Source organism: Streptomyces sp. NPDC050147 (assembly GCF_040660195.1).
Taxonomy (GTDB): Bacteria; Actinomycetota; Actinomycetes; order Streptomycetales; family Streptomycetaceae; genus Streptomyces.
In genome coordinates this window covers 56,053-111,251 of sequence record NZ_JBFALJ010000012.1, presented here as the reverse complement: position 1 = coordinate 111,251, position 55,199 = coordinate 56,053, and the positions used below count along the sequence as shown (strand labels likewise).

The window sequence follows — 55,199 nt, the reverse complement described above, 5'->3', positions numbered from 1 at the left end:
GGGCGGCGCTGACGCCCTGTTCGGCGGCGACGTCCAGGTACGGGATGCCCGCACGCAGCGCCGCGTCGGCGACAGGAAGAGCCGTGTCGAGGAACGGACCCGCGCAGTTGACAACCGCCGAGGCGCCGTCGAGCGCGCGGTCGAGGGACGCCGCGTCCCCGGTGGACGCCACGCGCACCGGGGCGTCGGGAGCCAGGCCGCGCAGCGCCTCGGTCTTCTCCCGGTCCCGTCCCACGAGCAGCGGCGTCATACCGCGGCGCAGCAGCTCCGCCACGACGAAGCGGCCGGTGTGGCCGTACGCGCCGATGACGGCCACCGTCCGGCCGTGAGACGGGGCGTCGGCGCCGTGTGCGAGGGGCGTGGAGAGGGTGTTGCGCATCGTTGACTCCCGTTGTCCGTAGGGCGGTTGTGCCCTGCCCGCACCATGATCCGCGCGGAGCCCGCACACCACCAGTGGCCGGAATGACGAGGGGCGTACAGTTTCGGACATGCGGACCGTGGCGATGGCACTTCCCGAGGGCAGCATGCTTTTCGAGGCCGCGGCGGCCTTCGAGGTCTTCGGTTCGGACCACTCCGACCTGGCCGGGTCCTGGTACTCGTTCACCGTGTGCGGCGCGGCCGGTACGCGCGTCGGGCCGTGGCTCCGCGCCGAGCCCGGCCATGGCCTGGAAGCCGTCGCCACCGCGCGGACGGTGATCGTCCCGGCCTGGCGCGACATCGACCGGGACCCGCCGGGCGAGCTGACCGAGGCGCTGCGCACCGCTCACGCGGCAGGCGCCCGGATCGTCTCGCTGTGCACCGGCGCCTTCGTCCTGGCCGCGGCGGGCCTGCTCGACGGCCGCCGGGCCACCACGCACTGGGCACACGCCGACCGGCTCGCCGCGCACTACCCCCGCGTCACGGTCGACGCCGGGGTGCTCTTCACCGACGAGGGCAGCGTGCTCACCTCGGCGGGGAAGGCCGCCGGAATGGACCTGTGTCTGCACATCGTGCGCGCCGACCACGGCGCGACGGTGGCCAACGCACTGGCCCGGCGGCTCGTGACGCCGCCCCACCGGGACGGCGGCCAGGCGCAGTTCATCCCGGCACCGGTGGCGCACGGACGCGACCACCCGCTGGCCGATCTGCTGCCCTGGATACTCGCCCGCCTCGGCCAACCGCTCACGGTGGAGGTCCTGGCCCGGCAGGCGGGCATGAGCAGCCGTAATCTGGCGCGGCACTTCCATGCCGTCACCGGCACGGCGCCGTTGCGCTGGGTGCTCGGCCAACGCGTGCGCCTCGCACAGGAGTTGCTGGAGTCCGGCGACGAGAGCGTCGAACGGATCGCGGCCCGGACGGGCATGGGGACGTCCGCCACGCTACGGCGCCACTTCACCCGTGTCACAGGCCTGCCGCCCGAGGCCTACCGGCGTACCTTCGGCGCCTCCTGAGCGCCGGTCAGCCGGTCCGTCCATCCCTGCGGCCCCGGGTCGCGGGAGGGGCGGACAGACGTGAATCGGGGCCCGGTCGACTGTTTGCCGGACATGGGGGTACTCGGCGGCCATGCGAAGCCGGAAGCAGTCGTTCAAACGCTGATCACAGACGCCCCGATCGGTGCCCGCGTCGCGTGGGCGCCCATCGGCCGGCCTCAGCGCTGAACGAAACACGACATCAGCTGGACAGAACAGCAACAGACCACGCAGCAAGGGAGGCAGCCATGATCACCGCCGTCATCATCGCCGTGGTCGTCATCGCGGCAGCCGCCGTCCTCTTCGTCGGACTGCGGCGAGCCCGGGGCGGCGGACGCGGCCTGAAGCACCGTTTCGGGCCCGAGTACGACTACGCCGTCGCCCGTCACGACGGGGACGTACGGGCAGCCGAACACGAGCTCCGCGAGCGCGTACGGCTCCACGGCTCCGTCAAGACCGAACCGCTGCCGCCCGGCGCGCGTGAGCGCTACCTGGCGCAGTGGGCAGACGTCCAGGAGCAGTTCGTCGAATCACCCCAGCAGGCCGTCGTCGAGGCCGACGCGCTCCTCGCCCGCCTGGCCAGGGACCGCGGCTTCCCCGACGGCGCGCGCTTCGATGAGCAGGCGGCCGCGCTCTCCGTCCACCACGCCCACCACGTCCACGGTTACCGCCGCGTGCACACGGCGGCGCGCGGACAGGGCGGCACCGAGGAGATGCGCGAGGCCATGGTCGAGGCCCGGCGCCTCTTCGACGTACTGGCCGCCGAGCACACGGTCGACTCCACCCGCAACGGCCGGCACTCCACCGCCGACCGCGGCCACACGCCGTGGGCGCTGCCCCGGCGCCACGCGAAGGGAAGTGGCACGTCATGACGGACGCCCGGCACACCAACCCGCGCGAGCAGGCCTTCGGCAGCGGCGTCCCCGCTGCTGCCCCCGCTCCCGAAGCGACCCCGGCCCCTTCTGCCGCGGGCTCCCCCGCGGCCGGCTCCCACGCCCGCGGCTCCCACGCCCCTGAGGCCGACGTGGGCTCCGCTCTGCTCCCGCAGAACGAACACGACAAGTTCGGCCTGCGGCTCCAGCAGGCTCTCAGCACCTTCGTCGAGAGCCCGCGCCAGGCGGTGGAGGAGGCCGACGCCCTCTACGACGACGCCGTCAGGCACTTGACCGAAACCCTCACGGAGCGACGGCGCGTCCTGCGCGCGAGCTGGCAGGGCCACGACACCGAAGCGCACACGGAGGAACTGCGCCTCGCGCTGCAGCAGTACCGGGAAGCCACGGAAAGGCTGCTGCGCATCTAGACACGGACACATCGGCACAGCACGCGTGGAGCCCGAGGCCGTCGCCTCGGGCTCCACGCGCGTGCTGTGCCGCCGGGGAAGGTCAGCCGTTGGGCAGGATGACCGCCCGGCCGTTGATCCGGCCCTCGTGCAGATGCTCGTACGCCTTGGGCGCGTCCTCCAGTGCGTACGTCTCCACATGGACGTCGATCGCGCCGGAACGGGCCAGGTCGAGGACCTCGATCAGCTCGGCCCTGCTCCCCCAGTACGGGGCGCGGACCGCCGCGTCATAGGGGGTCGTGCCGAAACCGACGGCCGCGGCCCCGCCGCCGATGCCGACGATCGTGACGTCCGCCTCCACCGCGGCGCAGGCGGTCGCCGTGGCGACGGTGGGCGGCGCGCCGACGAAGTCGAACACCGCCTGCGCGCCGAGGCCGCCGGTCAGTCCACGGACCTTCGTCGCCGCGTGCTCGTCCGAAAGGACGGTCTCGTGGGCGCCGACCTGGTGGGCCAGTCGCAGCTTCCCGTCGGTGACGTCGAGGGCGATCACCCGTGCCGGGGTCAGCGCGCGCAGCAGCTGGATGGCGACGTGTCCCAGGCCGCCGGTGCCGATGACCACGGCGGTGCTGCCGGGGGTCAGCTTGGGCAGCGAGGTCTTGATGGCGTGGTACGGGGTCAGGCCCGCGTCGGTGAGCGGCACGGCGGTCACGGGGTCGAGGCCGCCGAGCGGGACCAGGTGGCGGGTGCTGTCCACGATCATGTACTCGGCGATGGCCCCCGGCGCCCCGAGCCCGGGCGGGAGGATGCCCAGCTCAGCGGCGCGCGAGCAGTAGTTCTCCTTGCCCTGCGCACACATCAGGCAGGCTCCGCAGCCCCACGGCCCGTAGACGGCGACGGAGTCGCCGACCTCGAAGCCGGTCGCCCCGTCACCCAGCGCGGCGACGGTCCCCGCGCCCTCATGGCCGAGGGTGAGCGGCAGCGGGAAGGTCAGCGCATCCGCGGGCCAGCTCATCACCGCGATGTCGGAGTGGCACACGCCCGCGGCGGTGACCTTCAGGAGTACCTGGCCCGGGCCCGGCTCCGGGCGTGGGACGGTGACCACCTCGGGGGCGGCGCCGACGCTGCGGTACTGGACGGCCTTCATCTCGGCGGGCATGTCGGGGCCTTCTTGCGCTGACATCGGGGGTGCCTCTTCTCGTTCTTCGCTCGCGCTGTGCGCCTGGTGTCCCCCTCACCTCCGACTGTACTCCTCGAATGTCCCAACGGGACATGTGACCCGCCGGGACATCATGGGCGTACCCACCGAGGCATCGCGCGCGTACCCGCCGGACCTTCCCCCTGCCCATTTCCCCGCGCCGGGCAGCGCGGATCAGCCGCGGTCCTAGTGGTAGCCGTCCCCGTGGGCGGGCCCGACGTGGTGGCGGATGCCGCTCGGGGCGTCGAGGCTCAACTGGCCGCTGAGACCCCCGAGTTGCTGGGTACTGTAGAAAACCTGAGTGCCTGCTATCGATGGGGAAGGCGGCCGGGTCCGCATGACACGCAGCTATGAGCAGTCCTGTCCGGCGGCGCGGGCCCTGGACGTCATCGGCGGCCGGTGGTCCCTGCTGATCGTGCGCGAGCTGCTGCTCGGCCCCCGGCGCTACACCGACCTCGTCGCCGGGCTGCCCGGCATCGGCCCCAACGTCCTGACCGAGCGGCTGCGCGCGCTGCGCGACGCGGGCGTCCTCAGCCAGGCCGAGCTGCCGCCCCCGGCGTCGTCGGCGGTCTACGAACTGACCGAACTCGGCGCCGCCATGCGCCCGGTGCTCGACGAGCTGACCCGCTGGGGCATGCGACTGCCCACCGCTCCCCGGCCCGGCGACACCTTCCGGCTCAGCTGGGTGCTCGGTTGCCTGCGCGCCGGCTTCCGGCCCGAAGAGGCCGGCGGCGTGCGGGAGACGTACGAGTTCCGGGTGGACGGCGACACGTTCCACCTCCGCGTCGACGACGGCGTGCTCGACATCCACAACGGTGGCGCCACCGACCCCGTCTGCGCCATCACGACCGACCTCGGGACGTTTCTCGCCATCGGCGCCCGCCTCGTGGACATCGAGGACGCCGTCGCGCGCGGCCTCGCCCGGCTGGAGGGTGAACTGCCCGCCGCCGCACGGGTGGTCGCCATCCTCGGCGCGCACCCCGAGGCGACCGGCGGCCGGCACGGCATCGTCGGAGCCGTCGGTGCCACGTTCCGCCCCGAACACGCTCGCGGCGTGCGCGAGACCTACGAGTTCGTCATCGGGGACCTGGTCTTCCATGCCCGCGTCGACGACGGCACCGTCGAGACGGACCTGGGCCCCGCCCCGGACGCCGCCGCGACCCTCGTCACCGACCTGGGCACCCTGCTCCAGCTGGGCGCCGGCTCTCTGCCGCTCGAGGACGCGCTCAGCGCCCAGGTCATCGAAGTGAACGGCGATCTGGAGGCGGCCCTGCGGATGGCGGACGCCTTCGGCGTGGTCCGCGCCGACCGCTCGCCGGCCACTGCCTGACGCGGCCGAAGGCTGCCGGTAACGGGCGGCGGGCCCCGGCGGATCGCAATCCGCCAGGGCCCGCCGTCCGCTTGCGTACGTCAGGGGCCGTGTCAGTCCGTGCCGGACTCCATCGCGGCCCGGTCGAGCATCGACTCCTCGTCCGTGGTCTCGCCACGTGAGGCGATCGCCTCCGCGCCGCCGCCGTCCATGGCGCCGATCAGACCGGTCGAAGCCGCCTGCGCGGCACCGATCGGCGTCGGGTGGCCGGAGCCGACGAGGCCGAGGGCCGCGTACTGCTCCAGGCGGGCGCGGGAATCGGCGATGTCGAGGTTCCGCATGGTGAGCTGGCCGATCCGGTCCACCGGACCGAACGCCGAGTCCTCGGTGCGCTCCATGGAGAGCTTGTCCGGGTGGTAGCTGAACGCCGCGCCCGTGGTGTCGAGGATCGAGTAGTCCTCGCCGCGCCGCAGCCGCAGCGTCACCTCGCCGGTGATCGCCGCGCCGACCCAGCGCTGCAGCGACTCACGGATCATCAGCGCCTGCGGGTCCAGCCAGCGGCCCTCGTACATCAGCCGCCCGAGGCGCCGGCCCTCGTTGTGGTACGCGGCCAGCGTGTCCTCGTTGTGGATCGCGTTGACCAGGCGCTCGTAGGCGATGTGCAGGAGCGCCATGCCGGGCGCCTCGTAGATGCCACGGCTCTTCGCCTCGATGATCCGGTTCTCGATCTGGTCGGACATGCCGAGGCCGTGCCGGCCGCCGATCGCGTTGACCTCCATGACGAGGTCGACCGCCGAGGCGAATTCCTTGCCGTTGACGGTGACCGGGCGACCCTGGTCGAAGCCGATCGTCACGTCCTCCGTGTCGATCTCCACCGACGGGTCCCAGAACCGCACACCCATGATCGGGTCGACGGTCTCGAGGCCCGTGTCCAGGTGCTCCAGGGTCTTCGCCTCGTGCGTGGCGCCCCAGATGTTGGCGTCCGTGGAGTACGCCTTCTCCGTCGAGTCCCGGTAGGGCAGCTGGTGCGCGACCAGCCACTCCGACATCTCCTTGCGGCCGCCGAGCTCCGTGACGAAGTCCGCGTCCAGCCAGGGCTTGTAGATCCGCAGGTGCGGGTTGGCGAGCAGCCCGTACCGGTAGAACCGCTCGATGTCGTTGCCCTTGAACGTGGAGCCGTCGCCCCAGATCTGCACCCCGTCCTCCAGCATCGCCCGCACCAGGAGCGTGCCGGTCACGGCGCGGCCCAGCGGCGTGGTGTTGAAGTACGGACGTCCGCCGGACCTGATGTGGAAGGCGCCGCACGCGAGCGCCGCGAGCCCTTCCTCGACCAGCGCTTCACGGCAGTCGACGAGCCGGGTGATCTCGGCGCCGTACGCGGAGGCTCGGCCGGGCACGGAGGCGATGTCCGGCTCGTCGTACTGGCCGATGTCGGCGGTGTACGTGCAGGGGACGGCGCCCTTGTCACGCATCCAGGCGACGGCGACCGAGGTGTCGAGACCGCCGGAGAAGGCAATGCCGACGCGCTCGCCGGTGGGGAGGGAGGTGAGGACCTTGGACATAGGAAGAGTATGCATGACTTCGCATGACCATGCAACGTCGCTCACCGGGGCTCGCGGGCAATACCGCCGCCGACGGGCGATATCGCTTAATGCTTAGGATGTGCAAGTGCTTGAATACCGCATCAGGACGGCCACCGCCGATGATCTCGGCGCCGCACGCGCCGTCATGCTCGACACCGTCTACCACGACTTCGGCACCGGGTACGTGCCGCGCTGGCACGGCGACATCATCGACCTCGACGCCGCGTACCTGAGACCCGCTCGCCACACCCTCCTCGTCGCGGTGGACCAGCGGGACGGAGCGGTCGCCGCCACCGCCGCCCTCGACTCACGCGGCCCCGCGCACCCGCCGAACCCTCGCTGGATCGCCGAGCGCTTCCCCTCCGGCGAGACGGCGCAGTTGCGACGTGTCTACGTACGGGCCGAGCACCGGCGCCGCGGCCTCGCCCGGCGCCTGGTCGACGAGCTGCTCGACTTCGCCGCGGCGGACGGCGGATACCGGTCCGTCTACCTGCACACCGACCCGGCGGTCACCGGCGCCGAGGGCTTCTGGCGCTCCATGGGCAAGGTGGTGCACGACGAACGCGAGGACCGCGGCGCGTCGCGGGTCGTGCATTTCGAAGTTCCCATGCGGCCATAGCCCGGACCTCGGCGCGCCGCGGCCAGGGCCGCCGGCTCACAACCGCACCCCCGGCAGCACTAATGGAAATGGTTGTCATGTAGTCTTCGTGGCTGCCACCGCACTTCCAGACCCCCTCCATCCCCCAGAACGAGGACCATGCGCTCCGTCCGCCGCCGCCCCCTCATAGCCGGCCTGCTCGTCGCCCCCCTGCTCACCGGCTGTTTCGCCGCCAAGAACGACGCGTCCGGCGACAGCCCTGAAGGCGCCAGGCTCAAGGTCGCGCTGGCCTTCCCTCCCTCCGAGAACTTCTCCCCGTACGGCGCCGACGCCACCCTCCTCAGCCGCCTCGGCGTCACCGAGGGCCTGACCGAGCTGGACGCGAACGGCACCGCCGGCCCCGCGCTCGCCGCTTCCTGGGAGAAGGAGAGCGACCGCAGCTGGCTGTTCACCCTGCGCCAGGCCGACTTCCAGGACGGCACCCGCGTCACGCCGTCCGCCGTCGCGTCGGCCCTCACCCGCGCGGGCAAGGCCAAGCCCGTCACCGCCGCCCTGTCGGGGGCCGCCCTCACCGCCAAGGCCGTCGGCGACGACCGGGTCCGGATCACCACCGCGGACCCCGACCCGGCGCTCCCGCTGCGCCTGTCGAGCCCCGGCCTCGCCGTGCTCTCCCCGAAGGCGTACGAGAAGGGCGGCAAGGTCAGCCCGGTCGGCACCGCCACGGGGCCCTTCGAGCTCACGAAGACCACCGGGGCCACGGCAGCCACCCTCGACCGCTTCGACGACTACTGGGGCGGCCGCGCCCAGGCGTCCGGCGTCGACGCGCGGTTCATCGCCGACGGCACCGCGCGCACCAACGCCCTGCGCACCGGCGAGGTGGACATCGCCGAGGCCGTCCCCGTCTCCCAGGCCGCATCCCTGGACAAGGGCCACAGCCGCGAGACCGCCACGGCACGCACCACGGCCCTCCAGCTCAACACGGAGAAGGGTGTCTTCAAGGACCCCGGCCTGCGCGCCGCGGCCCGTGCCGCGATCGACACGTCCGCGCTCGCCAAGGACGTCTACGAGGGGCACGCGGACACCGGAAAGGGCATCTTCGGCCCTGCCCTGACCTGGGCCGGCGCACAGCGCGAGAAGCCCGAGGGGCAGGCGAAGGCGACGGCCCCCGGCGGGAAGTCCATCACCCTGGGCACGTACGACAACCGGCCCGAGCTCCCCGAGGTCGCACAGGTGCTCAAGCAGCAACTGCAGAAGGCCGGATTCAAGGTGACGCTGGAGGTGCGCGAGTCCTCCCGCATCGAAGGCGACGCGCTCGCCGGGAAGTTCGACGCGTTCGTCGGCGCCCGCAACACCATGCTCGACACCGGCGACCCCGTGTCGGTCCTCTCCAGCGACTACACCTGCGACGGCAGCTACAACCTCTCGCAACTGTGCGACACCACGGTCGACAAGGCCGTGCGGAAGGCCGAGAACGCGGCCGACAGCGCGCAGCGGCAGGACGCGACCATGGCCGCCGAGGCCGCGATCCTCGGCACCGACGCCGTCGTGCCGCTGGTCCACCAGCGGATCATCACGGGCGTCGGCGGCTCCGTACGGGGCGAGATCCTCGACCCGTACGAGCGGACGCTGGTCGCCGCCGGTACTCGGCGCTGAGGGCGGCGTGCGCAGGAGCATCGCCCGCGCCGGCGGACCGGCGCTGCTGTGGCGCGTGGTTCTCGCCGCGGCGCTGCTGTGCCTGATCGGCCTGCTCCCCTGGCTGTCGCGCACCGACCCGGCGCTCACCGTGCTCAAGGCGCGGGCGGCGGAGCGCGCACCCACCCCCGAGGCCCTGGCCGCCGTCCGTGGCGAACTCGGCCTGGACCAGGGCCCGTTGCATCTGCTCGGTCAGTGGACGGGCGGGCTCCTGCGCGGGGACGCCGGGCAGTCGTGGATCTCCGGCGAAGCGGTGCTGCCCTCCGTGGCGCAGGCCCTGGGCGTCTCGTTGCTGCTCATGTCGGCAGCGCTGGTGGTGGCCGTCGTGACGGCGGGCGCGGTGTGCTCCCGCACCCTGTGGCTCGGCTCCCGCCGCCGGCTCTCCGGGCGCCGCGCCTCCGGTGGAGGGGCCGCGGTGGTCGCCGCGTTGCCCGAGTTCCTGATCGCCTCGGTGCTCGCCACGGTGGTCGGCGTACATCTGGGCTGGCTGCCCGCCCTCGGCTGGTACGGGCCCCAGTGGCTCGTGCTGCCCGCGCTCTCGCTCGGGCTGCCCGCCGGGGCACTGCTCGGGCGGCTCGTCGGCGACCTGCTGCCCGGCGCCTTCGCCGAACCCTGGACGCGGGCCGCCGCGGCCCGCGGCATCCCGAGCGGACGCGTCGCGCGCCAGGCGCTGCGCCGCTGCCTCCCCGGCCTGCTGCCGAACGTCGGTCTGTTCCTGGTGGGCCTGACCGGGGGCGCGGTCGCCGTGGAGCAGATCTTCGACATCCCCGGGCTCGGCCGCTCCACCTTGCAGGCGGCGGTGGCGCAGGATCTGCCCGTTCTCCAGGCCGGAACGCTCGCGCTCGTCCTGCTCGCCACCGTGGCGGGCGGCCTCTTCCGCCTCGCTTCCCGCCTGACCAGCGGTCCTGCGCTACGCGACGGAGCCCTGCCGACGCTGCATCTTCCGGCGCCGCCCGCGCCCAGCCGGCTGCCACTGCTGTACGGCGGAGTGCTGCTGGGCGTCATCCTGTTCAGCCTGGCCCGGGATCCGCTGGCCCTGGACACCGCGGCCCGGCTCCAGGCGCCGTCCTTGGCGCACCCGTTCGGCACCGACGCCCTGGGGCGCGATGTGCTGGCCCGGGTCGGGCACGGCGCGCTGCACACCCTCGCGCTCGCCCTCGGGATCAGTGCCTTCGCCCTGGTGGCCGGCGTCCTGCTCGGGCTGCTGCCCCGCTTCTGCGGCCCGCTGCTCGACACGCTCAACGCGATCCCGCCGACGCTCGCGGGCCTCCTCGTCGCCGGTGTCGCGGGCAGCGGAGCGGCCACCCCCGCGATCGCCGTGGCCACCGTCGCCTGGGTCCCGCTGGCCGCCCATACCGCAGCCCTGCTCCTCCAGGAGCGCGCCACCCTGCACCTGACGGCGACCCGGAGCCTGGGCGCGGGCCGTCGCCACCAGCTACGGCGCCATCTGCTGCCCGCGGTGCTGCCGCCCGTCACCCGCCACGCGCTGCTGCGGCTCCCCGCCGTCGCGCTCGCCCTGGCAGCCCTCGGCTTCCTCGGCCTCGGCGCGCAGCCCCCGTCCCCCGAGTGGGGTCTGCTGCTCGCCGAGAACCAGCCCTACGCCGAACGTGCCCCCTGGGCCCTGCTCGCTCCGGCTGCCGCGCTCGCCCTCCTGGGGGCTCTCGCGGTGACGGCGGCGGGCGGAGTACCCGTCCACCGGCGGCTGCGGCGCGCACGTCGGCCCGACGAACCTCCTCGCGTGGCCGAAGTACGGCCGGTGGAGAAGGACTTGGCCACGGCCGGGACGGCTGCCCGGTGAGCGACCGACGACAGCCGTCCCTGCCCGCGCGGCTGCGGCCCGCGAAGCGCTCACGCCACGAACGGACCTGGCCCCACCTGCCGCCACTCCTTCGCCTGCTGATCCTGACCCAACTCGCCTTCAACATCGGCTTCTTCGCGGTGCTGCCCTTCCTGGCCGAGCACCTGGGCGCGGCGATCGGCATGGCGGGCTGGCTGGTCGGCCTGGTGCTCGGCCTGCGGACCTTCAGCCAGCAGGGGCTCTTCGTCGTCGGCGGCGCGCTGACCGACCGGTACGGCGTGCGGCCGGTCGTGCTCACCGGGTGCCTGCTGCGGATCGCCGGTTTCGCCTGGCTCGGCTACGCGCGGCAGACCTGGTCGGTCATCGGAGCGGTGCTCCTGATCGGGTTCGCCGCCGCCCTGTTCTCGCCCGCCGTGGAGTCCGAGGTCGCCCGGCAGGCGGTGCTCTGGGAGGAGTCGGGCCGCGGCCCGCGCACCCGCGTCCTGGCCCTGCTCACCGTGGCGGGCCAGGCCGGCGCGTTCGTCGGCCCTCTCATCGGCGCGCTGTTGCTCTCCGTCGACTTCCGCACCGTCTGTCTGGCCGGGGCCGGGGTCTTCGTCCTCGTCCTCGCCGGGCACCTGTGGCTGCTGCCGCAGCGCATCCCGGGGCGCGAGCGGGTCCGCGTCCAGGGCGGTGTCGGCGAGATGCTGCGCAACCGCCGGTTCCTCGCGGTGTGCTGTGCCTACGGCGCCTATCTCCTGGCGTACAACCAGCTCTATCTCGCCCTCCCGAGCGAGGTGGAGCGCGCGGCCGGGTCACAGGCGCCGCTCGCCTGGCTCTTCGCCCTCTCCTCCCTCCTCGTGGTGACCACTCAGCTTCCGGTCACCCACTGGGCCGCGGGCCGGCTCGACCAGCGGCGCTCGATGGCGGCGGGGCTCGTGCTCATCTCCGCCGGGTTCGCCGTCGTGGCCCTCGCGCGGCCGGCCGCCTGGTCCGGCGTGGCCGGGCTGCTGCCCGCCGCCGGCTTCGTCGTCCTGCTGACGCTGGGCCAGATGCTGGTCGCCCCGGCCGCCCGTGCCTGGATCCCGGATCTCACGCCCGACGGCAGGCTCGGCCTCTACACGGGGGCCCTGTCGTCGGTGTCCGGCTTGATCGTCCTCGCGGGCAGCGCCGTGACCGGGTCGCTCCTGGACGCGGGGCTCGCGCCGTGGGCGCCGTGGCTGGTGCTCGCCGCGATACCGCTGCTCGCCGTGCCGCTGCTGCCGGGCCGTGCCCAGGCCGCGGGCCGGTCAGCCGGCTGACGCGCCGGGCATCGCCGATGCCGTGAGGGCGGCCAACTCCTCGGGGGTGCGCGGCCCGTCGCCCGCCGCGGCCAGCAGGCCCTTCGTCCGCAGCAGCTCCGTGACGGCGATCCCCCAGGGCAGGCGCAGGCCCGCCTGCGCCAGGAGTTCGCGGTGGGCGAGCATCTCAGCGACCGGGCCGGTGCGCACGCCCGAGGGGGTGAGCAGCGCCGCTTCGTCGGCCCAGCGGAGGGCCAGGTCCACGTCGTGGGTGGCCATCACCACGGTCGTCCCCGCGTCCCGCAGACCTTGCAGGGTGGTCAGGAGTCGTTCCTGGCCGTCGGGGTCGAGCCCCGCGGTCGGCTCGTCGAGGATCAGGACGCGGGGGCGCATCGCCACGGCTCCGGCGATGGCCGTCCGCTTCCGCTGGCCGTAGGAGAGCAGATGGGTGGGGCGGTCCGCCAGGGCGCTGATGTCGAGCGCGGCGAGCGCCTCGGCGACCCGGCCGCGCACCTCGGCGTCCGGCAGCCCCAGGTTCAGCGGCCCGAAGGACACGTCCTGCTCGACGGAGGCGGCGAACAGTTGGTCGTCCGGGTCCTGCACCACCAGCTGAACGGTGGTGCGCAGCCGGGTGAGACCCTTGCGGTCGTACGCCACGGGGGCACCCCGGAGGGTCAACTCGCCCTGGGCCGGGCGGAGTCCGCCGCTGAGGAGCCGCATGAGGGTGGTCTTGCCGCTGCCGTTGCGCCCGAGCAGCGCGAGTGCGCGCCCCTCGGTGACGTCGAAGTCCAGGCCGCTGAGGACGGTGGGCCCGTCCTCGTACGCGTAGGAGACGGCGCGCAGAGCGACCAAGGATCCGCGCGGCTCGCGAGGAGCGCTCGGCTCGCTCATGGAAGAAGCCTTTCCAGTACGAGGGTGAGGGCCGTGAGGCCCATGAGGAGTACGGCGCTCGCGGCCACGAAGGGCCCGGAGACGCGGGCGTCGGGCACGAGCACCCGCAGGGTTCCGTCGTACCCGCGTCCGGCGAGCCCGGCCTGCAGCCGGCCGGCCCGGTCGAAGGCCCGCACGAACGCGGTGGCACCGAGACCGCCGAGGGAACGCCAGGTGGCGGCCCGGGTGGTGTGGCCGAGCCGCGCGGCCTGCGCCTGCCTGATCCGGCTCATGGAGTCCAGGAGCAGGAAGCTCATCCGGTACATGACGAGGGCCACGTCGACGACCGGCGCCGGCACACCGGCCTTCACCAGGCGGGGCAGCAGGTCCGACAGGGGGGTGGTGAAGGCGAAGAGCAGGACGCCGAGGGAGGCCGCCGACGTGCGAAGGAGCAGCCCGCCCGCCCGCGCGGGGCCGCCGTCGGCGAGCGTGACGAACCCTTCGGGCCCGCCGAGTTGCACGGTCAGGGTCAGCGCGCCGGTGACGCAGAAACCGAGGGGGACCCGGTAGGCGCGCCACAGTTTGCGCGGCGGCACACCGGCCGGTCCGAGCAGCACGGTGAGCGCGGCGACAAGCACCAGGACAGCTCCCGGCCACGGCGGCAGGGAGATGGCAAGGACGGTGAGGCCGAGCCCGAGCACGGCCTTGTCCACGGGGTGGCGGCGGCGCCAGCGACTGCTGTGCGCCGCCGCGTCGATGGGCAGCACGCCGGGTCAGACCTGCCCGGTCCCGGCCCGGGTGCTCTCCTCGCCGGCGGTCGGCTCCGCGGCGGCCGCCTCGGCTCGCGCCGTCTCGGCCCCCTGACGGCGCCCCTTGCGCACACCGAAGTAGTACGCGAGGACGCCCGCGCCGAGCGCCGCCTGCAGCGCGAAGAGCGCCGACTCCACCTCCCCGGAGGGCGGTTCGTACAGCGGTGAGAACCAGGGCTCGTAATCCGGCTCGATCTCGGTGATCGCGGTCTCGGCCTGGGCGTCGGCCCCGGCGAACGGCTCCTTCTCGTCGTCGCCGAGACCGAGCGCCAAGGGCAGTACCGCGAGCGCGGCGACGACGAGGAGCAGCAGAGTATTGATCTTCGCGTTCCGGCTCATCAGGCGCTGGCCCCCGTCTCGGTCTCCGTCTTGCTGCCGGTGTCCGCCTTCGCGGACGGCTTCTTGCCCTGGAGCAGCACGCCGAGCCGCGTGAGCTCGCCCCTGCTCGACTGCACGAGCAGCCGCATCACCACGACGGTGAGCAGTCCCTCGCTGACCGCGAGGGGGATCTGCGTGACGGCGAAGATGCCGCCGAACTTGCCCAGAGCGCCGATGAATCCGCTGCCGGGATCCGGGAACGCCAGGGCGAGCTGGACGCTGGTGACGCAGTAGGTGGACAGGTCGGCGACGAACGCGCCGCAGAACACGGCGACCATGAGCGGCGCGTCGTACCGCTTCAGGAGCCGGTAGACGGCGTATCCGGCCCATGGCCCGACGATCGCCATGGAGAACACGTTGGCGCCCAGGGTGGTGAGCCCGCCGTGGGCGAGCAGCAGCGCCTGGAACAGCAGAGTGATGGTGCCCAGCACCGCCATGATCGGTGGCCGGAACAGGATCGCGCCGAGCCCGGTCCCCGTCGGGTGCGAGCAACTGCCCGTGACGGACGGGATCTTCAGCGCGGAAAGGACGAAGGTGAACGCTCCGGACGCACCCAGGAGCAGTGTGCTCTCCGGGTGTTCCTTGACCTCACGGGTGAGGGAGCGGACTCCGTGGACGACGAACGGCGCGGACGCTACGCCCCAGGCGATCGCGTGCGCCGGTGGGAGGAAACCCTCGGCTATGTGCATGGCTAAGCAGACCCTCTCCAGCACCTCGTGGATGGACAACGCGCCTTGGCCGGTCTCCTGGCTGACGGGTCGTACCGACCGGACTCCGCCTTCCCGGGCGCGTGTCGCACCCAGTGGCTGCCGCGAGGGCTGGAGCCGGACTTCCCGATCACAGTGGCGAGGGCCGCACCGGCATCACACCGGATTTCCCGAGCACCAAGGCGTGGTGACCCTAGTGCGCAATCGAGTGGCCTGACAACTTGCGGGGCCGCTCCACCTGTGGCATGCGCGAGCACACGCGACCAGGGGCGTACGCCCCTGGTCAGCCCCTGTGCATCGGCTCGCGCGCACCGACGTGCCCCACGCTTTCCGGGAGCCCTTTCCCTCCCCGCCACCACCGCTGGTCCCGTGTCTCACCTCACGGTCCGGAATGTGATCAGTACTGCCCCAAGAAGCCGATCACCCTCTAGCCTGATCCGTGCAACTGGTTCGCCCTGTCCGCCAGGCAGGCGCGTCGCAAGAGGGAACCCGGTGGAAATCCGGGACTGCCCCGCAGCGGTGAGTGGGAACGACCGCCGTCATGAGCACTGGGTCCGAGCGCGGACCCGGGAAGCGACGGCCAGTAGGGATCTGCCTCGGCAGATGTGCCCGCGAGTCCGAAGACCTGCCCGTTGCCCGCATGTGATCCCTCACGTGCGGACATCCCGGTGACCTCGTGGGCGGGTCGGCGTACAGATCAGGTGGAGCACCGCGCCGGTGGCGCGCGTAGGTCCGCCCGGTTCGTCATCCCTTCGCGTCCGTGTCCCGTCCCGGGATTCTCAGGAGTCATCTCGCGAAGGAGATTTCCGTGACAGCGAAGTCCGCGGCCGCGGCAGCACGGGCCACCGTGTACGGCTACCCCCGCCAGGGCCCCGACCGGGAACTGAAGAAGGCCGTCGAGGGCTATTGGAAGGGCCGCGTCAGCGCCGACGCCCTCCGGGAGACCGCGGCGCGCCTGCGCCGGTCCACCTGGCGGCGCCTGGCCGACGCCGGCGTCCATGAAGTGCCGACCGGCGACTTCTCGTACTACGACCACGTCCTGGACACCAGCGTCATGGTCGGCGCCGTCCCCGGGCGCCACCGCACGGCGGTCGACGCGGACGCCCTCGACGGATACTTCGCGATGGCCCGCGGCACACAAGACGTGGCGCCGCTGGAGATGACCAAGTGGTTCGACACCAACTACCACTACCTGGTACCGGAGCTGGGCCCCGACACCGTCTTCGACGCGGACTCCGCCAAGCAGGTCGCCGAGCTCAAAGAGGCCGTCGCGCTCGGTCTCGCCGCGCGCCCGGTGCTCGTCGGCCCGGTGACCTATCTGCTGCTCGCCAAGCCCGCGCCCGGCGTGGCCGCCGGCTTCGAGCCGCTCACGCTCCTGGACCGCCTGCTGCCGGTGTACGCGGAGGTCCTCGCCGACCTGCGCGCCGCGGGCGCCGAGTGGGTGCAGCTCGACGAGCCCGCCCTGGTCCAGGACCGCACCCCGGCGGAGCTCAACGCCGCCGCCCGCGCCTACCGCGACCTCGGCGCGCTCACCGACCGTCCTCAACTCCTCGTCGCTTCCTACTTCGGCAGGCTCGGCGAGGCTCTCGCGGTGCTCACCAAAGCGCCGGTCGAGGGGCTCGCGCTGGACTTCACGGGGGCCGCCACCAGCCAGCTTGAAGACCTGGCCGCCGTCGGCGGGCTCCCCGGCAAGCGTCTGGTGGCAGGCGTCGTCGACGGCCGCAACATCTGGATCAACGACCTGGAGAAGTCCCTGTCGACGCTGGGCACGCTCCTTGGCCTCGCCGACCGGGTCGACGTCTCCGCGTCCTGCTCCCTGCTGCACGTCCCGCTGGACTCCACCGCCGAACGGGACATCGACCCGCAGGTCGCCCGTTGGCTGGCCTTCGCCCACCAGAAGACCACCGAGATCGCCACGCTGGCCCGCGGTCTGTCCCAGGGCGCGGGCGCCATCACGGCGCAGCTTGCGGCCAACCGCGCCGACTTGGCTTCGCGGTCGGGTTCGGCCCTCACGCACGACCCGGCCGTGCGCTCCCGCGTCGCCGCCGTCACGGGCGCCGATGCCCGCCGCGCACACCCCTATCCGGAGCGTGCGGCGGCCCAGCGGTCCCGCCTCGGCCTGCCCCAGCTGCCCACCACCACCATCGGGTCCTTCCCGCAGACCACGGAACTGCGCACCGCACGGGCCGACTTGCGGGCGGGCCGTATCGACACGAACGGCTACGAGGAACGCATTCGCTCGGAGATCCGCGAGGTCCTCGCCTTCCAGGAGAAGGCGGGCATCGACGTCCTGGTGCACGGCGAGCCCGAACGCAACGACATGGTGCAGTACTTCGCCGAGCAGCTCAGCGGGTACCTCGCCACGCAGCACGGCTGGGTCCAGTCGTACGGCACCCGCTACGTGCGTCCGCCGGTCCTCGCGGGCGACATCTCACGGCCCGAACCGATGACGGTGCGCTGGACCTCGTACGCCAACTCCCTCACCGACCGCCCCGTGAAGGGCATGCTCACCGGCCCGGTCACGATGCTCGCCTGGTCCTTCGTACGCGACGACCAGCCGCTCGCCGACACCGCGCGCCAGGTCGCCCTCGCCCTGCGCGACGAGGTCGGCGACCTGGAATCCGCGGGCACTTCGGTCATCCAGGTGGACGAGCCCGCACTGCGCGAGACGCTGCCGCTGCGCGCCGCCGAGCACGCCGCGTACCTGGAGTGGGCCACGGAGTCCTTCCGTCTCACCACCAGTGGCGTGCGGCCGGACACGCAGATCCACACGCACATGTGCTACGCCGAGTTCGGCGACATCGTCCGGGCCATCGACGATCTCGACGCCGACGTCATCAGCCTGGAGGCGGCCCGCTCGCACATGCAGGTGGCCCGCGAACTGGCCGAGCACGGCTACCCGCGCGAGGCGGGCCCGGGCGTCTATGACATCCACTCCCCGCGCGTACCGAGCGTCGAGGAAGCAGCGGCCCTGCTGCGCAAGGGACTTGAGGCCATCCCCGCGGAGCGCCTGTGGGTGAACCCCGACTGCGGTCTCAAGACCCGAGGCTGGCCCGAGACCCGGACCTCCCTGGAGAACCTGGTCGCGGCGGCGCGGCAGGTGCGGGCGGAGCTGCCGGAGCGCTCCTGACCGATGATCCGGGCATACGGGGGGGGTCAGGCCCCGCCCCCCGTATGCGCCATCCGCGAGAGCAGCTCATGCAGCATCTCCCGCTCCTGCGGGCCGAGCGGGGCCAGCAGCTCGTCGGTGACCCCGTGGGCCACCTCGTCCGAGTCGCGCAGGAAGTCGTGGCCCGCGGGCGCGAGAGCCACGATGCGGCGGCGGCGGTCGTCGGGGGCGGGGCGGCGTTCGACGAAGCCGAGGCGTTCCAGGTCGTCCACCAGGCCGACGATCGCGCTGGGGTCGTAACCGAGCTCCTGGCTCAGCTCGCGCTGTGCCGCGCCCTCCACGGTGGCCAGATAGCGCAGCAGCGCGTAGTGGCGCAGGCGCAGGCCGGATCTCTGGAGCGCCGCGTTGAAGAGCTGCCCCGAGCGCAGGCCGAGGCGGTACAGCAAATAGCCCGCGTCGGCGTGCAGGCCCCGCATCCAGGGCGCACCCTCGTCGACGGACCCTTTCTCCACGGGCTCGGCTGTGGTCTTCCGGCTGGTCATGAAGGGCGCTCTCCCTGATCGGCGGTTCGCGGGCGGACGGCGGTCGTCGCTGACAGTCTCCAGCATGCCCCATGATCGATGTCGGCAACAACCATTGACGTCAACAATGGTTTGTCTTAGCTTCCTTTCCGCGGGCCGATGTCGGCCGGGACCGCCGAGCGGGCTCCGGCTCCGCTCCACCCCTTGTGCCCGCCAACTCCATTGTTCTCGCTGCCTGTTGAAGGGAATTTCCAGTGCTGGACTCATACGCCGTGGACCTGCACGGCAAGGTCGCCGTCGTCACGGGATCCGGGCGCGGCCTCGGCCTCGCCTACGCCCGCGCTCTCGCTCGCTCCGGAGCCGCCGTGGTCGTCAACGACGTCGACGAGGAGGCAGCCGAGCAGGCCGTCAAGACCATCACGGAGGCAGGCGGGCGCGCCGTCGCCGAGGTGGCGGCGGTCGGCGGCAGGGAGGCCGCCGACCGCCTGGTCGACCGCGCCGTCGGGGAGTTCGGGCGGCTCGACGCGATGGTGACCAACGCCGGGATCCTGCGCGACCGGGTGCTGTGGAAGATGACCGACGACGACTTCGACGCGGTCGTCACCACCCATCTGCGGGGAACCTTCACCTGCGCCCGCGCCGCCGCCGTACGCATGCGGGAGCAGGGCGAGGGCGGCAGCCTCATCCTGGTCGGCTCCCCCGCCGGGCAGCGCGGCAACTTCGGGCAGACCAACTACGCCGCCGCCAAGGCCGGGATCGCGGCCATGGCGCGTACCTGGTCGATGGAGCTGGCCAGGGCCGGCATCACCGTCAACGCGATCGTGCCGGTGGCCGCCACCGCGATGACCGAGACGATCCCCGCCTTCGCCCCGCACATCGAGGCCATGAAGGAGGGCCGGCCGCTGCCGGACTTCCTCCGCAAGGGCGAGGGGTTCGGGACGGCCGACGACTGCGCCGCGCTCGTGCCCTTCCTGGCCTCGGCCGCCGCCCGCGACGTGACCGGCCAGTGCGTCGGCATCGGTGGCGACAAGCTCACCCTGTGGTCGCATCCGCGCGAGGTCTCCGTGGCCTACGCGGACGGTGGCTGGACCCCGCGGACCATCGCCGCCGCCTGGCACACCTCGGTGGGCAGCGCCCCGGAGACGGTCGGCGTACCCGCACCCAAGACCCCGGGGGCGTGAGGGAGTTGAACCTCTCCGAGCTCACCGCGATCGACGTCCACACGCACGCCGAGGTCTCCTCCCAGGGGCACGCCTCGCTCGACGAGGACCTCGACGCCGCCTCCAGCGCGTACTTCAAGGTCGAGGGCAAGCGGAAGCCCACCCTTGAGGAGATGGCCGCCTACTACCGCGAGCGCAGGATGGCCGCGGTCGTCTTCACCGTGGACGCCGAGTCCGCCACCGGCACCGCGCCCGTCCCGAACGAGGAGGTCGCCGAGGCCGCCGCCGCCCACCCCGACGTGCTGATCCCGTTCGCGTCCATCGACCCGTTCCGGGGAAAGGCCGGCGTGGGACAGGCCCGCAGGCTGGTGGCGGAGTACGGGGTGAAGGGCTTCAAGTTCCACCCCAGCATCCAGGGCTTCTTCCCCAACGACCGTTCCCTGGCCTACCCGTTGTACGAGGTCATCGAGGAGACCGGCTGCGTCGCCCTCTTCCACACCGGGCAGACCGGCATCGGCGCGGGCGTGCCCGGAGGCGGCGGTATCCGGCTGAAGTACTCGAACCCGATGTACGTCGACGACGTCGCCGCCGACTTCCCGCACCTGAAGATCATCCTTGCGCACCCCTCCTTCCCCTGGCAGGACGAGGCCCTCGCCGTCGCCACGCACAAGCCGGGCGTGCACATCGATCTCTCGGGGTGGTCGCCGAAGTACTTCCCGCCCCAACTCGTGCATTACGCCAACAGCTTGCTCAAGGACAAGGTGCTCTTCGGTTCCGACTTCCCCGTCCTCACGCCCGACCGCTGGCTCGCCGACTTCGCGAAGCTGGCGATCAAGGACGAGGTGCGCCCCAAGATCCTCAAGGAGAACGCCGCCCGCCTGCTCGGGCTCAAGTAGAGGGGGCGCCATGCGCAACGAAGGACTCGGCTCCTGGCCCGCACGCCGGGCCCGCAAGACCCCGCACCGCACCGCCTTCACCCACCAGGGCCGCACCACCACCTACGCCGAGCTGCACTCCCGCGTCCTGCGGCTCGCCCACGCGCTGCGCGCCCGTGGCGTCCGGCGAGGGGACCGGGTCGCCTACCTCGGGTCCAACCACCCGGCTTTTCTGGAGACCTTCTTCGCGGCAGGCGCGCTCGGCGCGGTCTTCGTGCCGCTCAACACCCGCCTGACTCCACCCGAGATCGCCTACCAACTCGCCGACGCGAGCGCCCGCACGATCGTCCACTCCCCCGCGCACACCGCTGCGCTGGCGGAGCTTCGGCAGGCCGCGGGCCACGTGGACCTCACCGTCGAAGTGGGCCCGGATATGGAGGCGTTGATCGAGGGTTCGGTCGAGGAACCCCTCGACGAGACGGTCGGCGGGGACGACGTGTGCCTCCTGATGTACACCTCCGGCACCACGGGCCGCCCCAAAGGCGCCATGCTCACCCACGCCAACCTCACCTGGAACGCCGTCAACGTCCTGGTCGACGCCGACCTCACCACCGACACCGTCGCCCTCGTCTCCGCCCCGCTCTTCCATGCCGCGGCGCTCGGCATGCTCACCCTGCCCGTGCTCCTCAAGGGCGGTCACTGCGTGCTCGTCGAGTCCTTCGACCCGGCCGAGACCCTGGGCCTCGTCGAACAGCACGGCGTCCGTGTGATGTTCGGGGTGCCCACGATGTACGAGCGCCTCACCCGCGAGCCGCGCTGGCGGAACGCCGACCTGTCCTCGCTGCGGATCCTGATGTGCGGCGGGGCGCCGGTGCCCACGCCGCTGATCGAGGCGTACGCGCAGCGCGGACTCGCCTTCCAGCAGGGGTACGGGATGACGGAGGCCGCACCCGGCGTGCTGTATCTCGACGCCGAGCACGCGGCGAGCAAGGCGGGCTCGGCCGGGGTGCCGCACTTCTTCACCGACGTACGCGTCGTACGACCCGATCTCTCCCCGGCGGCCACCGGGGAGACCGGCGAGGTGCTGGTGCGCGGCCCCCACGTCATGGCCGGGTACTGGCAGTTGCCCGATGAGACCGCCGCCGCCTTCGCCGACGGATGGTTCCGCACCGGTGACGCGGCGCGCGTGGACTCCGACGGCTTCGTCACCATCGCCGACCGGCTCAAGGACATGATCATCTCCGGCGGCGAGAACATCTACCCGGCCGAGGTCGAGAGCGCGCTGCTCGCCCACCCCGACGTGCTGGAGTGCGCCGTCATCGGCGTCCCTGACGCGCGCTGGGGCGAAGTACCGCGCGCCGTCGTCGTGCCGCGCGAGGGCTCGGCCCCCACCGCGGACGACGTGCTCGGCTTCCTCGCGGGACGGCTCGCCAAGTACAAGATCCCCGAGTCGGTCGTATGCGTGTCCGCACTGCCGCGCACCGCCTCCGGGAAGCTCCACAAACCCAGCCTGCGCCGCGACCACGGCGACACGCAGACACCCGCCCCCTGAAGGAGAAGAACCCCGATGACCGTCACCGCCAAGGGACTTGACGAACTGCACGCGCTCGCCGGCACCGAACTCGGCGTCACCGACTGGCTGGAGGTCGGCCAGGACCGCATCGACACCTTCGCCGACGCGACCGACGACCACCAGTGGATCCACACCGACCCCGAGAAGGCCGCACAGGGACCCTTCGGCGCGCCGATCGCGCACGGCTATCTGACTCTCTCCCTCTTCATCCCGCTGTTCACCGACCTCCTCGACGTCCAGGGCGTCACCACGAAGGTCAACTACGGCCTGGACAAGGTGCGTTTCCCCTCCCCCGTGACGGCGGGCTCCCGGATACGGCTGCGCGCCACGCTCGCCTCCGTCGACGAGGTGCGCGGCGGAGTGCAGATCGCGGTCGACGGCACCGTCGAGATCGAGGGCGGCTCCAAGCCCGCCTGCGTCCTGCGCAGCCTGTCCCGCTTCTACGCCTGAGGAGCCCGACGCCATGACGCACCCACCCGCCGGCACGACGAGTCGCGAGGCCGGACCCGAGGAAAGATCCGGGCAACTGCGCCGCGTCGCCCTGTCCGGACTGCTCGGCACCGCGATCGAGTTCTACGACTTCCTCGTGTACGGCACCGTCGCCGCGCTCGTCTTCGGTGACCTCTTCTTCCCCGAGGCCGACCCGGCGGTGGGCACGGTGGCCGCCTTCGGCACCTTCGCCGCCGGATATCTCGCCCGCCCCCTCGGCGGCATCGTCTTCGGCCACTTCGGCGACCGGCTCGGCCGCAAGTCGATGATGCTCATGACCATGGTCCTGATGGGCGCGGGCAGCTTCCTCATCGGTCTGCTGCCCACCTACGACGCGATCGGTTTCTGGGCGCCCGTGCTGCTCGTCCTGCTCCGCGTCGTACAGGGCATCGCGATCGGCGGCGAGTGGGGCGGCGCCACGCTCATGGTCGCCGAACACGCGGGCGACCGGCCGCGCGGCCTGTGGACCAGCTTCACCCAGCTCGGCGCCCCGCTGGGCACGGTGCTCTCCACCGGCGTCGTCGCGCTGGTGAGCACCCTGCCCGACGACGACTTCCGCGCCTGGGGCTGGCGCGTGCCGTTCCTGCTCTCTTTCCTGCTGCTCGGCGCGGGCCTGTACATCCGCCTCAAGGTCACCGAGAGTCCGCTCTTCGCCTCGCTCTCGCAGCGGCAGGAGCGAGCAAGGATGCCGCTGCTCGAAGTCCTGCGCGCGCCACGCCCCGTCCTGCTCGCCTCGGCCGTCGGCATCGGCCCGTTCACCGCTCAGGCGCTGATGACGAGCTTCATGATCTCGTACGCCGTCGACGAGGGGTACACACGCCCGCAGGTGCTGACCGGGGTCACCGTCGCGTCCTGCGTGGCCCTTGTGGTGCTGCCGTGCGCGAACCTGCTCTCCGACCGTTTCGGGCGCCGCCCCGTCGTCCTGGCCGGAGCGCTCCTCTCGGTGGCCACCGCCTTCCCGGTCTTCGCCCTCGTGGACAGCCACCGGCCCGGTCTGCTGATCCTCGCCTGCGTGATCGGCCACGGGATCGCCCAGTCCGTGATGTACGGGCCGCTGGGCGCCCTGTTCAGCGAGATGTTCTCGACCCGGGTCCGCTACACGGGCGCCTCGCTCGGCTACCAGACGGCGACGCTGCTCGGCGCCGGTTTCTCCCCGCTGATCGCCAGCGGGCTGCTCGCCGCGCACCACTCCAGCGACGCCGTCGCCCTGCTGCTCACGGCCGGGAGCGTGATCACCGCGGTCGCCGTCTGGCGGGTCGGGGAGACGTCCGCCAACAACCTTGACGTACAAGGAGAACGCGCATGAAACGCCGATCCGTCTCCGCACTCGCCGCCCTGCTGCTCCTCGCGGCGGCGCCCCCGGCATCCGCCACGCCCACGCCGTCCACCGCCCGCCATCTGGAGGGCACCCTCCCCTCCGGCGCCGCGTACGTGATCGACACCCCGGACGACTGGAACGGCACCGTCCTGCTCTTCAGCCACGGTTACCGGCCCGAGGGCGCCCCGAACCCGGCCGCGAACGCCCCCGACGAGGCCACCAAGAGGCTGCTCCTGAAGGAGGGCTACGCGCTCGTCGGCTCCTCGTACGCGACGACCGGCTGGTCCGTGGAACAGGCGGTGCCCGACCAGCTGGCCGCCCTCGACGCCTTCACCGGGGAGATCGGCGAGGCCACGCGGACACTCGCCTGGGGCCAGTCGCTCGGCGGACTGATCACCACGATGATCGCCGAACGTCATCCGGGACGCGTCGACGGCTCCCTGTCCATGTGCGGCCTGGTACACGGCGCGGTCGCCAACTGGAACTCGACGCTGGACGCCACGTTCGCCCTGCGCACGCTCCTCGCGACCCGTCCCGGCGACGCCGGGGTCCGCCTGAGCGGCTTCAAGGACGCCTCCGACGCGGCGGCATCGGCCGAGCGGCTCGGCGAGACCCTGGACACGGCGCAGAAGACGGAGGACGGCAGGGCCCGCGTGGCCCTCGCCGCCGCACTGCACTCCATCCCGGGCTGGAACGACCCGGGCACGCCACGGCCGGCCCCGGACGACCACCCCGCCCAGCAGGCGAACCAGTACGCGGCGGTGCGCGGCCTGGTGGCGCAGCCCGGCTTCGTCTGGCGGGAGGAGGCCGAACGCCGCGCGGGCGGCAACATGTCCTGGAACACCGGTGTCGACTACGCGGCGATGCTGGCCCGCTCCGATGGCTACAAGGAGGTCAAGGCCCTCTACAAGTCGGCGGGCCTCTCGCTCCGGAACGACCTCCGCGACCTGGCCCGCGCACCCCGCGTCAGCGCCGAGCCGCGTGCGGTGCGCTACATGGCCGAGCACGCGGCGCCCTCAGGACGCCTGAGCAAGCCTCAATTCACCATCCACACCACCGGCGACGCGCTCGTGCCCGTGCAGGTGGAGAACGCGTACCACCACGCGGTGACCGAGGCGGGTCGCACCCCGCTGCTGCGCCAGGCGTACACCGACAACGCCGGACACTGCACGTTCAGCCCCGCCGAACAGCTCGCCGCCGTGCACACGATCGACCACCGGATCACGACGGGACGGTGGGGCGACACGTCGCCGGGCAGCCTCAACTCCCGTGCGTCCCGGGCGGATCCGACCACCCCGGCCCGATACGCGGCCTACCGGCCCGGTCCGTACCCGCGTCCCTTCTGACGGGAGGTGCTCATCGGCCGGCCGACCTGCTGTCGCGGGCGGCGGGCTCTCGGGCGGCGGCGTGCGGGTTGGGCCGGGTGGGTCGCCGATGTGGTCCGTTGTGCCGAACTGGAGGCACAGGGGAGTTTTCCGAGTCGGTGTCGGAAAAGTCTAGGTATCGACGCTTTCCTGTCTCGAACCGTCGAACCGGATCTTCCGAGGATGAGGAATCACTCATGGTTGACAGACACGCCGGCCGACCTGGCCGACCCGCCCGAACCACCTCGTTCGTGGTGAGCGTGCTGGGCGCGTTCGTCTTGACGGGGCTGCCGGTGGCCGCGGCCGCCGCGCCGCCCTCGCCGACCCCGCCCGTGCCCGCGCCGCAGGCTTCCGCGGCGCCCGCGCCCCCGTCGGCCGCGCAGACACTGGCGGCTGACAAGCCGTCAGCATCCCTGCTTCGGGCGATGCAGCGTGATCTGCGGTTGTCGGACGCGCAGGCTCGGGCGCGGTTGGTGAACGAGGCGGAGGCGGGCACGCGCGCCGGGCGGCTGCAGAACACGCTGGGCAAACACTTCGCGGGTGCTTGGGTGCAGGGCGCGACCTCCGCCAGTCTGGTGGTGGCGACCACAGACGCCGCGGATGTGGCTGCCATCAAGGCGGAGGGAGCGCAGGCCAAGGTCGTCAAGCATGGCCTGGAGGAGTTGGCGGCACTCACGGCCAAGCTGAACGCCGCCGCCGTGAAGGGCGGGGGCCTGGATGCGCCGGTGCGGTACGTCGATGTGCGGGCCAACAAGGCGACGGTGCAGGCGACGAGCAGCGCGGCCGCCGACAAGCTGATCGCGGCGGCTGCCGTCGACCGCCGGCTCCTGGACGTCAAGGTGTCGGCCGACCGACCGCGCGCGCTGCACGACGTCCGCGGGGGCGACGCCTACTACATCGACGAGAAGGCTCGTTGTTCGGTGGGGTTCTCGGTGACCAAGGGCGCCCAGCAGGGGTTCGCCAGCGCCGGTCACTGCGGCAAGCCGGGTGCCAAGACCACCGGCTTCAACAAGGTCGCCCAGGGAGCCTTCGAGGCATCGGTCTTCCCGGGGAAGGACATGTCCTGGGTCGGCGTGAACAACCAGTGGGCCGCCACCCCCCGGGTCAAGGGCGAGGGCGCGTCGGACGTGAAGGTCGCTGGTTCGGTGCAGGCGCTGGTGGGCGCGGCGGTCTGCCGGTCGGGTTCCACCACCGGCTGGCACTGCGGAACCATCGAGCAGCACGGCACCACCGTGAGTTACGCGGAGGGAGTCATCGAGGGGGTGACACGCACCACGGTGTGCGCGGAACCGGGGGATTCGGGCGGCTCCTACCTCTCCGGCACCCAGGCCCAGGGGGTGACTTCCGGGGGCAGCGGTGACTGCAAGAGCGGTGGGGTCACCTTCCACCAGCCGTTGAACCCGCTGCTCGATGAGTTCGGACTCACGTTGAAGACCGCCTCCGAACAGCGCGATCCCAGTACGCAGGAGACCTCGGGCAGTTGGGGCGCGGGCAAGATCTATGAGACCGGCGCACGGGTGACCTACGACGGCGTCACCTATGTGTGCCTGCAGCCGCATCAGGCGCAGGGTCTGTGGCAGCCTGCCCGCACGCCGGCCCTGTGGCACCGCATCTGACGAGCCGTCCGGTAGGGGTGGTTCAGCCCTGTGCGAGCAGTGCGTACGCCGCCGTCACGAAGGTTTCGCGGGCGCGGTAGCGGCGGGTGCAGACGGCGGCCAGCGCTGTCGCGGTGGCCGGCCGGTACCCCAGGAAGGCTTGTTGCCCGAGGGTGGCTCCACAGTGGAAGTAGAGGGGGCCGCCCTGGGAGGGGTGCTGGAACCAGGACATGGTGTGCGTGTGCCGGTGTCCCCAACCGCGCCGCAGCACCGGGCGGCCCGTCGCCCGCAGGGCCGCCTCCAGGGGGTGGCCCGCCGGATCGAGGTGGGCTTCGAGAAAGGTCAGCAGGTCGTGCGGGGTGGCACGGATCGCGCCGGCCGCCTCGAAGCCCCCGATGGTCAGCGCGGGCGTGGGCGTGGCGCCGTCCTTGCGGTGACCGGTGGCGTCCGTGACCGGGCCCGCGGGGCGCAGGGCCGTGCCGCCCAGCCGCAGGGGCCGCAGCACCTGTCCGGTGAGCAGGTCGTCCCAGGGGGTGGCGGTGGCGGCGGCCAAGGCGTGACCGAGCACGGCGACACCGAAGTTGGAGTAGTGCCAGCGGGTGCCGGGCCGGCGGGGCGGACGGCGGCGTACGAAGGCGTCGATGACGTGCCGGTCCTGGTAGCCGGCGTAGGGGTCGGTGCGCCAGGTGGGCAGGGCCCGGGGGTAGAAGTCGGCGGGCAGTGCGGGCAGTCCGGAGGTGTGAGTGATCAGGTGGGCGAGGGTGACGGGGTCGGTGCCGGTGCGCCGTGCCGGGGCGAGGAAGGCGAGGGCCGGCTCGCCCGCGGAGAGAACGCCGGACTGTGTCAGGTGGGCCAGGAGCAGTGCGGTGAACGTCTTGGAGGCCGAGCCGATCTCGTAACGCAACTGGTCACGGGGCATGGATGGCGGCGGTCCCGTGCCGCCGCAGCGCACCGTGCGTCGCCCGTCGCGGGACAGCGCGAAGACGACATCGGGCGCGTCCACCGCGGCGATGGCGTCGTCCAGCCGCCGACGCGTCGTCTCGTCGTCCGGTCGGGCGTCCGGTCGAGGGTGGTGGGGCGGGGGCTCGCCCTCGGTGGCCTCACGCGGTGCGCTTGGCCAGGGGGCGCATGGGGGTGTCATGCGGGTGTGGTGTGCGTGAGCTGCGTCAGGGCGCGGGAGGTGGCCATGACGGAGGCGAAGGCGGCGACGAGTGTGGGGTGGTAGATGAGGTCGAAGAGTTCTTCGGGCTCGCCCTCGGGGATGGTGCGTACGGCGGGCATGGCCCCGTCGGGCTGCTGGGCGGCGGCGAAACCCTCCCAGGCTCGTTCGTCCAGGCTGGGACGGGGCAGGCAGGCGTCGACGACGAGGAGCTCGCCCAGGAGATCCCAGCGCTCCAGGTCGAGCCAGTCGTCCAGCCAGGCGGGCAGCCAGGTGGTCAGGTAGTCGGCGAGCGTGGGCGGGATGTTGTCGGGGTTCTTGCCCCAGTCGGTGAGGTGGAAGACGGTGTGGGTGATGTCGTAGGCGGTGTGCCCTTCCACGGTCCAGGGCTCGGGGGTGCGCCCCAGCCACGTCCCGCCGATGACCTCGGCCTCCGACGGCCGGGGCTCGAGCCCGTAGCGGCGTTGGAAGGCGGAGAGCCCGAGGCGGCGCACGGGTGTCACCTCGCGGGCGGCGAAACTCTCAAGACGCTGGTTGAGCAGGACGATCTTCTCGAAGGCGGGGTGGCTGTAGCCCAGCTCCTTGAAGGGGAGGTAGACCTCGAACGGAATGGGCGAGATGGGTTCGATGCGCTGGCCGCGCACCAGCATCTGACCGCCGTCCAGCGTGTCGCGCCAGGCGTGGTCGAGCAGTTGCCGTGCCAGCGTCGCCTGCCGCGAGCCGGCCACGCCTTCCCGGAACAGCACCGCGCAGATGAGGGCCAGTTCGCCGACGGGTTTGAAGCGCTCCAGGAAGCCCACTTCCGGGTCGACGTCCGGTTCCAGGCGAAACCCGTCACGGTGGGCGTGCAACCACTCCAGGGCGCGGCTGCCCACGGTATGCATGAGGCGGGTGTTGGTCATCTCGGCGCTCCTCGTCCCCTCGGTCCGCCCTGCCCCCGATGCGCGGACCACCCCTGGTGCGCGGGCCCCGTACGTACCGGCTGCGCGAAGGCGTGTGCCCTTCCGCCCGCCACCGCGGCGGTATCGGTGTCGTCGAGCAGTGCGCGGGCGGTCAGTACGGCGGCGAAGGCGGTCATCAGAGTCGAGTGGTAACAGGTGACGAACTCGTTCGCGGAGGCTCGCCCGGCCCGCCCGGGGCCGACCTCCGGAACGGCTCCGGACGCGCCCTGTGCCAAGGACAGACGTGTCCAGGCGTCTTGCAGCATCGTGCGGTCGGGTGGTCCGGGCAGGCTGCCGGCCACGGCCAGCAGCTCACAGCTCAAGTCCCACCGCTCATCTTCCAGGCAGGTGTCCAGCCAGGGCGGAAGCCAGTGCGAAAGGTAGTCGGCGACCCGCGGGGGGACCTGGTGCGGGGTCGCGCCCCAGTCGGTGAGGTGGAAGATCACATGGGTGAGTGTGTAACCGGCGTCCCCTTCGAACATCCAGGGTTCCGGCAGGCCGCCGAGCCAGGTGCGCTCCAGCGCCGCCTCCATGCCCTGGTGCGGCCGCATGCCGCTGTGCCGTTCGGAGTTGAGGATGCCCAGGCGCCGGTTGGGCTGCTGCTCGGTCACCTGCCAGGAGCGCGTGCTGGTCACCGTCGCGGCGGCCTTCTCGAAGCCGTCGTGGCGCATCCCGGCCGAGGCGAACGCCGCGTAGACCTCCAACGGGTACGTGGCGAAGGGCTCAAGCCGCTGCAACTGGCGCAGGAGGTCGCCCTGCCCGGTCTGCCGCCAGGCGAAGTCCAGCAGATCGCATGCCTTCTGGTGCAGCGGCGTGGACGGTTCGGTGTGCTGACGGACGGTGACGCACACATGCGCCAGTTCCCCCAGCGGTTTCCAGGTGGAGTTCACGTTGCCGCACTCGGCCAGCGCGTCGTCCCCGAGCGCGAAATCATCGCGGTGCTCGGACACCCATGCCAGCGCCGCCTCGGCGACCTCCGCGACGTCGCGCGCCCTCACCCCGGTACCCCGGCCCGCATCAGTTGCGCCACCTCCACCTGCAGCGCCACGCGGGGGTCCTCGGAGCCCATCTGCGCCACGAACTCAAGACCGGTCTCCAGGCCGAGCGTTGGCGGCACGCCGTCGAGCAGGACCAGCCAGCGGCCGGCCCCCGCCGCTTGCAGCCAGTCGCGGCGCCGGACCGCACGCACGAAACCGCGGGCGACATCCACGGGCCGCGTGCGCGCCACCCGCGCCACCGCGCAGTCGGTGCCGGGCAGCGCGAGGGGGGCGAGGACGGCCAGTTGATGGGTGAGCACCTGCCACGGGGCGTCCTCGAGCCAGGCCGCCCGGGGCTCTGTGTCGTGTTCCGGCGCGCCGTCGAGGTCCGCCAGCGTTCGCTGCATGGCCCAGTGGCTCCACACAGACGTGGGCGAGGCGTCGGCGGGGGGCGGATAGGCGTGCACGGCTTTGCCGAACACGGCGAGATCGTCGGGGTCGAGCGGTGTGCGGCGCAGCACGCCCGGCAGAACGGCATCGGCGCCCACCACACGCACGGCGGCGAGTGTGAGGCCGTCCGCGGCCGCTCCGTCGGACCCTGTCACGCTGCCGACCAACCGGAACCGGCCCCCGCTCCGAAGAGCGGAGACCAGTTCCGATGTGAGGCCCTGCACCGCGCCCGCCAGAGGCGTCGTAGTGTCAGACTCCTCCATACCGGATCCCGTCAACCCTTCTTGGGCCGGGGAGTCGGAGGCGACAGCAACAGGGAGATGTTCCCGCCCGTCAGGGCCAGCGCCGCGCACTCGCGGCTGTCGCGGTAGGAACCGTCGGCCTCAACCGGGTCGAGAGCCGCCTCAACGTCCAGCGTCTCGGCTACGTCCTGATCCGTGAATTCGGTGGAAGCCATGCCTCTACCTCTTCCATCATAGAACGCCAGGTTCTCCACGTATTGTCAGTGCGTTTCTCGCACGTACTGCCAGCCGTGGAAACACAGCGCATCGATTTCCCTTTACCTCAGGCGCATCCGAGGATTGCGCGACCGAGGCAAGGCCGTGCGTGCTGCACGCCTCTAGAACATTCTCTTCGAGGCGCCTTTATAAGCGTAGACGAACAAGCACGGCACAGCATCCGCAGAGGAATTCCGCATGCGAACTATCGCGACACATCCGGGCTTTGACCTGCGCGGACATCCGCTCGGTTCAGCGCTGACGGCCCCGCGGTTTCAGGGGTACCGACGGGAGTTCCGGAGCAGGAAGCGGCCCCCCTTCATAACCCTTCACCTCACCGAATCGGTTACCGCTCATCCAATCCGAACGGGCCTGTGCGATCTCCTCGTTCGACCGCCCGATGAAGTTCCACCACATGATCAGTTCCTCGTCGAAAGGCTCGCCGCCCAGCAGCATCAGGTCCGCGTCCGACTCGGCGCGCAGCGGCAGTTCGGTGCGGCCGCAGCCCAGGTACAGCATCGAGCCGGGCAGGACGGGGACGCCGTCCACCCGAGTCTCGCCGGACATGCACAGGACGGCGTACTCGAAGTCGGGGTTCAGCGGCAGGCGTACGTCCGCGTCGCGGGCCAGGGCGAGGTCGGCGCCGACGATCGGGGTGTAGGCCGTGCCGGGTGACGTGGCGCCGTCGACCGTGCCGAGGATGAGGGTCGCCGTCAGGCCGGGGGCCGTGACCAGGGGCAGCTCCGCGTGGTGCTCGAAGCGCGGTTCGGTGTTGCGGTGCGCGTCGGGCAGTGCCACCCACAACTGGGCGCCGTGCAGGAGGCGGGCGTGCGACTTGGGGCTCTCCTCGGAGTGCGAGATCGCCCGGCCCGAGGTCATCAGTCCGAGCTCGCGGGGGCGGATCGTCTGGAGGCTGCCCGTGGAGTCACGGTGCAGGACCTCGCCCTCGTGCAGCCAGCTGACCGTCTGCAGGCCCATGTGCGGGTGGGGGCCCACCTGCATGCCGGGCTCCTCGGCGATGTCGTCGGGGCCGTAGTGGTCCACGAAGCACCAGGCACCGACCATGCGGCGGCCCAGATTGGGCAGCAGGCGGCGGACCTCGGTGGACTCGCCGAGCTTGACCTGGCGGGGACTGAGGAGTTCACGGACCGGCTCGGCGACGACGAACCCGCGACCTCCGCACAGGGACGGGACCGCCTCGCGATCAAGATTGCTCATGCCGCACAACCTAGACCCGTGGTGCATCGGTCGTCAGGCGCGTCCCCGTGGTCATTCCGGCGGAGCCCCGTCAGCCGCTGTCGTCCCGGCGCGCACGCTTGGTGGAATATTCAACTACACGTGACCGTTGGGCCGCTCGAAGGAGGCAACAGTGGACACGATGTACTACGACCACGGAACCGCGGCGGAGCGCTGGGAGCGCGCGCGGCAGTTTTTCGACGCCAAGGAGTACGCCACGTCGGCGCGCATCCTCGCCGCCCTGGCCGACGAGGTGCCCGAGCAGGTCGCCCCGCGTCTGCTGCTGGCCCGCGCCTATTACCACTCGGCGCAATTGCGGCGCGCGGAAGCCGAGTTGCGTACGGTCATCGCGCTCGACCCCGTCGAGCAGTACGCCAGGCTGCTCCTGGGCCGCACGCTCGAACGGCAGGGACGGGACGCGGACGCGGCCCCGCACCTGCGGATGGCGGCGGCCCTCTCGGGGGACTTCGCCGAGTCCTGATCCCGGGAGCGCCCCCCGTCCGCGCAGGGCGCCGGTGGCACCGAGCCATCGGCGCCCTCCGGCCGAGGCCGGCCCCTCACGCCCAGACCGCCTCCGCCAACGCGACGCCCACGAAGACCGCGCCGAGCGCCGCGACCACACTGGCCACGACGTTGGCCGCCGCGTAGAACCTGGCTCCATCCTCGGCGAGCCGCAGCGTCTCGTACGAGAAGGTCGAGTACGTCGTCAGGGCGCCGCACAGTCCGGTGCCGAGGAACAGCTGGGTGTGGGAGGAGGCGGCGCCCGCGACGGTCGCGCCGGTGAGCACGCCGAGGATCAGGCTGCCCACCACGTTCACGGTGAACGTTCCCCACGGGAAGGCCGTGTCGTGTCGGGCCCGCACGGCACGGTCGGTGAGGAACCGCAGCGGGGCGCCGATCATCGCCCCTGCCACCACGCAGAGCCAGTTCACCGGTCCGCCCCGAAGACGCCTGCGCCCGCGAGGCCCGGCGTACGGGCCCGGTGGGCGGTCTCGGAGCAGACCGGCTTGTGGTGCCAGAGGTCGGTCTCGCCGATGGAGATCGTGACGCGCGGGGCCGTGCCCGTCAGTCTGGTCACGCTCGCCTCCACACCAGGACGCGGCGCGTCGCCCACGCCGCGCCCCACACCGCCGCCAGGGCCGCGAGCAGTGTCAGTCCGAGATAGGCCAGGCCCGTGCGGGCGTGGCCGCCCTCCACCAGACGTTCGATGTCCACCGCGTAGGTGGAGAAGGTGGTGAAGCCGCCGAGTACGCCGGTGCCGAAGAAGGGCCGCAGCAGAGGGTGCGGGGTCCGCGTCTGCGTGAGGACCACCATGAAGACGCCCATGACCGCGCATCCGATGACATTCACGAGGAGCGTCGTCGTGGGGAAGGTGCCGGGGGCGGTCGGCCAGATCAGGGACGCGCCGTAGCGTGCCGACGCGCCGATCGCGCCACCGACGGCCACGACCGCCACCACGGGCCACACGCCGTACTCCCTCACCAGTGCGGAACCAAGAGACCCTCGCCGAAGATCACCCTCAGGCTAGCCGCCGGGCGGGGTGTCCCGCAGACCGAGGCGCAGGTGCTCGACGTGGAAGAGCGCCTGGTCGAGGAGTTCGGCCACGTGGTGGTCGTAGAGGGCGTAGATGACGGAGCGGCCGTGCCGTTCGCCGGTGATGAGGCCGAGGTTGCGCAGCAGGCGCAGTTGGTGCGAGCAGGCCGACTGCTCCATGCCGACCGCCTCGGCCAGCACGCCGGCCGCGCAGGGGCCCTCCTGCAGACGGGCGAGGATCAGCAGCCGCGAGGGCGTCGCCAGGGCCTGCAGGGTGGCGGCGACGTCGGCGGCCCCCACGGTGTCCAGGCGCTCGCGTGTGGTGGCGGTGCTCTTGTCGTCGACTCCGTGGCCCATGACGGTCATCCTATCGATGAGACATGAAAAGCTGTTCATTCATTCCTGTACGGTGTGGACGTTGCCGTTCCCCAGCCCGTGGAGGGTTTCTTCGCCATGCCCACTGCCCTGATCCCCCGCTCCGACCAGGGGACTTCCGCGGACCCCGCGGCGCCCCCGCGCCGCCGCACCCGCGTCCTCGCGCTGGCCGAGGCCCGCTGGGCGGCGGCGGCCACGGCCGCGTTCCTGATCGCGCTGCCGCTCCAGCTGGCCGGGACGCTCTCCTGGCTGTGGGGCGCGCTGTACGCCGTCGCGTACGTCGCCGGGGGCTGGGAACCCGCGCTCGCCGGGCTGCGGGCGCTGCGCGAGAAGACCCTGGACGTGGACCTGCTGATGATCATCGCGGCCGTCGGCGCCGCCTCGATCGGGCAGGTGATGGACGGGGCGCTGCTCATCGTCATCTTCGCCACGTCGGGCGCGCTCGAGGCCCTTGCCACCGCTCGGACCGCCGACTCGGTGCGCAGCCTGCTCGACCTCGCGCCCACCACGGCCACGCGGGTGGGCGACGGGGGCGGTGAAGAGACCGTCGACACGGCCGAGCTGAAGGTCGGCGACGTCATCCTCGTACGGCCTGGCGAGCGGGTCGGCGCGGACGGCGAGGTACTCGAAGGTGCCAGTGACGTCGATCAGGCGACGATCACCGGGGAGCCCCTGCCGGTCGCGAAGGGGGCCGGGGACGAGGTCTTCGCGGGCACGCTGAACGGGGCGGGGGCGCTGCGGGTGCGGGTCGGGCGTGACGCGTCGGACTCGGTGATCGCGCGGATCGTGGCGATGGTCGAGGAGGCGTCGGAGACCAAGGCGCCGACGCAGCTGTTCATCGAGAAGGTCGAGCAGCGCTACTCGCTGGGCATGGTCGTCGCCACGCTCGCCGTGTTCGCCGTGCCGCTGGCGTTCGGCGACGATCTGACCGGGGCGCTGCTGCGGGCGATGACGTTCATGATCGTGGCCTCGCCGTGCGCCGTGGTCCTCGCCACGATGCCGCCGCTGCTCTCGGCGATCGCGAACGCGGGGCGGCACGGCGTCCTGGTCAAGTCGGCCGTCGTGATGGAGCGTCTGGGGCAGGTCGACGCGGTCGCCCTGGACAAGACGGGCACCCTGACCGAGGGCACGCCCAGGGTGACCGCCGTGCACGCGCTTCCCGGCAGCGGCCTGACGGACGACTCCCTCCTCGCACTCGCCGCGGCGGTCGAGCACCGCAGTGAACATCCCCTGGCCCGTGCCGTGGTGAGCGCGGCGCGGGCTCGCGGCCTGGACCTTCCGGCGGTGACGGACTTCGCGTCGGCGCCGGGGGTCGGGGTGAGCGCCACGGTCGGGGGCGCGACCGTCCAGGTGGGCGCTGTGGCACGGCTGCTCGGCGCGGGGCCCTCCGGCGGGCCCGAGGACGCGGCGAACACCGACGTCCTCGCTCGCGCGGAACGGTTGAGCGCGTCCGGCCAGACCACCGTGCTCGTGCTGCGCGACGGGGTCCCCGCGGGCGTGCTCGGCATCGCCGACCGCCTGCGCCCGGACGCCGCGACGACGGTCGCCGCCCTTCGGTCCCTCACCGGAACGGCTCCGATGCTGCTCACCGGGGACAATCCGCAGGCCGCGGCCCGGCTCGCGGCGGAGGTCGGCATCGATGGCGGTGACGTGCGGGCCGGGCTGCTCCCGCAGGAGAAGGTGGCGGCGGTACGTGAGGCCGAGCGCGCCGGACGCAAGATCCTGGTCATCGGCGACGGCGTCAACGACGCGCCCGCCCTCGCCGCGGCCCACACCGGCATCGCGATGGGCCGAGCCGGTTCCGATCTCGCCCTGGAGACCGCCGACGCCGTCATCGTGCGGGACGAACTCGCCACCGTGCCGAAGGTGATCGCACTGTCCCGGCGCGCCCGCGGGCTCGTGGTGCAGAACCTGGTGATCGCCGGGACGTTCATCGCCGTCCTGGTCACCTGGGACCTGGCGGGCAACCTGCCCCTCCCCCTCGGCGTACTCGGCCACGAGGGCTCCACCGTGATCGTGGGCCTCAACGGACTACGACTGCTGCGCGAGGGGGCGTGGCGGAACGCGAAGGGCTGAGGGCGGGACGAAACGGTGGGGATGAGGGGGCGTTGCGGCGAGGGGCTGAAGGGGCGGGCGACGCGCGGCGGCCCGAGATGCTTATGCGAGCCGCCCGCCCGCAGCGCGGCAGCCTGAGGTGATCGCGCAAACCGCCCGGCCAGGGCCCAGCAGCGCAAGATGACCGCCCGAGCCGCCGCCCGCAGCACGACAACCCCAGGCGATCGCCCGAGTCGTCCGCCCCCCGCAGCCCGGCAGCCCGAGGCGACGAGCAGGAAGCCGCCCGTCCGCAGCGTGGCGGCCTGAGACGATCGCGACGGGCAGCCGTCCGCAGCACGGCCGCCCCCGAGAGGAGTCCGCCGCCCCCTCTTCGGCCCCGGCCCCTGGCCCGGCACCGCAGTGAGTGGCGGCCCCGGGCCAGGCGGCAACGGCCGCCACCGCCACGTGCGCTCCACGTGGCCTCGCGCGCTTAACCGCGGTACGTCTCCAGCAACCGCAGCCACACCTCGCTGATCGTCGGATAGGCCGGGACCGCGTGCCACAACCGGTCGATCGGCACCTCTCCCGCGATCGCCACCGTCGCCGAGTGGATGAGTTCGCCGACGCCGGGGCCCACGAAGGTCACGCCCAGCAGGATCTCCCGGTCCAGGTCGACGATCATGCGGGCGCGGCCTTCGTAACCGTCCGCGTAGAGGCCGGCTCCCGCCACGCCCGCCATGTCGTAGTCCACGGCGCGCACGCGATGACCCGCGGATTCGGCCTCCGCGAGGGTGAGGCCCGCCGATGCCGCCTCGGGGTCGGTGAAGACCACCTGGGGTACGGCGGCGTGGTCGGCCGTGGCCGAGTGGGCGCCCCAGGCGTCGCTCTCCAGGAGGGGGACGCCCTGAGCGCGGGCGATGATCGCGGCCCCGGCGACGCGGGCCTGGTACTTGCCCTGGTGGGTGAGGAGCGCGCGGTGGTTGGCGTCCCCCACCGCGTAGAGCCAGTCGCTGCCCTGCACCCGCAGGCTCTCGTCGACCGGCAGCCAGGAGCCGGGTTCGAGACCGATCGTCTCCAGGCCGAGGTCGTCGGTGCGCGGGGCACGGCCCGTGGCGAAGAGGATCTCGTCGGCCTCAAGGGTGCCGCCGTCGCTCAGGGTCGCGGTGACCGTGCCGTTCTCCCGGCGCACGGCCGTGACGGAGACACCGGTGCGCACGTCCGCGCCCGCCTCCGTCAACGCCTTCGCGACCAGCTCTCCGGCGAACGGCTCCATGCGCGGGAGCAAGCCGTCATCGCCGCGGACGAGCATGGTGACCTGCGAGCCGAGCGCCTGCCAGGCCGTCGCCATCTCCACGGCGACGACGCCCCCGCCGACCACCGCGAGGCGGCCGGGCACGTGATCCGCGCCGGTGGCCTCGCGGCTCGTCCACGGCTTCACCTCGGCCAGGCCCGGCAGATCGGGCAGGGCGGCACGGGTGCCGGTGCACACCGCCACCGCGTGGCGGGCCGTGAGGGTCTGCTCGGTTCCGTCGGAGCCCGTGACGGTCACCTGGCGTGTCCCCGCGATGCGGCCATGACCGCGGTAGAGGTCGATCCCGATGGAGTCCAGCCAGCCGACCTGGCCGTCGTCCTTCCAGTGTGAGGTGTAGTCGTCCCGATGCGCCAGGACCGCCGACGCGTCCAGAGGGCCTTGGACCGACTGGCGCAGTCCGGGCACCCTGCGGGCGTCCGCGCGGGCGATCACCGGGCGCAGCAGCGCCTTGCTGGGCATGCAGGCCCAGTACGAGCATTCGCCCCCGACGAGTTCGCTCTCCACGATGGCCGCGCTCAGGCCGCCCGCACGGGCCCGGTCCGCGACGTTCTCCCCCACGGGACCGGCACCCAGTACCACTACGTCGTATGTCTTCGAATCCGTCATGGAAGCCAGTGTGGTCGCAGGTGTGCGACGTGGCCACATGGGTACGCGCGCGGAACGAGCACGGGTGAGCGCGTGGAATACGTCTGCCGCCCGGGCCGTTGTGCACAGCGGCTTCGACCGACAGCAGGAAGAGGGAAACACCATGAGCAGCACGACTGTGGAGCTCACCAAGGAGAATTTCGACCAGACGGTCACGGACAACGAATTCGTCCTGATCGACTTCTGGGCGGAGTGGTGCGGTCCGTGCCGGTCGTTCGCGCCCGTCTACGAGAAGGCATCCGAGGCCAATCCCGACATGGTCTTCGGCAAGGTGGACACCGAGGCGCAGCCTGAGCTCGCTCAGGCGTTCGGCATCCAGTCGATCCCGACGCTCATGATCGTCCGCGATCAGGTGGCCGTGTTCGCGCAGCCCGGGGCCCTGCCGGAGGCCGCGCTCGAGGACGTCATCGGTCAGGCGAGGCAGTTGGACATGGACGAGGTCCGCAAGTCCGTCGCCGAGGAGCAGGCGAAGGCCGAGGCGCAGGGGCAGTAAGCGAGAGCAGCGGGAAGACCCGCGAGCAGAGGGGTCAGCTCGACTCGCGGTGCACTGCTGTCGCACCGAGAACGTCGTGCACCTCGGGCTCCATGCCCGGGTCACGCACGACCCGGTCGACGAGTTCCGCGAGTCTTTGACCCGACGGCAGCTCGATGCGGACCGTGCTGAGCCGCGGCCGCAGGAGCCTGCCGAGCATCAAGTCGTCGGCGCCGATCATCGCCGTCTCCTCGGGGACGGCGATGCCTTCGTCCTGCAGTGCGCGCATCAGCAGCATCGCGAACTCGTCGTTGTACGTGAACACCCCGTCGACGCCGAGCGTGCGCCAGCGCGCCGCGAGCCGGGCGGCCGACTTCTCGTCGTAGGCGAGGGGCAGCTCGGTCATGGTGGCGTCCGTGCCGTGCTGTGCGAGGGTGCGGCGGATGCCGTCGGCGCGCGGACGCGCGAAGGGTTCGAGGCCTTTCTCCTCGGGGATCACGACGCCGATGTGCCGGCTGCCGCGCTCCAGGAGGTGAGTGGCGGCGCACTGTCCCACGAGACGCTGGTCCATCAGCAGGGCGTGGGCGCCCTCGGCCCGCTGCGGGCCGATCGTGAAGACCGCCTTGGCGCCCGAGCGCTTCAGGACGCTCACACCGCGCGCGCCCAGCCCGGACGCGTCGGGGGCGAGGACCGCCACCGGGCGCAGCTCCGCCCAGGCACGGGCCGCCTCCTCGCCGGTCAGACCGAGGCTGCCGTACTGCACGACGGTGTAGTCGAAGCGGCTGAGTGCCCACTGCAGCTCATTGAAGAACTCGCTGAAGAGCGGGCCCGCCGGGATCTGCGGCGTGGGCATCAGGACCACGCGGGTGTGCCCGGCGCGCAGGCTGCGGGCCGCCGCGTGCGGGACGTATCCCAGTTCCTTGGCCGCCTCGTGGACGCGGCGGCGGGTGGGTTCGCTGATGCGGACGGCGCTCGTGTTGTTCAGGACGTACGAGACGGTCGCGCGCGAGACTCCCGCCAGACGCGCCACGTCGGCGCTCGTCGGCACCGCATACTGCGTGGGCTGCTGTGCGGTCTTGTTCGGTATCTGCACCATGGCGAGGCCCATCTTTCCAGACGGCGCTCAGGCGCTCCCAGGTGGGCGCCGGGGCGCCCCGGCCGGTGGGCGGGCGCTCCCGGCGTGCCGGTGATCGGCGCGAACTGCCCTGCCCACGTACCGCGTTCTCGATCGGCCGGTTAGCGTGCGTGCACCTGTCCGTCGATCAAAGGTGCCCCCACATGACTGTCGACCGTGCCGATGGCCTCGCGCGCACCGCTCGCGCGCTGGCCGACGGGGAAGTGTCCGCACGTGAGCTGACGGAACGGACGCTGGCGCGGATCGAGGCCTCGCAGCCCGTGCTCAACGCCTTCAAGCTGGTGCGGGCCGAGGCCGCGCTCGCCGAAGCGGACGCCGCCGACCGGGAGTTGGCGTCCGGCGGGCCGGGGCGTCCGCTGCTCGGCGTGCCGCTCGCCGTGAAGGACGACACCGACATAGCGGGCGAGCCGACCGCGTTCGGCTGCCGGGGCGACTTCCCGCCGAAGAAGGAGGACGCCGAGTCGGTGCGCAGGCTGCGGGCGGCCGGAGCGGTGATCGTCGGCAAGACCAACACCTGCGAGCTGGGACAGTGGCCCTTCACGGAGGGGCCGGGTTTTGGGGACACCCGCAACCCGTGGCACACCGGACACACTCCCGGCGGTTCGTCGGGCGGCTCGGCGGCCGCGGTCGCCGCGGGCCTGGTACCCGCCGCGCTCGGCTCGGACGGTGCGGGCTCGGTGCGCATTCCCGCCGCCTGGACCCATCTCGTCGGGATCAAGCCGCAGCGCGGCCGCATCTCGACGTGGCCCTGGCCCGAGTCCTTCAACGGCATCACCGTCAACGGCCCGCTCGCCAGGACCGTCGCCGACGCGGCCCTGCTGCTCGACGCGGCGAGCGGCAACCACAGCGGCGACCTGCACAAGCCACCCGCCATCAGCGCCGCGGACGCGGCGACCCGCGAACCGGGACGGCTGCGCGTCGCACTCTCCCTGCGCATGCCGTTCACCGCGACCCCCAAGCGCCTGCATCCCGTGGTGCGCCGGAAGGTGATGGTCCTCGCGGACCGTCTCGCCTCGCTCGGGCACGACGTCGAGGAGGCCGATCCGCGATACGGCCAGATCGGCCTCGACTTCGTGCCGCGTGCCACGGCGGGCATCACCGACTGGGTCCGCGAGATCCCGGACGCGCGTCTGCTCGACCCGCGGACCAAGGAGGCGGCCCGCCTGGGGCGCCTGCTCGGCGGCGCCCCGCTGCGCCTGGCCCGCCGCGCCGAAGCCGCCCTGCACCGCCGGGTCGGCGCGATCTTCTCCACGTACGACGTCGTCCTCACGCCCACCACCGCCACTCCCCCGCCGCGGATAGGCACCATGTCCGCCCTCAGCGGCTGGCGCACCGACCAGGCCATGATCGCCGCCTGCCCCTACGCCTGGACGTGGAACGTCCTCGGCTGGCCCGGCGTCAACGTGCCCGCGGGCAGGGTGGGCGACAGCCTTCCGGTCGGCGCGCAGCTGCTCGGGCCCGCGGGCAGCGAGCCGCTCCTGGTGTCGCTCGCCGCGCAGTTGGAGTCCGACCAGCGCTGGTACGAGCAGTGGCCCGAGGCGGTCTGAGCGGTGGCGTCGTCCGAGGGACCCGCCCCGCGGTCCTGGCCGGACAGGTTCTACGGTGGCCCGCGTGACAGCCAACATCGATGACCCGCAGATGTCCGCGCACCCGGGCCGCACGGGCCGCACCGCGACCACCGAGGCCGAGCCGCGCGAGGTCGGCCGGGTGCAGACGACGTACGCCCCCGCGCACGACGGCGATCCCGACCCCGGCGAGATCGTCTGGACGTGGGTGCCCTACGAGGAGAACGACGGGCGCGGCAAGGACCGCCCCGTCCTCGTCGTCGCCCGCGAGGCGCGTGGCACGCTGCTCGCGGTGCAGCTCTCCAGCAAGCAGCACGCGAACGACAAGATTGGGGTCTCCCCTGGTCGAGCGAAGCCGAGAGCTTGGGGAAGGGTGCCGATCGGCAGCGGGCCGTGGGACCGGGAAGGCCGCGAGTCGTGGGTCGCCATCGACCGCGTCCTTCGAGTGCACGACGCGGGCATGCGCCGCGAGGCGTGCGCGCTCGACCGGATGCGGTTCAACCTGGTCGTGCGCCGGCTCCAGGAGCGCTACGGCTGGCGATAGCGGTTACGTGCCGGGCAGGAGCGGAGCCCCGCCCCTGAACCCCGCGCCGAACGTCTCCTCGAAGGCGGTCCGCGTCACCGCGCCGCGCGTACGGTCGAGCACCCCGAACACGATGTGCCCGAAGTGCCCGTGGAACCGGCCGCCTTCGTCGAGCAGCGCCCGGAACGCGTCCGCCACCTGGGCGGGGTCGTTCTGGAAGACGCCGCAGCCCCACGCGCCGAGCACGAGCCGCCGGTAGCCGTGGGCGACGGCGGTCTCCAGGACCCGCTCCGCGCGGCGGACCAGGGCGGCCGGAAGGTCCTTCGCTCGCTCGGGGGCCTGGCGCAGCACGACGCCCGCGTTCGGCGCCGCCGAGGTCAGGAAGCCGACCGTGTACGCCGCGTCGAAAAGCCGGCCACGGTCGTCGCGGAAGACCGGCACGGCCGGGGAGTGGATCACGCGGTCGCTGTAGAAGGGGTCGCGGTGGGCGCGGTGGTGGTCGTAGAACTCCCGGGCCGAGCGCACGCACGTGTACAGCGCCGAAGCCCGGCAGAGCGCCTCCTCCTGCGCCTGGGCGCCGTTGAGATAACCGCCGCCGGGATTGCGCGCGGAGGAGAAGTTCAAGACGGCCACAGAGCTCTCGTCCGCGGCCGTCAGGCGGCGCGCGGCCTCCAAGCTGCTCTCCCCGGTGACCTCGATTACCGTGGAGATCAGCTCGGGCGGCGTCACGGGAGTCACGTACAGGGCCGCCGGACCGAAGATCCGCGTGCCGGAGCGCGCGGCGTCCACCGCATCCGCGATCACCACCTCGCGGCCACCCGGTGCGACGTACCGCCCTGCCGCCACGATCTCCTCGGTCTGCTGCGCGATGCCGCGCAGTCGCGCACTCATGGCCCCGCCCCCGACCCGGATGTTTTCCTGTCCCCCGTCTCACACATGAACGCATCGTGAGCTCTCGTCGTCGTCCACCGCAACACAATTCCCTGGCATCGACTTGGCCCCGGGGGCACTCTTGTGCGAACGGCCGACACGGTCTTGGGTGGGACGAGCGCTGCCGGCTCGGTCACACCCCTACCGAGTTGACCGGGTGGCCAGCAACCGCTGACCAGGCAGAACTTCGACAGGAGGACCTCTGCATGCCCGAGGGTGACTGTACGACCTACCGCGCGAAGTACGGCACCGCGGTATCCGAGTCCGAAGCAGAGGCGCTGGTCAGCGGCATCTGCTTCAAGACCGGACCACCGCGCGTCACCGGCGTCGAACTGGAATGGCTGATCCACGAGCCGCACCGGCTCCATCTGCCCGTGTCCCCCGCCCGCCTCGAAGCGGCCTACGCCGCACTGCGGGCCCTGCCCCTGCACTCCCTGATCACCGTCGAACCAGGCGGCCAGCTGGAGCTCAGCTCGCTCCCCGCCGCCTCGCTCATGGAGTGCGTGTCCGCCGTATCGGCGGATCTCTCCCTCGTACGCGATCGACTGGCCGCCCTGGATCTGACGCTCACCGGGCTCGGCTGCGACCCCTGGCGTCCGCCGTCCCGCATCCTGCACCGGCCGCGCTATGACGCGATGGAGTCCTACTTCGACCGCTCCGGCCCCGCGGGCCGCCGCATGATGTGTTCCACGGCGTCCGTGCAGATCTGTCTGGACGCGGGGCACGAGGAGCCGGGCCCGCTCGGCTACGGCCGTCGCTGGCGGCTCGCGCATCTGCTGGGCCCCGTACTGGTCGCCGCGTTCGCCAACTCACCCCTCCAGGACGGGCGTTACACCGGCTGGCGCTCCACGCGGCAGGCCGTGTGGGCGGCCATCGCCCCGGGCACGTCGGGTGCGCCGACGCTGGACGCGGAGCCGCGGGCGGCCTGGGCCCGGCACGCCCTGGACGCGCCGGTGATGTTCGTCAGATCGCAGGACGACGGTGACGCGCCCTGGGCCGTCCCGGAGGGGATGACGTTTCGCGCCTGGGCCCGCTCGGGCGCGCCGCGTCCGCCCACGCGCGACGACCTCGACTACCACCTGACCACCCTCTTCCCGCCCGTACGCCCGCGCGGCCACCTGGAGCTGCGGATGGTCGACGCCCAGCCGGGCCGGCACGGCTGGATCGTGCCGCTCGCCGTGACGAGCGCGCTGTTCGACGACCCGCAGGCCGCCGAGACCGCCTACCGCACGGTGAAGCCGCTGGCCGAGCGCGCGTGCCCGCCCGGCGCGCCCGCGGCGCCGCGCAGCCCGCTGTGGCTGGACGCGGCGCGGGACGGGCTCACCGACCCGGAGCTGCGCGAGGCCGCGGCCGCGTGTTTCGCGGCGGCTGCCGACGCCCTGCCCCGCCTCGGCGCGAGCGCCGAGGTGTGCGAAGCCGTCGCCGCGTACGCCGAGCGGTATGTCGCGCGGGGCCGCTGCCCGGCGGACGACCTGCTCGACGGGCACCCGCACGGCCACCACCACGACCCCGAGCACGAGAAGGGCATCCTCCGATGACCGGAACCGTCAGCGACCCCGATGCGCTTCGCCGACGCGCCCAGGCGGCGCTGCTCGCCGCCAGGGACCGCACCTCGCTCCTCACCACGTGTGTCGAGGAACCCGAACTGACCGCGCAGCACTCGCCGTTGATGTCCCCCCTGGTCTGGGACCTCGCACACATCGGCAACCAGGAAGAGCTGTGGCTGCTGCGGGCGGTGGCGGGCCGTGATGCCATGCGGCCGGAGATCGACGGTCTGTACGACGCCTTCGAGCACCCCCGCTCCGAGCGTCCGAGCCTGCCGCTGCTCGCGCCGGCCGAAGCCCGCCGCTACGCGGCCGATGTGCGCGGGCGGGCGCTCGACGTCCTGGAGAGCACACCCTTCCGCGGTTCGCCCCTGACGGACGCGGGCTTCGCGTTCGGCATGATCGCCCAGCACGAACAGCAGCACGACGAGACGATGCTGATCACTCATCAGCTGCGCTCGGGCCCCACGGCGCTCACGGCGCCCGACCCCGCGCCCGCGCCGACGTTCAGTGGTCCCGCCGAAGTTCTCGTGCCGGGCGGCCCGTTCACCATGGGCACCTCCACCGAGCCCTGGGCACTGGACAACGAACGCCCCGCGCACCACCGCCTGGTGCCGCCCTTCTTCATCGACACGACGCCGGTGACCAACGCCGAGTACCAGCGCTTCATCGCCGACGGCGGTTATGACGAGCAGCGGTGGTGGGCCCCGGCGGGCTGGGACATGGTCCGCGGCAACGGCCTCTCGGCGCCGCTGTTCTGGCGCCGCGAGGGCGGCCAGTGGCTGCGCCGCCACTTCGGGACCGTCGAGGCCGTGCCGCCGGACGAGCCGGTGCTGCACGTCAGCTGGTACGAGGCGGACGCGTACGCCCGGTGGGCCGGCCGGCGGCTGCCCAGCGAGCAGGAGTGGGAGAAGGCCGCCCGGCACGACCCGGCGACCGGTCGCTCGATGCGCTACCCGTGGGGCGACGCGGATCCCACGCCCGAACGGGCGAACCTGGGCCAGCGCCATCTCCGCCCGGCTCCCGCCGGCAGTTATCCGTCCGGTGAATCCCCGCTCGGCGTGCGCCAGTTGATCGGCGACGTATGGGAGTGGACGTCGAGCGACTTCCTGCCCTATCCGGGGTTCGCCGCCTTCCCCTACCGCGAGTACTCGGACGTCTTCTTCGGCGGCGACTACAAGGTGCTGCGCGGCGGGGCGTTCTCCGTGGACGAGGTGGCGTGCCGGGGCACGTTCCGCAACTGGGACCACCCGGTCCGGCGGCAGATCTTCTCCGGGTTCCGCACGGCGCGCGACGCGAGTCCGACGGAGGCGCGCTGATGTGCCGTCACCTGGCCTTCCTCGGGCCGGACGAGCCCCTGGGCAAGCTCCTCGTGGACCCCTTGCACAGCCTGCTGCGCCAGTCATGGGCGCCACGGCACCAGCGTTACGGCACCGTCAACGCCGACGGCTTCGGGGTGGGCTGGTACGCCGAAGGCGACCCGGTGCCCGCGCGCTACCGCCGCTCCGGGCCGATCTGGGGCGACCAGTCCTTCGCCGACCTCTCCCGGGTCGTCCGGTCCGGGGCCGTGCTCGCCGCGGTGCGCGACGCGACCGAGGCGGGCGCGGACGGCGAGGCCGCGGCGGCGCCGTTCGCCGCCGGTACCTGGCTGTTCAGCCACAACGGCGCGGTCACGGGCTGGCCGCATTCGCTGGCCAAGGTGTCCCGCCTCCTGCCGCCGGAGGACCTCCTCTCCATGGCGGCGCGCTGCGACTCCGCCCTGGTGTGGGCGCTGGTCCTGCGCCGGCTGCGCAGCGGCGACGACGAGGGCCAGGCCCTCGCGGACACCGTGACCGAGGTCGCGGAGGCGGCCCCCGGATCACGCCTCAACCTGCTGCTCACCAATGGCGAGACGATCGCCGCGACCGCCTGGGGCGACACCCTCTGGTATCTCGCCGAACCGGGCCGCCGCACCGTCGTGGCCTCCGAGCCCTACGACGACGATCCGCACTGGCGGCAGGTGCCCGACCGCACCCTGCTCGCCGCCAGCCGTACCGATGTCCTGCTGACCCCGCTCAAGGAGCCCACCGCGTGAGCCCGTTCCAGCTGACCCGCACCCTGCCCGTGGACGCCACGGACGCCGCTCTGCGCGCCGACGTCCTGCACGGCCTCACCCGTACGCCCAAGACGCTGCCGCCCAAGTGGTTCTACGACGCGCGCGGCAGCGCCCTGTTCGACGAGATCACCACGCTTCCCGAGTACTACCCGACGCGCGCGGAGCGCGAGATCCTGCAGACCCGCGCCGCGGAGATCGCCGCCGCGACGGGCGCGCGCACACTGATCGAGCTGGGCTCGGGCTCCTCGGAGAAGACCCGCCATCTGATCGACGCGCTCGCGGACCTGCACACGTACGTGCCCGTGGACGTGAGCGAGAGCGCGCTCACCGGCGCCGCGAACACCCTGATCGCCTCGCGCCCCTCCCTCGACGTGCACGCCCTGATCGCCGACTTCACCGGCGGTCTCGCGATGCCGGGCACGCCGGGACCGCGGCTCGTCGCCTTCCTGGGCGGCACGATCGGCAACCTGCTGCCCGCGGAGCGCTCGGCGTTCCTGGCGTCGGTGCGCACCCTGCTCTCCCCTGGTGACGCGCTGCTGCTCGGCACGGACCTGGTGAAGGACGAGTCGGTGCTCGTCTCGGCGTACGACGACGGGTCGGGCGTCACCGCCTCCTTCAACAAGAACGTCCTGTCCGTGATCAACCGCGAACTCGGCGCGGACTTCGACCCCGACGCGTTCTCGCACGTCGCCGTCTGGGACCGCGAGCACGAGTGGATCGAGATGCGCCTGCGCTCCCTGGCCGCCCAGACGGTGAAGATCCCGGCACTCGACCTGGCGGTCGACTTCGACCGGCACGAGGAGATGCGCACCGAGATCTCGACCAAGTTCCGCGAGGAGGGGGTACGGGCGGAGCTGGCCGCAGCCGAGTTGAAGCTCACCCACTGGTGGACGGACGAGAGGGCACGCTTCGCGCTGTCGCTCAGCGTGGCGCGCTAGGGGGGTGCCGGGCCGGGTGTCCCTCACGGCCCGCTGACGTCCAGCTCCCGGGTGATCCGGCGCGAGGCCGCCTTCGCCTCCGTCGCCGGGTCACCCCCGGCCAGGGTTTTGGACATGTACTCCTTGATGGGATTGTCCGCCTCCACGGCGGCCCACTTCGGTGAGGCCGGTGTCGCCCTGCCCCGTGCGGCGCCCGCGGCCATCGCGGCGACGCCCTCCTCGCCGGAGACGGCGGAGGCGAGGGTCGTCTTGTTCGGCACGTAGTTCATGGTCCGGGCCAGGTCGGTCTGCCATTTCTTGCCCGCGAGCGCCTCAATGACGGCGACCGCGCCGGCCCGGTCCTCCGTCTTCCCGCGCACCACGAGGTCGGATCCGCCGGTGAAGACGGCGCCGGGCTTCGCCGCCGTCTTGCCCGGGATCGGGAAGTAGCCGAGTCTGCCCTTCAGTTCGGGGTTCGCCTCCTCGATCGCCCGCGCCGTCCCTGGCACGGCGACGATCTGCGCCACGTCGCCCTTGGCGAACACCCCGGCCTGCGGCGGATGCTCCTCGTCCGCGTCGCGCGGGCCCTCGCCCAACGCCTGCAGCTGCCGGTAGAACTCCATGCCCCGCAGCGCCGCGGGCGTGTGCAGGCTGCCCTCCCACACGCCGCGCGACCCCTTGGCCTCCGTGGCCAGCTCGCCGCCCTCGTCCCAGATGAACCCGGCCAGGGTGTACCAGTCCTGGCCCGCCAGATAGATCCCCTGGTTGCCGCCGGAGTTGAGCCGTTGCGTGTCGGCGATCCATTGCGCGCGCGTCTTGGGGGGTTGCTCGATCCCGGCCCGCGCGAACAGGTCCTTGTTGTAGATGACGACGCGGTTCGCGGCATACCAGGGAATGCCGTACTGGCTGCCGTTGTAGCGCCCGGGCTCGGCGAGGCCCGGCAGCCAGTCCTTCATGCCGAGGTCGCGCGCGGACTCCAGGGTGAGGTCGTAGAGCCCGCCCTCGTCGACGTACTGAGCGACCTGGGTGTTGCCGACCTCGATGACGTCGGGCCCTTCCTCGGCCTTGAGCGCTGCCTTGACCTTGCCGCCGACGCCGGTCCACTCCTGCAGCCGTATCTCCAGGTCGATGTCGCCGTTGCGCTTCTCGAAGTCCGTGGTGAACCGCTTGATGAACTCCGCGGACGCGCTGCCCCGCATCAGCCACACGGTGACGGTCCGTCTGTCTTTTCCGCCGCCCGGCAGGACGCCGCATCCGGGGAGCAGCGTGGTGGCGGCGATGGCGAGGGTCAGAGACATGGCGACGCGGCGGTGCGGTTTCACGTGGGTCACTTTCTGCCTGCGGACAGGGAGGGTCGGCCCGACGCGGGGGGTGAGCTGGTGGCTCGAACGGGTACGGCTGGATTTTGGTCTGTACCAATGGGTCGGTCAAGGGGCAACGGCACCGTAATGCGAGATTTCGGTGCCGTCGGCACAACGACACCGCGGTCTTACCAGTTGGTAAAGTCGCGCGAGGGCGGAAGGTGACCTAGGCGATGGGGACGTCACGCTCCCTGCCTCACGGGGGTGTTGAGCGGTGGCGATGACTCGAGGAAAGGCAGCCGCGTCGATGGACCAGCGGGGTGCGCCCGGCGACCAGCAGGACACGGCCGCCGACCAGCGGGGCGCATCCGGCGGCACACCCAAGCGCGAGCGCGTGCGCGAGGTCCTGCTCGATCTGATCGAGGCCCGCCGCCCCGGCGACGCGATCCCCTCCGAACGCACGCTCTGCGGTGAACTCGGCGTCTCCCGGCCGACGTTGCGCGCCGCGGTCGACACCCTGGTCGCTTCAGGCCTGCTGGTACGCGAGCACGGCCGGGGCATGTTCGTGGCCCGTGCCAAGGTCACCCAGGAGCTCGCACCCGGCAGCCGTCCGCTCACCGCGCCACGGGCCGCGGGCGCCTGGACGAGCCGCGTCCTCGAATTCGGCACGGTCCCGGCCGGGGCGCGGATCGGCCGCAGGCTGCGGATCTCCCCCGCCGCCGATCTCGTGCACGTGGTGCGGCTGCGTCTGGTCGACGGTGAGCCCATCGCGCTGGAGCGTCTGCACATCCCGGCCGCCCTCGCCCCGGGGCTCACCTCTGCGCAGGTGGAGTCCGGCTTCTACGCCCACCTCCGCGAGGCCCGCGGCATCCGCCCCGCGCACGCCGCGCAGTCCATCGAGCCCACGGTCCTCACGGCGGACGAGGCGGCGCTGCTCGGCGTGCCGGTGCTCTCCCCCGCCCTGCTCTTCGACCGGATCACCACGGACGACGACGACCGCCCCGTCGAGTACGTGCGCTCCCTCTACCGCGGTGATCGGTACCGCATCGTCTCGCGGCTCGAACTGGAGGGTGCCGCCGAACATCCCGCGCCCACCGCCTCGCGCACCGCCGCGTGGTGGGGCACGGTGGAGTGACGTCATCCCACAGCTGTGACGTCACCACACGGCGGAGAGGAACAGCCTCATGTCCGACCACACCTACCGGGTCACCGAGATCGTCGGCACCTCGCACGAAGGCGTCGACCAGGCCATTCGCAACGGCATCGCCCGCGCCTCGCAGACGCTGCGCTCACTGGACTGGTTCGAGGTGACCCAGGTGCGCGGCCACATCGAGAACGGCGAGATCGAGCACTACCAGGTGGGCCTGAAGGTCGGGTTCCGCCTTGAGGACGGCGACAGCGCCTGACCCCTCACCGAGGCGACAGCACCCGCCCACCGAGGCGAGCGCCTGCCCACCGAGGCGGTAGCACCCGCGCCCTCACCACTGAGCGGTCACGTCCGCCCCTCGCGCTCCTGGGCGTCCTTCAGCTCGGCTGACGGGCTCGCCCAGCGCGCCCGTACGACCTTGAAGCCCGCCCGTTCGGCCTCGTCGCACACCAGCTCGTCGTCGTCCACCAGCATCCGGACCTCGCGGGACCTGGAGATCCTCCGCAGGATCTCCAGCTTGGTCCGGCGGGCGGGCCGCCGGTCGTCGTTGCGGCGCATCCACAGGCGCCCCTCCGGGAGCCCCTGAGCCGCCAGCCACGCCACGGTGTCCTCACGGCACCGCTCGGGCCTGCCCGTGAGGTAGACGACCTCGCACTCCCGCGTGCTCTCCAGGGCGAGTGCCACGCCCTGTGCCAGCGGCGGGTCGGCCGGGGCCGCCGCGAAGAAGGCCGTCCAGTCCCGCGGCCTGCGCTCCAGGAAGCTCTGGCGGTGCGCGGTGTCCGCGAGGGTGTTGTCCAAGTCGAATACGGCCAGCGGCCTGCTGTCGTCACTCACGCGCCCAGCGTAGGCAGTCCGCGAAGGGCTCGCCCGGGCCCGTGGTCGGGAATCCTGGGGCCGCTCAGGCGTTGAGCCTGTCGTGACCTCAGTGATCGAATCAACCCGGTTCTCCGTCCTCGACTGCTCCCGCACCCGCGAGGGGCACGAAGGACCCGAGGCCCTGCGCGACACCGTGCGCCTGGCGCAGGACCTCGAACGGCTCGGGTATCACCGTCTCTGGGTGTCGGAGCACCACGCGGTGCCGGGCGTCGCCGGCTCCGCGCCGACCGTACTCGCCTCCGCCGTCGCCGCCGCGACGCGCACCATCCGGGTCGGCACGGGCGGCGTGATGCTGCCGAACCATCAACCACTGGTCGTCGCCGAGCAGTTCGGGGTCCTCGAAGCGCTCTTCCCCGGGCGCATCGACATGGGGCTCGGCCGCTCGGTGGGGTTCACCGACGGGGTGCGCAAGGCCCTTGGCCGGGACAAGCACGACGCCGATGACTTCGCGGCGCAGCTCACCGAGCTCCTGGGCTGGTTCCGCGGCACGTCGGAGACCGGGGCGCACGCGCGCCCCGCCGAGGGCATGACCGTCCCGCCGTTCGTCCTGGCCATCGGCGAGGGAGCCACCGTCGCGGCACGGGCCGGACTTCCGATGGTCATCGGCGACATCAGGAGCCGCGAGAAGATGCTCCGCGGCATCGAGCACTACCGCGCGTCCTTCCGCCCCTCCGTCTGGTCGAGTGAGCCGTACGTGGTCGTCTCGGGCACGATCGCCGTCGCCGCGACTCCCGAAGAGGCCCGCCGGCTGCTGATACCGGAAGCCTGGTCGATGGCGTACTCACGCACCCACGGCACCTTCCCGCCCCTGCCCCCGGCCGAGCGCGTCGAGTCGCCGGAGATGACGATGACCGAGAAGGAGCGCGGCTTCTACGAGTCCGGTCTCGTCGGTCACATCCACGGCACGGAGGAGCAGGTGGCCGACGAGCTCGAGACGCTGATCAAGGAGAGCGGGGCACAGGAGGTGCTGGTCACGACCAGTACGTACGACCGTGTGGGCCTGCTCGACTCCTTCCGGCGCCTGGCCCGGGTCGCGGGTCTGGCCGGGGCCTAGAATCGTGGGGTTTGCCCCCGAGCCGCGTACGGAGTCGCCATGCACAGCCCCCACGATCCGTTCGTACGTGTCCGGGGCGCCCGCGAGCACAACCTCCGGGACGTCGACGTGGACATCCCGCGTGACGTCATCGCGGTCTTCACGGGGGTGTCCGGCTCGGGCAAGTCGTCGCTCGCCTTCGGGACGATCTACGCGGAGGCCCAGCGCCGTTACTTCGAGTCCGTCGCCCCGTACGCCAGGCGGCTGATCCACCAGGTGGGGGCGCCGAAGGTCGGGGAGATCACCGGGCTGCCTCCCGCGGTCTCGCTCCAGCAGCGCCGCTCGGCGCCCACCTCCCGTTCCTCGGTGGGCACGGTCACGAACCTCTCGAACTCCCTGCGCATGCTGTTCTCCCGCGCCGGCACCTACTCCGAGGGCGCCGAGCGGCTCGATTCGGACGCCTTCTCGCCGAACACGGCCGCCGGGGCCTGCCCGGAGTGCCACGGCCTCGGCCGGGTGCACGGCACGACCGAGGAACTCCTGGTCCCCGACCCGTCCCTCTCCATCCGCGAAGGCGCCGTCGCTGCCTGGCCCGGCGCCTGGCAGGGCAAGAACCTCCGCGACGTCCTGGACGCCCTGGGGCACGACATCGACCGCCCCTGGCGCGAGCTGCCGCAGGCGGACCGGGACTGGATCCTGTTCACGGACGAGCAGCCGGTGGTGACGGTGCACCCCGTGCGGGACGCCGGCCGTATCCAACGCCCGTACCAGGGCACGTACATGAGCGCCCGGCGTTATGTGATGAAGACGTTCGCGGACTCCAAGAGCCAGACTCTGCGCGCCAGGGCCGAGCGGTTCCTGGCGAGTTCCGACTGCCCCGCGTGCGGCGGCAGCAGGCTGCGCCCGGAGGCGATGGCGGTCACCTTCGCGGGCCGTACGATCGCCGATCTCGCCGCGCTGCCCCTGTCGGAGCTCGCCGAGTCCCTTGCGGGCGCGGCGGCTTCGGAGGCCGCCCGCGTACTGAGCGAGGATCTCCTGGCCCGCATCGCCACCATCACCGAGCTCGGCCTCGGCTATCTGAGCCCGGACCGCGCCACGCCCACCCTCTCCACGGGTGAGCTGCAGCGGCTGCGCCTGGCGACTCAACTTCGCTCAGGGCTCTTCGGCGTCGTGTACGTCCTGGACGAGCCGTCGGCCGGACTGCACCCGGCGGACACGGAGTCCCTGCTCACCGTCCTCGACCGGCTCAAGGCCGCGGGGAACTCGGTCTTCGTCGTCGAGCACCATCTCGATGTCATGCGCCACGCGGACTGGCTCGTCGACGTGGGGCCGGACGCGGGCGAGCACGGCGGGCAGGTGCTGCACAGCGGCCCGGTGGCGGAGCTGGAGCGGGTCACGGAGTCCGCGACGGCCCGTTTCCTCTTCGGGCGGGAGTCCGCCCCGGCGCGCGCGGTGCGCGGCCCGCACGGCTGGCTGAAGGTCGGCCCGGTCACCCGGCACAACCTGCGCGACGTGACGGCCGAGTTCCCGCTCGGCGCCTTCACCGCGGTCACCGGCGTCTCCGGCTCGGGCAAGTCCACACTCATCGGCGAGGTCACCGAGGACCTGGACGGCGTGGGACGCCTGGTCTGCGTCGACCAGAAGCCCATCGGCCGCACGCCCCGCTCCAACCTGGCCACCTACACAGGTCTCTTCGACGTCGTGCGGAAGGTCTTCGCGGCCACGGACGCGGCACGGACACGGGGTTACGGGGTCGGCCGCTTCTCGTTCAACGTCGCGGGCGGACGGTGCGAGACCTGTCAGGGCGAGGGGTTCGTGAGCGTCGAGCTGCTCTTCCTGCCCAGCACGTACGCGCCGTGCCCCGCCTGCGGGGGCGCCCGCTACAACCCCGAGACCCTCGAAGTGACGTACCAGGGACGGAACATCGCGGAGGTGCTCGACCTGACGGTGGAGGCGGCCGCGGAGTTCTTCGCCGACACCCCGTCCGTGGCCCGCAGCCTGCGGACCCTCCTCGACGTGGGGCTCGGCTATCTGCGCCTCGGGCAGCCCGCGACGGAGCTGTCGGGCGGCGAGGCCCAGCGCATCAAGCTGGCGAGCGAGCTGCAGCGGGTCCGGCGCGGTCACACGCTCTACCTCCTGGACGAGCCGACGACCGGACTCCACCCGGCCGACGTCGAGGTCCTGATGCGCCAGCTGCACGGCTTGGTCGACGCCGGCCACTCGGTGGTGGTGGTCGAGCACGACATGGCGGTGGTGGCGGGCGCGGACTGGGTGATCGACCTCGGCCCCGGCGGCGGTGCCGAGGGCGGTCGTGTGGTCGCCGCGGGACCGCCCGCGGTGGTGGCAAAGGCGGAGGGGAGCCGGACGGCGCCGTATCTGGCGCGGGCGACGGTCGGGGGCCGCTGAGGCGGACAGTCCACGCCTCCTGGCGCCACCGTGCGGCGCTCACCACCGCCGCTCTGGCCTTGTCCTCACCGGGCTCCCCTCCGGAGCGTCGGCGGCCCCCTCCCCCGCCTCTTCACGAGCGCCAGTACTACACCTCGGGCAACAACGACGCGGCTGTCCCCAGAGCGGTGAGATCGACGTGATGGAGAACGTCGGCTTCGAACACGGCACCGTCCACGGCACCCTGCGCGGGTCGTCGAATACGTCCGCGTGACCGCCGGCGACCAGGCCACGGCAGCCAGGGCCCTAGTTGAGGCGCGCCAGCTGGTGCGCGGCCTCGCGGGTCGCCGGATACAGGTCCAGGTACAGCCCGTAGAGCCGGTCATAGACGGTCGAGGTGGTGGCGTCCGGAGCCACCACCTCGACCGTCGGGTTCCAGTGCGCGATGTCGCCGGGCTCGGCGAGCCCGGCGCCGACCGCCGCGAGGAACGCGTCGCCGTACGCGGCGCCGATGGTGTGCCGCGGCAGGTGCTGTTCGCGTCCGGTCACGTCGGAGACGATCCGGGTCCACAGCGCGTGAGCGCCACCGCCGACGGCGACCAGGCGCCGGCCGGTGGCGCCCGCCTCCGTCATGGCGGCGAGGTTGTGCCGCACACCGTACGCGGTGGCCTCGAGGGCGGCTCGGTAGAGGTGTCCCCTGCCGTGCCGCAGTGTCAGGCCGTGGACGAGGCCCCGCGCGTCGGGGTCGAAGAGCGGGGTCCGCTCCCCCGCGAAGTACGGCAGCATCAGCAGCCCCTCCGCGCCGGGCGGCAACTCCGCCGCCTCCGCCGTCAGTTGCTCGTACGAGGTGCCGGTGAGGTCACGCAGCCATCCGGTGACCGCACCTGACGTCGCCATCCCCGCGGCCAGGCAGTAGGTGCCGGGGAACGCCCCCGCCGTCCCCCACAGGTGCGGGCTGGTCAGCGGCTCCGGCACGATGCCGACCAGGAACATCGTCGTGCCGTACATGAGCATCAGGTCCCCGGGCGCGGCGACACCGACACCGGCGGCCTCCGCCCAGGCGTCGACCGTGCCCGCGACGACGGGGGTGCCCGCGGGAAGGCCGGTGAAGGCCTCGGCCTCCGGGGTGACGGCGCCGATGACGTCGGAGGGCCAGACGAGGTCGGGCCATTGAAGGCCCGGGGCGAT

At 72.3% G+C, this 55,199-nt stretch carries 52 protein-coding genes, 1 pseudogene and 2 riboswitches (2 of these 55 only partly in view); of the genes and pseudogenes, 29 read left to right on the top strand and 24 right to left on the bottom strand.

What is annotated here, in order from left to right; all coding sequences use genetic code 11:
* A protein-coding gene (locus AB0I94_RS19975; RefSeq protein ID WP_363310897.1) for a saccharopine dehydrogenase NADP-binding domain-containing protein crosses the window boundary here: on the bottom strand, positions 1-379 show its 5' portion. Its footprint begins 689 nt before the window's first position; 379 of the gene's 1,068 nt are visible here — the first part of the coding sequence; the start codon lies at positions 377-379; the stop codon falls past the left edge of the window.
* 109 nt (positions 380-488) lie between these two features.
* On the opposite strand from AB0I94_RS19975, the gene AB0I94_RS19970 reads away from it, so the two are divergent.
* From AB0I94_RS19970 to AB0I94_RS19960, 3 genes are all read left to right on the top strand, one after another.
* Positions 489-1,430, top strand: coding sequence for a helix-turn-helix domain-containing protein (locus AB0I94_RS19970; RefSeq protein WP_363310896.1), 942 nt, complete (start codon positions 489-491; stop codon positions 1,428-1,430).
* Between the two features lie 266 nt (positions 1,431-1,696).
* Positions 1,697-2,320 (top strand): hypothetical protein, encoded by a 624-nt coding sequence (locus tag AB0I94_RS19965; RefSeq protein WP_363310895.1) that lies wholly within the window; start codon positions 1,697-1,699, stop codon positions 2,318-2,320.
* The gene (locus tag AB0I94_RS19960; RefSeq protein WP_363310894.1) at positions 2,317-2,748 is read left to right on the top strand and encodes a hypothetical protein; all 432 of its coding nucleotides are present in this window, start codon (positions 2,317-2,319) and stop codon (positions 2,746-2,748) included. Before AB0I94_RS19965 ends, AB0I94_RS19960 begins: the two co-directional genes overlap by 4 nt.
* Positions 2,749-2,830: 82 nt before the next feature.
* On the opposite strand, the gene AB0I94_RS19955 is transcribed toward AB0I94_RS19960, so the two are convergent.
* Positions 2,831-3,871 carry an NAD(P)-dependent alcohol dehydrogenase gene (locus tag AB0I94_RS19955; RefSeq protein WP_363311031.1) on the bottom strand — a complete coding sequence of 347 codons (1,041 nt, stop codon included), beginning with the start codon at positions 3,869-3,871 and terminating at the stop codon, positions 2,831-2,833.
* A gap of 388 nt (positions 3,872-4,259) precedes the next feature.
* Here AB0I94_RS19955 and AB0I94_RS19950 point away from each other — a divergent pair, with 388 nt between their 5' ends.
* The gene (locus tag AB0I94_RS19950) at positions 4,260-5,252 is read left to right on the top strand and encodes a winged helix-turn-helix transcriptional regulator (RefSeq protein WP_363310893.1); all 993 of its coding nucleotides are present in this window, start codon (positions 4,260-4,262) and stop codon (positions 5,250-5,252) included.
* A gap of 92 nt (positions 5,253-5,344) precedes the next feature.
* On the opposite strand, the gene argG is transcribed toward AB0I94_RS19950, so the two are convergent.
* Positions 5,345-6,793, bottom strand: coding sequence for an argininosuccinate synthase (gene argG, locus AB0I94_RS19945; RefSeq protein ID WP_363310892.1), 1,449 nt, complete (start codon positions 6,791-6,793; stop codon positions 5,345-5,347).
* 106 nt (positions 6,794-6,899) lie between these two features.
* Here argG and AB0I94_RS19940 point away from each other — a divergent pair, with 106 nt between their 5' ends.
* From AB0I94_RS19940 to AB0I94_RS19925, 4 genes are all read left to right on the top strand, one after another.
* Entirely contained in the window at positions 6,900-7,433 is a 534-nt protein-coding gene (locus AB0I94_RS19940; RefSeq protein WP_363310891.1) for a GNAT family N-acetyltransferase, read from the top strand.
* A gap of 138 nt (positions 7,434-7,571) precedes the next feature.
* Positions 7,572-9,065, top strand: a complete 1,494-nt coding sequence (locus AB0I94_RS19935) for an ABC transporter substrate-binding protein (protein WP_363310890.1) — start codon at positions 7,572-7,574, stop codon at positions 9,063-9,065.
* Positions 9,066-9,072: 7 nt separating this feature from the next.
* Positions 9,073-10,902, top strand: coding sequence for an ABC transporter permease subunit (locus tag AB0I94_RS19930; protein WP_363310889.1), 1,830 nt, complete (start codon positions 9,073-9,075; stop codon positions 10,900-10,902).
* A 32-nt stretch (positions 10,903-10,934) separates the two neighbouring features.
* Positions 10,935-12,182, top strand: a complete 1,248-nt coding sequence (locus AB0I94_RS19925) for an MFS transporter (protein ID WP_363311030.1) — start codon at positions 10,935-10,937, stop codon at positions 12,180-12,182.
* On the opposite strand, the gene AB0I94_RS19920 is transcribed toward AB0I94_RS19925, so the two are convergent.
* Genes AB0I94_RS19920 through AB0I94_RS19905 form a run of 4 tightly spaced genes read right to left on the bottom strand, consistent with a single transcriptional unit; the run spans position 12,171 to position 14,907 of the window.
* A complete protein-coding gene (locus AB0I94_RS19920; RefSeq protein WP_363310888.1) occupies positions 12,171-13,052 on the bottom strand; it encodes an ATP-binding cassette domain-containing protein in 882 nt (293 codons plus the stop codon). The genes AB0I94_RS19925 and AB0I94_RS19920 overlap by 12 nt on opposite strands.
* Positions 13,049-13,798, bottom strand: coding sequence for a cobalt ECF transporter T component CbiQ (cbiQ, locus tag AB0I94_RS19915; RefSeq protein ID WP_363310887.1), 750 nt, complete (start codon positions 13,796-13,798; stop codon positions 13,049-13,051). The genes AB0I94_RS19920 and cbiQ overlap by 4 nt, the downstream gene beginning before the upstream one ends.
* 6 nt (positions 13,799-13,804) lie before the next feature.
* Entirely contained in the window at positions 13,805-14,179 is a 375-nt protein-coding gene (locus AB0I94_RS19910) for an energy-coupling factor ABC transporter substrate-binding protein (protein ID WP_363310886.1), read from the bottom strand.
* Positions 14,179-14,907 carry an energy-coupling factor ABC transporter permease gene (locus AB0I94_RS19905; RefSeq protein WP_363310885.1) on the bottom strand — a complete coding sequence of 243 codons (729 nt, stop codon included), beginning with the start codon at positions 14,905-14,907 and terminating at the stop codon, positions 14,179-14,181. Before AB0I94_RS19905 ends, AB0I94_RS19910 begins: the two co-directional genes overlap by 1 nt.
* A 29-nt stretch (positions 14,908-14,936) precedes the next feature.
* Positions 14,937-15,122, bottom strand: a riboswitch (cobalamin riboswitch).
* A gap of 232 nt (positions 15,123-15,354) precedes the next feature.
* A riboswitch (cobalamin riboswitch) is annotated at positions 15,355-15,573 on the top strand.
* Between the two features lie 160 nt (positions 15,574-15,733).
* Between AB0I94_RS19905 and metE the strand changes: the two genes are divergently transcribed.
* Positions 15,734-18,055: a 5-methyltetrahydropteroyltriglutamate--homocysteine S-methyltransferase gene (metE, locus tag AB0I94_RS19900; RefSeq protein ID WP_363310884.1), complete on the top strand. Its 2,322-nt coding sequence runs from the start codon at positions 15,734-15,736 to the stop codon at positions 18,053-18,055.
* A 26-nt stretch (positions 18,056-18,081) separates the two neighbouring features.
* Here the strand turns inward: metE and AB0I94_RS19895 are convergent, their stop codons facing one another.
* The gene (locus AB0I94_RS19895; RefSeq protein ID WP_363311029.1) at positions 18,082-18,510 is read right to left on the bottom strand and encodes a MarR family winged helix-turn-helix transcriptional regulator; all 429 of its coding nucleotides are present in this window, start codon (positions 18,508-18,510) and stop codon (positions 18,082-18,084) included.
* 302 nt (positions 18,511-18,812) lie between these two features.
* Between AB0I94_RS19895 and AB0I94_RS19890 the strand changes: the two genes are divergently transcribed.
* The 7 genes from AB0I94_RS19890 to AB0I94_RS19860 all read left to right on the top strand — a co-directional run bounded on the left by AB0I94_RS19890 (position 18,813) and on the right by AB0I94_RS19860 (position 26,950).
* Positions 18,813-19,736, top strand: coding sequence for an SDR family NAD(P)-dependent oxidoreductase (locus AB0I94_RS19890; RefSeq protein WP_363311028.1), 924 nt, complete (start codon positions 18,813-18,815; stop codon positions 19,734-19,736).
* 5 nt (positions 19,737-19,741) lie between these two features.
* Positions 19,742-20,611, top strand: coding sequence for an amidohydrolase family protein (locus AB0I94_RS19885; RefSeq protein WP_363311027.1), 870 nt, complete (start codon positions 19,742-19,744; stop codon positions 20,609-20,611).
* A gap of 10 nt (positions 20,612-20,621) precedes the next feature.
* Entirely contained in the window at positions 20,622-22,142 is a 1,521-nt protein-coding gene (locus AB0I94_RS19880; RefSeq protein WP_363310883.1) for a long-chain fatty acid--CoA ligase, read from the top strand.
* A 15-nt stretch (positions 22,143-22,157) separates the two neighbouring features.
* Entirely contained in the window at positions 22,158-22,613 is a 456-nt protein-coding gene (locus AB0I94_RS19875) for a MaoC family dehydratase (RefSeq protein WP_363310881.1), read from the top strand.
* A 13-nt stretch (positions 22,614-22,626) separates the two neighbouring features.
* Positions 22,627-23,958: an MFS transporter gene (locus AB0I94_RS19870; RefSeq protein WP_363310880.1), complete on the top strand. Its 1,332-nt coding sequence runs from the start codon at positions 22,627-22,629 to the stop codon at positions 23,956-23,958.
* Positions 23,955-25,316 carry a hypothetical protein gene (locus AB0I94_RS19865; protein WP_363310879.1) on the top strand — a complete coding sequence of 454 codons (1,362 nt, stop codon included), beginning with the start codon at positions 23,955-23,957 and terminating at the stop codon, positions 25,314-25,316. The genes AB0I94_RS19870 and AB0I94_RS19865 overlap by 4 nt, the downstream gene beginning before the upstream one ends.
* 215 nt (positions 25,317-25,531) lie before the next feature.
* The gene (locus AB0I94_RS19860) at positions 25,532-26,950 is read left to right on the top strand and encodes a carbohydrate-binding protein (RefSeq protein ID WP_363310878.1); all 1,419 of its coding nucleotides are present in this window, start codon (positions 25,532-25,534) and stop codon (positions 26,948-26,950) included.
* A 22-nt stretch (positions 26,951-26,972) separates the two neighbouring features.
* Here the strand turns inward: AB0I94_RS19860 and AB0I94_RS19855 are convergent, their stop codons facing one another.
* From AB0I94_RS19855 to AB0I94_RS19830, 6 genes are all read right to left on the bottom strand, one after another.
* A complete protein-coding gene (locus AB0I94_RS19855; protein ID WP_363310877.1) occupies positions 26,973-28,070 on the bottom strand; it encodes a serine hydrolase domain-containing protein in 1,098 nt (365 codons plus the stop codon).
* Positions 28,067-28,990: a hypothetical protein gene (locus tag AB0I94_RS19850; RefSeq protein ID WP_363310876.1), complete on the bottom strand. Its 924-nt coding sequence runs from the start codon at positions 28,988-28,990 to the stop codon at positions 28,067-28,069. The genes AB0I94_RS19855 and AB0I94_RS19850 overlap by 4 nt, the downstream gene beginning before the upstream one ends.
* Positions 28,987-30,027 carry a hypothetical protein gene (locus AB0I94_RS19845; RefSeq protein WP_363310875.1) on the bottom strand — a complete coding sequence of 347 codons (1,041 nt, stop codon included), beginning with the start codon at positions 30,025-30,027 and terminating at the stop codon, positions 28,987-28,989. Before AB0I94_RS19845 ends, AB0I94_RS19850 begins: the two co-directional genes overlap by 4 nt.
* Entirely contained in the window at positions 30,024-30,719 is a 696-nt protein-coding gene (locus AB0I94_RS19840) for a hypothetical protein (RefSeq protein WP_363310874.1), read from the bottom strand. The genes AB0I94_RS19845 and AB0I94_RS19840 overlap by 4 nt, the downstream gene beginning before the upstream one ends.
* A gap of 11 nt (positions 30,720-30,730) precedes the next feature.
* Positions 30,731-30,913 (bottom strand): hypothetical protein, encoded by a 183-nt coding sequence (locus AB0I94_RS19835; RefSeq protein ID WP_363310873.1) that lies wholly within the window; start codon positions 30,911-30,913, stop codon positions 30,731-30,733.
* A 292-nt stretch (positions 30,914-31,205) separates the two neighbouring features.
* Positions 31,206-32,171: a pirin family protein gene (locus AB0I94_RS19830; RefSeq protein WP_363310872.1), complete on the bottom strand. Its 966-nt coding sequence runs from the start codon at positions 32,169-32,171 to the stop codon at positions 31,206-31,208.
* Positions 32,172-32,322: 151 nt separating this feature from the next.
* Between AB0I94_RS19830 and AB0I94_RS19825 the strand changes: the two genes are divergently transcribed.
* Positions 32,323-32,670, top strand: a complete 348-nt coding sequence (locus AB0I94_RS19825) for a tetratricopeptide repeat protein (RefSeq protein ID WP_363310871.1) — start codon at positions 32,323-32,325, stop codon at positions 32,668-32,670.
* 76 nt (positions 32,671-32,746) lie between these two features.
* On the opposite strand, the gene crcB (AB0I94_RS19820) is transcribed toward AB0I94_RS19825, so the two are convergent.
* The 4 genes and pseudogenes from crcB (AB0I94_RS19820) to AB0I94_RS19805 all read right to left on the bottom strand — a co-directional run bounded on the left by crcB (AB0I94_RS19820) (position 32,747) and on the right by AB0I94_RS19805 (position 34,079).
* A complete protein-coding gene (gene crcB / locus AB0I94_RS19820) occupies positions 32,747-33,121 on the bottom strand; it encodes a fluoride efflux transporter CrcB (RefSeq protein WP_363310870.1) in 375 nt (124 codons plus the stop codon).
* 11 nt (positions 33,122-33,132) lie between these two features.
* Positions 33,133-33,267, bottom strand: a pseudogene (locus tag AB0I94_RS19815) (DUF190 domain-containing protein); the annotation flags it as partial.
* Complete coding sequence (crcB, locus tag AB0I94_RS19810) at positions 33,264-33,671, bottom strand: fluoride efflux transporter CrcB (protein WP_363310869.1); 408 nt, start codon at positions 33,669-33,671, stop codon at positions 33,264-33,266. The pseudogene AB0I94_RS19815 and the gene crcB (AB0I94_RS19810), both read right to left, overlap by 4 nt.
* A gap of 42 nt (positions 33,672-33,713) precedes the next feature.
* Positions 33,714-34,079: a metalloregulator ArsR/SmtB family transcription factor gene (locus tag AB0I94_RS19805; RefSeq protein ID WP_363310868.1), complete on the bottom strand. Its 366-nt coding sequence runs from the start codon at positions 34,077-34,079 to the stop codon at positions 33,714-33,716.
* 96 nt (positions 34,080-34,175) lie between these two features.
* Here AB0I94_RS19805 and AB0I94_RS19800 point away from each other — a divergent pair, with 96 nt between their 5' ends.
* On the top strand, positions 34,176-36,173 hold the full coding sequence (locus AB0I94_RS19800) for a heavy metal translocating P-type ATPase (RefSeq protein WP_363310867.1): 1,998 nt from the start codon (positions 34,176-34,178) through the stop codon (positions 36,171-36,173).
* Between the two features lie 448 nt (positions 36,174-36,621).
* Here the strand turns inward: AB0I94_RS19800 and AB0I94_RS19795 are convergent, their stop codons facing one another.
* Positions 36,622-38,049, bottom strand: coding sequence for an NAD(P)/FAD-dependent oxidoreductase (locus tag AB0I94_RS19795; RefSeq protein ID WP_363310866.1), 1,428 nt, complete (start codon positions 38,047-38,049; stop codon positions 36,622-36,624).
* Positions 38,050-38,191: 142 nt separating this feature from the next.
* On the opposite strand from AB0I94_RS19795, the gene trxA reads away from it, so the two are divergent.
* Entirely contained in the window at positions 38,192-38,581 is a 390-nt protein-coding gene (trxA, locus tag AB0I94_RS19790) for a thioredoxin (RefSeq protein ID WP_363310865.1), read from the top strand.
* A gap of 34 nt (positions 38,582-38,615) precedes the next feature.
* On the opposite strand, the gene AB0I94_RS19785 is transcribed toward trxA, so the two are convergent.
* Positions 38,616-39,656 carry a LacI family DNA-binding transcriptional regulator gene (locus tag AB0I94_RS19785; protein ID WP_363310864.1) on the bottom strand — a complete coding sequence of 347 codons (1,041 nt, stop codon included), beginning with the start codon at positions 39,654-39,656 and terminating at the stop codon, positions 38,616-38,618.
* A 182-nt stretch (positions 39,657-39,838) separates the two neighbouring features.
* Between AB0I94_RS19785 and AB0I94_RS19780 the strand changes: the two genes are divergently transcribed.
* On the top strand, positions 39,839-41,242 hold the full coding sequence (locus AB0I94_RS19780) for an amidase (RefSeq protein WP_363310863.1): 1,404 nt from the start codon (positions 39,839-39,841) through the stop codon (positions 41,240-41,242).
* A gap of 91 nt (positions 41,243-41,333) precedes the next feature.
* Positions 41,334-41,804, top strand: coding sequence for a type II toxin-antitoxin system PemK/MazF family toxin (locus tag AB0I94_RS19775; protein ID WP_363311026.1), 471 nt, complete (start codon positions 41,334-41,336; stop codon positions 41,802-41,804).
* Between the two features lie 3 nt (positions 41,805-41,807).
* Here AB0I94_RS19775 and AB0I94_RS19770 read toward each other — a convergent pair whose 3' ends face one another.
* Positions 41,808-42,674 carry a TIGR02452 family protein gene (locus AB0I94_RS19770; protein WP_363310862.1) on the bottom strand — a complete coding sequence of 289 codons (867 nt, stop codon included), beginning with the start codon at positions 42,672-42,674 and terminating at the stop codon, positions 41,808-41,810.
* A 245-nt stretch (positions 42,675-42,919) separates the two neighbouring features.
* On the opposite strand from AB0I94_RS19770, the gene egtA reads away from it, so the two are divergent.
* Genes egtA through egtD form a run of 4 tightly spaced genes read left to right on the top strand, consistent with a single transcriptional unit; the run spans position 42,920 to position 47,290 of the window.
* Positions 42,920-44,251 (top strand): ergothioneine biosynthesis glutamate--cysteine ligase EgtA, encoded by a 1,332-nt coding sequence (gene egtA, locus AB0I94_RS19765; RefSeq protein WP_363310861.1) that lies wholly within the window; start codon positions 42,920-42,922, stop codon positions 44,249-44,251.
* Positions 44,248-45,576 carry an ergothioneine biosynthesis protein EgtB gene (gene egtB / locus AB0I94_RS19760; protein WP_363310860.1) on the top strand — a complete coding sequence of 443 codons (1,329 nt, stop codon included), beginning with the start codon at positions 44,248-44,250 and terminating at the stop codon, positions 45,574-45,576. Before egtA ends, egtB begins: the two co-directional genes overlap by 4 nt.
* Positions 45,576-46,331: an ergothioneine biosynthesis protein EgtC gene (gene egtC / locus AB0I94_RS19755; protein ID WP_363310859.1), complete on the top strand. Its 756-nt coding sequence runs from the start codon at positions 45,576-45,578 to the stop codon at positions 46,329-46,331. The genes egtB and egtC overlap by 1 nt, the downstream gene beginning before the upstream one ends.
* The gene (gene egtD / locus AB0I94_RS19750; RefSeq protein ID WP_363310858.1) at positions 46,328-47,290 is read left to right on the top strand and encodes an L-histidine N(alpha)-methyltransferase; all 963 of its coding nucleotides are present in this window, start codon (positions 46,328-46,330) and stop codon (positions 47,288-47,290) included. Before egtC ends, egtD begins: the two co-directional genes overlap by 4 nt.
* Positions 47,291-47,313: 23 nt before the next feature.
* Here egtD and AB0I94_RS19745 read toward each other — a convergent pair whose 3' ends face one another.
* Positions 47,314-48,567: an extracellular solute-binding protein gene (locus tag AB0I94_RS19745; RefSeq protein WP_363311025.1), complete on the bottom strand. Its 1,254-nt coding sequence runs from the start codon at positions 48,565-48,567 to the stop codon at positions 47,314-47,316.
* A gap of 283 nt (positions 48,568-48,850) precedes the next feature.
* Between AB0I94_RS19745 and AB0I94_RS19740 the strand changes: the two genes are divergently transcribed.
* On the top strand, positions 48,851-49,705 hold the full coding sequence (locus tag AB0I94_RS19740; protein ID WP_363310857.1) for a GntR family transcriptional regulator: 855 nt from the start codon (positions 48,851-48,853) through the stop codon (positions 49,703-49,705).
* Positions 49,706-49,754: 49 nt separating this feature from the next.
* Complete coding sequence (locus AB0I94_RS19735) at positions 49,755-49,976, top strand: dodecin (protein WP_160509111.1); 222 nt, start codon at positions 49,755-49,757, stop codon at positions 49,974-49,976.
* 86 nt (positions 49,977-50,062) lie between these two features.
* Here AB0I94_RS19735 and AB0I94_RS19730 read toward each other — a convergent pair whose 3' ends face one another.
* Complete coding sequence (locus tag AB0I94_RS19730) at positions 50,063-50,551, bottom strand: hypothetical protein (protein WP_363310856.1); 489 nt, start codon at positions 50,549-50,551, stop codon at positions 50,063-50,065.
* An 82-nt stretch (positions 50,552-50,633) separates the two neighbouring features.
* Between AB0I94_RS19730 and AB0I94_RS19725 the strand changes: the two genes are divergently transcribed.
* Together AB0I94_RS19725 and AB0I94_RS19720 are read left to right on the top strand one after the other, a co-directional pair.
* Positions 50,634-51,647 (top strand): LLM class flavin-dependent oxidoreductase, encoded by a 1,014-nt coding sequence (locus AB0I94_RS19725; RefSeq protein ID WP_363310855.1) that lies wholly within the window; start codon positions 50,634-50,636, stop codon positions 51,645-51,647.
* 39 nt (positions 51,648-51,686) lie between these two features.
* Entirely contained in the window at positions 51,687-54,032 is a 2,346-nt protein-coding gene (locus tag AB0I94_RS19720; RefSeq protein WP_363310854.1) for an excinuclease ABC subunit UvrA, read from the top strand.
* A gap of 285 nt (positions 54,033-54,317) precedes the next feature.
* On the opposite strand, the gene AB0I94_RS19715 is transcribed toward AB0I94_RS19720, so the two are convergent.
* Positions 54,318-55,199, bottom strand: partial view of an FGGY-family carbohydrate kinase gene (locus tag AB0I94_RS19715; protein ID WP_363310853.1) — the 3' portion only. Its footprint extends 633 nt past the window's final position; the window shows 882 of its 1,515 coding nt (coding positions 634-1,515); its start codon lies off the right edge, out of view; it ends in the stop codon at positions 54,318-54,320.

What these genes read in the sequence shown, in the direction of transcription:
- AB0I94_RS19970 (WP_363310896.1), top strand. Translation starts at nt 489, where the DNA reads ATGCGGACCGTGGCGATGGCACTTCCCGAGGGCAGCATGCTTTTCGAG.
- AB0I94_RS19965 (WP_363310895.1), top strand. Translation starts at nt 1,697, where the DNA reads ATGATCACCGCCGTCATCATCGCCGTGGTCGTCATCGCGGCAGCCGCC.
- AB0I94_RS19960 (WP_363310894.1), top strand. Translation starts at nt 2,317, where the DNA reads ATGACGGACGCCCGGCACACCAACCCGCGCGAGCAGGCCTTCGGCAGC.
- AB0I94_RS19955 (WP_363311031.1), bottom strand. Translation starts at nt 3,871, where the DNA reads ATGAAGGCCGTCCAGTACCGCAGCGTCGGCGCCGCCCCCGAGGTGGTC.
- AB0I94_RS19950 (WP_363310893.1), top strand. Translation starts at nt 4,260, where the DNA reads ATGACACGCAGCTATGAGCAGTCCTGTCCGGCGGCGCGGGCCCTGGAC.
- argG (WP_363310892.1), bottom strand. Translation starts at nt 6,793, where the DNA reads ATGTCCAAGGTCCTCACCTCCCTCCCCACCGGCGAGCGCGTCGGCATT.
- AB0I94_RS19935 (WP_363310890.1), top strand. Translation starts at nt 7,572, where the DNA reads ATGCGCTCCGTCCGCCGCCGCCCCCTCATAGCCGGCCTGCTCGTCGCC.
- AB0I94_RS19920 (WP_363310888.1), bottom strand. Translation starts at nt 13,052, where the DNA reads ATGAGCGAGCCGAGCGCTCCTCGCGAGCCGCGCGGATCCTTGGTCGCT.
- AB0I94_RS19910 (WP_363310886.1), bottom strand. Translation starts at nt 14,179, where the DNA reads ATGAGCCGGAACGCGAAGATCAATACTCTGCTGCTCCTCGTCGTCGCC.
- AB0I94_RS19905 (WP_363310885.1), bottom strand. Translation starts at nt 14,907, where the DNA reads ATGCACATAGCCGAGGGTTTCCTCCCACCGGCGCACGCGATCGCCTGG.
- AB0I94_RS19895 (WP_363311029.1), bottom strand. Translation starts at nt 18,510, where the DNA reads ATGCGGGGCCTGCACGCCGACGCGGGCTATTTGCTGTACCGCCTCGGC.
- AB0I94_RS19880 (WP_363310883.1), top strand. Translation starts at nt 20,622, where the DNA reads ATGCGCAACGAAGGACTCGGCTCCTGGCCCGCACGCCGGGCCCGCAAG.
- AB0I94_RS19875 (WP_363310881.1), top strand. Translation starts at nt 22,158, where the DNA reads ATGACCGTCACCGCCAAGGGACTTGACGAACTGCACGCGCTCGCCGGC.
- AB0I94_RS19870 (WP_363310880.1), top strand. Translation starts at nt 22,627, where the DNA reads ATGACGCACCCACCCGCCGGCACGACGAGTCGCGAGGCCGGACCCGAG.
- AB0I94_RS19865 (WP_363310879.1), top strand. Translation starts at nt 23,955, where the DNA reads ATGAAACGCCGATCCGTCTCCGCACTCGCCGCCCTGCTGCTCCTCGCG.
- AB0I94_RS19860 (WP_363310878.1), top strand. Translation starts at nt 25,532, where the DNA reads ATGGTTGACAGACACGCCGGCCGACCTGGCCGACCCGCCCGAACCACC.
- AB0I94_RS19855 (WP_363310877.1), bottom strand. Translation starts at nt 28,070, where the DNA reads ATGACACCCCCATGCGCCCCCTGGCCAAGCGCACCGCGTGAGGCCACC.
- AB0I94_RS19850 (WP_363310876.1), bottom strand. Translation starts at nt 28,990, where the DNA reads ATGACCAACACCCGCCTCATGCATACCGTGGGCAGCCGCGCCCTGGAG.
- AB0I94_RS19840 (WP_363310874.1), bottom strand. Translation starts at nt 30,719, where the DNA reads ATGGAGGAGTCTGACACTACGACGCCTCTGGCGGGCGCGGTGCAGGGC.
- AB0I94_RS19835 (WP_363310873.1), bottom strand. Translation starts at nt 30,913, where the DNA reads ATGGCTTCCACCGAATTCACGGATCAGGACGTAGCCGAGACGCTGGAC.
- AB0I94_RS19830 (WP_363310872.1), bottom strand. Translation starts at nt 32,171, where the DNA reads ATGAGCAATCTTGATCGCGAGGCGGTCCCGTCCCTGTGCGGAGGTCGC.
- AB0I94_RS19805 (WP_363310868.1), bottom strand. Translation starts at nt 34,079, where the DNA reads ATGGGCCACGGAGTCGACGACAAGAGCACCGCCACCACACGCGAGCGC.
- AB0I94_RS19800 (WP_363310867.1), top strand. Translation starts at nt 34,176, where the DNA reads ATGCCCACTGCCCTGATCCCCCGCTCCGACCAGGGGACTTCCGCGGAC.
- AB0I94_RS19795 (WP_363310866.1), bottom strand. Translation starts at nt 38,049, where the DNA reads ATGACGGATTCGAAGACATACGACGTAGTGGTACTGGGTGCCGGTCCC.
- trxA (WP_363310865.1), top strand. Translation starts at nt 38,192, where the DNA reads ATGAGCAGCACGACTGTGGAGCTCACCAAGGAGAATTTCGACCAGACG.
- AB0I94_RS19785 (WP_363310864.1), bottom strand. Translation starts at nt 39,656, where the DNA reads ATGGTGCAGATACCGAACAAGACCGCACAGCAGCCCACGCAGTATGCG.
- AB0I94_RS19780 (WP_363310863.1), top strand. Translation starts at nt 39,839, where the DNA reads ATGACTGTCGACCGTGCCGATGGCCTCGCGCGCACCGCTCGCGCGCTG.
- AB0I94_RS19775 (WP_363311026.1), top strand. Translation starts at nt 41,334, where the DNA reads ATGTCCGCGCACCCGGGCCGCACGGGCCGCACCGCGACCACCGAGGCC.
- AB0I94_RS19770 (WP_363310862.1), bottom strand. Translation starts at nt 42,674, where the DNA reads ATGAGTGCGCGACTGCGCGGCATCGCGCAGCAGACCGAGGAGATCGTG.
- egtA (WP_363310861.1), top strand. Translation starts at nt 42,920, where the DNA reads ATGCCCGAGGGTGACTGTACGACCTACCGCGCGAAGTACGGCACCGCG.
- egtB (WP_363310860.1), top strand. Translation starts at nt 44,248, where the DNA reads ATGACCGGAACCGTCAGCGACCCCGATGCGCTTCGCCGACGCGCCCAG.
- egtC (WP_363310859.1), top strand. Translation starts at nt 45,576, where the DNA reads ATGTGCCGTCACCTGGCCTTCCTCGGGCCGGACGAGCCCCTGGGCAAG.
- AB0I94_RS19745 (WP_363311025.1), bottom strand. Translation starts at nt 48,567, where the DNA reads ATGTCTCTGACCCTCGCCATCGCCGCCACCACGCTGCTCCCCGGATGC.
- AB0I94_RS19740 (WP_363310857.1), top strand. Translation starts at nt 48,851, where the DNA reads ATGACTCGAGGAAAGGCAGCCGCGTCGATGGACCAGCGGGGTGCGCCC.
- AB0I94_RS19735 (WP_160509111.1), top strand. Translation starts at nt 49,755, where the DNA reads ATGTCCGACCACACCTACCGGGTCACCGAGATCGTCGGCACCTCGCAC.
- AB0I94_RS19720 (WP_363310854.1), top strand. Translation starts at nt 51,687, where the DNA reads ATGCACAGCCCCCACGATCCGTTCGTACGTGTCCGGGGCGCCCGCGAG.